This is a genomic window from Paenibacillus gyeongsangnamensis (assembly GCF_027533625.1).
GTDB classification, from domain to species: domain Bacteria; phylum Bacillota; class Bacilli; order Paenibacillales; family NBRC-103111; genus Paenibacillus_G; species Paenibacillus_G gyeongsangnamensis.
In genome coordinates, this window is record NZ_JAQAGZ010000001.1 from 519044 (window position 1) to 574553 (window position 55510).

The following is a 55510-nucleotide window of genomic DNA, read 5'->3' on the forward strand; positions in this document are numbered from 1 at the left end:
GCCACCATTGCGGATCTGTCGCAGCTGACGGTGGCGGCTACGCTGAGCCAGGACGATTTGAAAAGGGTGGTTCCCGGCATGGAAGCGGTCGTGGATATTAACGGGGCGGGCCAGCAGAAGGGAAAAGTGCTGCAGCTGCCGGTACCGAAGGCGGATTCCGGCGGCAATCCGAACGGCATTCCGGGCGGGAACGGACAGACGAAGAAGCCCGATTCGATCGATAATTATTTGATCGTGCAGCTCGATTCATTCCCTCCGGGTCTGGCCCGGGGTACCCAGCTCAGCGTCGCCGTCATTATCCAGCGCAAGGAGAATGCGGTCACGATTCCGCTTGCTGCGCTGCGTTCCTACGCGGGGCGCAATTACGTGCAGGTCGTAGACGATCAAGGCGGCAAGCGCGAGGTGGACGTCGAGGTCGGGCAGCAAACCGCAACGGATGTGGAAATTTTGAAAGGTCTCTCCCCGGGGCAGAAAGTTGTGGGTCGCTGATGCCGATGCTCCGTTTTTTATTCCGCAAAATGTGGAATACCCGCTGGCTCACGCTCAGCACGCTGGCCGGTCTCATTATGGCGGTCGCTTTCACGACCAGCATTCCGATGTATGCGGACGGCTCGCTGAAGCGGGTCGTCGCCAAATCGCTGGAGGAGAAGAGCGGAGGGCTACCTGCGGGCTCCGTGTTGATCCGGTACCAGGTCTCGGGCAGTGACAAGACGGATCTGGACTCCTTGAACGACGTCGATCAATACATAAGAGAAGACATTCCCAAGAGCATCGCGTTTCCACAGATGGCCTACGTCCGGAGCTGGTCGATCCGCGGCTCGCAGTTGTCCCCGGAGGATCCGAAGAAGATCGACCCGAGCAAGCGCCGGCAGATGACCTTGGCGTCCCAGTCCGGCCTGAAGGACCACGTCGAGCTGTCGCAAGGGCAGTGGGCTGCGGACCAGACGCAGAACGGGGTGCTCGAGGTCGTGATCCATGAGGAAGCGATGTACCGCAACGACATCCATATCGGAGACGTGTTCAATTACCCGATTACCGGAGGTCTCGGCATCGCTCCGCTCAAAGTGAAAATTACGGGGGCCGTTAGGCCCAAGCAGGAGGGCGATCCTTATTGGTTCCAAGGACAGGAGGCTTTGCTTACCACCTTCTTCCTGGGGGAGCAAGTGTTCGCGAACGAGCTTCTTAAGAACAAGAAAATCCCGCTGAACCAGGCGAATTGGTATTATGCGTTCGACCTGAAAGAAATCCAGACGAGTCAGCTTTCTCCGCTGCAGCGTAAGCTGGAGAGGCTTGATATCACCCTGTACCAGAAGCTGAAAAATACGCGGGTGGACATTTCGTTCATTCCGATCCTGCAGGAATTCAGAGTGCAGAGCCTGCAGCTTCAGCTTTTGCTGTTTACTTTGGCGGCGCCGATGATCGCCATGGTGTTCTATTATATCGTCATGAACGCCAAGCAAGCGCTGGACCGCCAGCGGAACGTGATTGCGGTAATCCGCAGCCGGGGCGGCAGCACGAGGCAGATCATCTGGATCTACCTGCTGGAGGGCCTCCTCCTGGGAGCCGTGGCGCTTGTGCTCGGACCGCTGCTCGGCTGGTTTATGGCGAAGAGTATCGGCTCCTCCAGCGGCTTCCTGACCTTCGTCGACCGGAAGGCGGTGCCCGTGGGGGTGTCTGCGGAAGCGCTGCTGTACGGCGTTGCGGCGGTCGTCATCGCCCTCATGGCCAGTCTGATTCCGGCGATCGTGTTCGCCAAAGCTTCGATCGTCAGCTACAAGCAGAAGCTGGCGCGCTCGGACCGCAAACCGTTTTGGCAAAAATGGTTCCTCGACGTGCTGCTGCTCGCGCTTGCCGGGTACGGCTATTATTTATTCGGCCAGCGGCAGGACCTGTTCAGCCAGACGGGAATGACGACGGACCAGCTGTCGGTGCATCCACTGCTGTTCTTCGTTCCGGCGCTGTCGATCATGGCGCTCGGCCTGTTCTTCCTCCGGCTGTTCCCCTGGCTGCTGCGGCTCGGGAATTGGCTTGGCAAACGGTTCCTGCCCGTTCCGGTTTATTTGACGCTGACGCAGCTGTCACGGTCATCTACGGCTTATTACCCGTTGATGCTGCTGCTGATCTTAACGCTGGGGCTCGGGGTTTATAACGCGTCGGCTGCCCGTACGATCGATTTGAATTCCACCGACCGGATCCTCTATTCCTATGGTACGGATGTGGTGATGCAAGCCAGCTGGACCGCCGTCTCCGATGATCTGCCAACCGTAGACCCGAACGCTGGGCAGCAGAGTCAAGGAGGCGGTCAGCCCGGGGGAGCCGGCGGCCAGGGAGGAAGCGGAGGTCAAGGCGGACAGCAGGGAGGCCAAGGCGAGCCCCCGCCGAAGATGCGCTACATCGAGCCGTCGTTTCAAGTGTTCCGCGAGCTGGAAGGCGTCGATCATGCCGCCCGGGTGCTGCTGACCAAGAGCAATATCGTCGTCTCCGGCAAATCGCTCGGGCAAGGCATGCTGATGGGCATCGACAATGTCGATTTCGCCAAGGTGGGCTGGTTCCGCAAGGACCTGTTCAAGGTTCATCCGAATACCTATTTGAATTTGCTGGGGCAGTACGAGCAAGCGGTCATTATTCCTACTTCCTTCGCGCAGAAGCACAGCATCAAGCCGGGCGATTCGATCAGCATTACGGTTTCGCAGCAGCCTGTCGATTTTGTCGTCGTCGCGACGGTACCTTACTGGCCCAGCCAGTATCCGGAGCAGATGCCTTTTTTTATCGCGAATCTCGATTATGTATTCGATCAAGCGCCGGTGACGCCCTATGAGGTTTGGCTCAAAATGAAGGACGGCGCCAAGGTGGCCCCGCTCATCGAAGGGCTGAAGGCGAAGAAAATCGATATCGCCAGCGTAAAAGACGTGCGCAACGAGCTTATCCTCCAGAAGAAGCATCCGGCCCGAGGGGGCGTGTTCGGCATTCTGAGTCTCGGTTTCCTCGTTTCTGTGCTCGTGTCGCTGGTCGGGTACATTCTGTATTGGTTTTTCAACCTGTCCAGCCGGGTCGTGCAGTTCGGCGTGCTTCGGGCGATGGGTCTTTCCCGCCGGCAGCTGACCGGGATGCTGCTCCTGGAGCAGGCGTTCACCGCCGGTCTGGCGATTGCGCTGGGGCTTGGCATCGGCAAGCTGACGAGCTACCTGTTCCTGCCGTTTCTGCAGACGGCCGAGAACGTCAAGACGCAGGTGCCGCCGTTCCGGGTCATATTCGATTCCAGGGACACCGGACAGCTCTATGCGGTCGTAGCCGTCATGATGCTTACCGGGGCAGCGCTCTTGTTCCTTCACATTCGCAGGCTGAGGGTGCATCAGGCCGTTAAGCTTGGAGAGGAGAAGTAATGCCGTGATTCACTGCGAAGGACTCGTCAAAATCTATAAGACGGACGACATCGAGGTCGTCGCGCTGCAAGGTCTTAACATCGCGGTGACGCAGGGCGAAATGATGGCGATCATCGGCAACAGCGGCAGCGGGAAGTCGACCCTCCTGAACATTCTTGGGGGTCTCGACCGTCCTTCCGCCGGGCAGGTTCAGGTCGGGGAATGGAATTTGCTCAAAATTACCGACGAGGAACTTGTTCAGTACAAACGCAAGACCGTCGGCTTCATCTGGCAGAACAACGCCCGCAATCTGGTTCCTTACTTGACGGCACTGGAAAATGTGGAGATGCCAATGATGCTGAGCGGCAGCTATGACAGGCCCTACGCGAAGCAGCTGCTGGAATGGGTCGGATTGAAGGAGCGAATGAACAACAAGCTCCAGCAGCTGTCCGGAGGCGAACAGCAGCGTGTCGCCATCGCCATTGCGCTGTCCAATAAGCCTTCGCTGCTGCTGGCCGACGAACCGACGGGGTCGGTGGATACCCGGACGTCGGATCTGATCATGGACATCTTCCGGCGGCTGAACCGGGAGCTTGGCGTGACCGTCGTCATCGTCACCCACGACATGGCCTTGGCAGGCAAGGTGGACCGGGTGGTCGCCATTCGCGACGGCATGACCAGCACGGAATTCGTCAAGCGCAACGCGAGCCTGGACCGTGCCGCCGGAGAGCCGGCCGCATCGTCCATCCATGAAGCTCATTAGGAGTATGTCGTGCTGGACCGTGCGGGCAGGCTGCAAATCCCGAAGGCTTATCTTCAGGCGCTCGGGATCGAAGGCAAGGCCTCCATGGAATTCGACGGAGAGAAAATTATTATCCGGACGCCTAAATCGCTAACTTGACGGGGGCGCCGCCCAGATTAACCATTTTCCAATCGGAGGTTGACTTGAAATGAACAAGTTTTCCAAAAATGCGCTGCTGCTGTCGGTTTGCGGCGCCTTGACGGTACCTATGCTGTCCGCATGCACGATCAAATCCGCTTCGAGCGACAAGTCTCAGCATGTGCTCCGCATTGCTACGAGCATGGGCTATAATCCGGAGGACGATTATTTCCGGCAGCGGTTTACCGAGTTGTTCGAGTTCGCCAACCCGAATATCAAGCTCGAATTTGTCCCTACGACGGACCCCAACATGATGTATGCCAGACCGGAGCCGAATCAGAAACGCACCGATCCGTATCAGAAGCTGAAGGAAGTCATGCAGGGCGATAACCCGCCTGACGTCGTTATGGTCGGCTACGAGCAGCTGAGCGATTTGATCGGCAACAACATGCTGACCGATCTGAGCGCCAATATTACGAAGGATAAATTCGATACGAGCGATATCGTGCCCGCCGTCATCGACGGCCTGAAGAAAATGGGTGACGGCAAGCTGTACGCGCTCGCTCCCACGTTCAGCTCCTCCGCGCTGATCTATAACAAGAAGATGTTCGACGACGCCGGTGTGCCTTATCCGAAGGATAAGATGACTTGGGAGGAAGTTTTCGACCTGTCCCGCAGGCTGTCAAAAGGGGATGGCGAGAACCGCAAGTACGGCTTCTCCTTCTCCACCCAGAACATGGGAGGCGATCTGTATTATGCTTCCCAGGTATACTCCGCTCCGCTGCAGCTGAAGACGTTCGACGACAAGGGCGAGAAAATGACCGTTGATTCCGATCAGTGGGAGCAGGTGTGGAAGACGCTGCTGCAGCTGAAGACGGAGAAGCTGGTGCCGGAGCAGCAGGAACAAGCCGCCATGCGCGCCAAAATGCAGGCCGGCGAATATAACCCGCTTCAATACGACGATTTCCTGTCGAGCCGGGTTGCGATGGCGATCATCAATTACGGTCAGATCAACCAGCTGACCAATCAAATGAAGAGCGCGCAGGCTCAGAACCTGAAGGGCTTCACACCGTTCGAATGGGATGTAGTCACGCTCCCGATTCATCAGCAGGCTCCGGATATGGGCGGGTACATTTATATGGACGGGATTATGGGAATCAACGCTAAGGCGCAAAATGTCGAGGATGCCTGGAAGTATATCAAGTTTATCAACAGCGAGGAATGGGCGAAGCTCAAATCCAGCAGCACGTATAACCTCGTATCCCGCAAAAAGTATATCAAGCCGAAGGACGGTCTGAATTTCCATATCGAGGCGTTCACGATGCTCTCGCCGGTTCCGATGACGGACAACAAGTTGTACCGCGAGAAACCGAATTTGTATCAAGTGAACAGCATTGGGCAGCAGAAGTTCCAACAGGTCGTCAGCGGCAACCTGAAAGTACGCGAGGCGCTCAAGCAGTGGGCGACTGAGGGAGACGTCATGCTGCAGCAAATCAAGGAGAATCCTGATGCGCCGTTGAAGCCTGTCCCGATGAAGTGATGGAGCCGGTTGACGACATCACGCAAAACCTATCCCATGCTTACGAAGCCGGCTTTGCTAAAGCAAAGCCCAGCTTATGCTTACGATGCAGTTTTGCTAAAGCAAAACTTCAGATTGACGAGAAACCCTAATATGCTGAAAAATGCCAAAGGTGTAGGTGGGGTATCCCCTGTAGGAGCGATAGCGTCTGCCTTTGTTATCGGAAAATTACCGCTGTATAACGTATTATTGAAAATTTTCCGATAACAACAGCGGCCGGAAGGGGATACCCCACCGGAGTACCAAGGCAGATTTCTCTATTTCATGGGTTTCTCTACAGCCTGTAGTTTTGCTAAAGCAAAACCTAGCCAATGCTTACGAAGCCGGCTTTGCTACGCAAAGCCCTGAGGAGGTCCCCAACCAGATGAAGCCTAAAAACAAAACCAACAAAACCGGCATTCTGCTCCTGGCCGCAGCGCTCAGCCTCGGCTCCGCCGTTTCGGCCTTTGCTGCGGACGGCGGGGCTGCGCCTCCTTCATCGGGGCCAGGGGCCGTGCTCTCCATGGGCACGTCTCCCGCGCTCGGGCAGGTCCCGATCGGAGGAGGCAGCTATTTTGAAGTGAGGAACGTATCGATGCTGCCCGATTCCGGCAGCAAGACGGTTACGTTCACGCTTACCGTAACGAACGGAGGCAGCAGCGAGCTGCTGTTTATCGACTATTGGGTTCGGTTAAAGACGAAGTCGGGCAATGATCTTTCCGTACGCGTTCTGCCCCAGGACAAGGACAAGAACCGGATAAGCCCTAAGTCCAGCCAGGACATTTCCTTCTATGCGACGGTGAATGAAGCAACGGAATTAAACGATTTGATTTTTCAGCTGATCAAGTGGGATTTCAGCCAGCCGAATTTTGAGCGTGCTCTTGGCGAGATCCCGGTTCCGGACGATTATAACATCGTGGCCAAGGCAGGAGAATCGCAGACGATTCAGATGGCCGGCAACCCCGTAAAGACGACGGTCAAAAAAGTGCTGCTCGGCAAGAACGAAAAAAATTATACCCCTACCGTCGTACTGACGGTGCAAAATACCGGCTCCCGAAGCTCCGCCGTTCCCTCTTATCAGTATTTGCTCCGAACGGCCGGAGGTGATATGTATCCGCTCGAAGCGAAAGGGATTAAGGACCTGGTCATTAATCCGAAGACGGATAAAGATATCGAGCTTTCCGGCTCCGTCCCCGTTTCGGTCTTTACGGAGGGCTGGCAGCTGGTGATCGTCCAGAACGCAGCCGATTTAAAGCTGAATCTGCCGATCGCCTTCTATGAGCTTCCGAGCGTCACCGATCCGGACAACGTGGACAGCGGCAAGGAATATACCTTCACGAACGAGAAAGGAACTTATACGACGCAGCTGAACGCCGTTCAGCGGCTGCCATGGGAGGACCAGGACATTTTGACAGCCCGGCTGACGCTGTCGGACAAAGGTCCGGAATCGCTGCCGATTCCCGATTTTGCCGGCTATTTCATGCTGGATGACAATGTGAAGGTCGAGGCGAAGCTCATTCGCACGGATAATGTCATCGGCCTGGCTCCGGGCGCTTCCACGCAAATTCAATTTATCGGCAAGATCCCGTATACGTACGAATTCGGCAAGGTGAAGCTGGTGCTTCAGGAGAAGAAGGGAAGCGACGGCGGCTCTTCCGGCTCCGGTACGGCTGCGCAAACGACCATTCTGCTGGAATTCGTCCACCGCTCCGAGATGATGAATATGACTTACAACAACGTCGGGGAAACGTTCAAATCCACCGGCGTGGGCCGCAGCGCAAGCTACAGCGTAAGAGGGGTTACGACTTATTCGGGCGATACGGAGGACATGTTTGCGGTCCAGATGGAAGTGACGAATCTGGAGAAGCGCTTCTCGGATGTGACGAAGCTGGTGGCCCAGTTCAAGACGTCGGACGGAACGGTTTATCCGGCAGCCGTCTCGGAGATCAAGAACAAGATCAGCCCGAACGGCAAGGTGATTCTGATGCTGTCGAGTCCGGTACCGCGCAGCTTTCCTACCTCGGGCATGCACGTGATGATCGGCGAAGCGGTCACCGAAGACAAGCTGACGGCCGGTGACAAGAAGCCCGACGCTTATGTGAATGCAGCAGCCTTCTGGCTTCCTCAGGAAAGCTACTCGGTGAAGCCGGATTTGATGGATCTCGATTTGACGCCCTACAAGCTGTCGATCAATCATATCAATACATGGCTGGATCAGCAGGGCGTCGGTCTGAAGTTCAATTATGAGCTGAGCAAGGATTTGCTGATGCAAACGAATACGGACGGCAGGAAGCTTGTCATCGGGCTCGAGGATGAGAAAGGCCAAATCAAATTTACCCGTGAATTTGACTTTAAGGACTTCGAGGGGGCTACACCGCAAAATCCGGGTACAGGCTCCGGAACGCCCTCTGGCACGACCGATGACAAGGACAAGATCAAGCTCGGGAAAGTGGAAAATTTCGAGATCAAGGTCAATGACCGAAACTTGATTTTCTTTGTCGAAACCCTCAAAAACTACAAGCTTAACATTTACGATTCGTTCCAAGGCCATAAGAAGCTGCTGGCTTCCAAAAAAATTCAATGGTTTGAACCGACGGACTGATCCGGATGGATTCTTATCTCGTTCTTTATTTCAGTGAAACCGTTCCTGCCCACGGTCTCGAACGATCGGGAAGGAACGGTTTTCCGTTTTTCGCTTAAGAACACTTAGTCAAATAAAGATTAATTTATAGTTGGATGTATTGACACATTTTACTAGTTGATTTATGTTATTACCGTTAACAATGTTCTTAACGATAAATGTTAGAGGGGTCTATATGAATCCGAGTTCAACTCCGCAGAATTTCACCGAACTGAAGCAGTTTTTCAGCAACCACATGTCGCTTTCCTTTGAAACAGACGGCTTCAGTCCGTTAGTGGGGCGAATCTTCTCGCAGCTTCTGTTTGCCCCTGAACCGTTAAGTCTTCAGGAGATGGCCGATCAATTGAACGTAACCAAAGCGGCGATCAGCGTCCAGGTTCGTACGCTTGAGAAGCACTGCATGTGTCACAAGCTGCCTACCGCAAACGACCGGAGAGACTACTACCATATCGCCGACGATTTCAGCGCAACGGTAATCCGCACGACCGTACATAAGATGAAAGCCATTCAGCTGCATATTTTGCATATGCTTGATTTGTTCAAGAGGATTCCGCCGGCCGGGCAGGAAGAACAGGCTGCTTACGATGCGGCGAAGCTGCGCTTTTTGGAGATGAAAGCCTTGTATGAATTGATCCTGTCCCGTATGGAAGGTCTGGAGGAGGAATGGGGACGAAAGCGGGAGCAGTTGATGAGAGATGTCGGTTCGGAAACTTCCGAGGAAAAATTTTGAAGGGATGCCTGCGGACTCGTCGTCTAAGTAGACAGCAATTGTGATGGAGGAGTAGAGAGATGAATAAACTTACCGTTTTTTCAATGAAGAACATCACCGCAATCATTATTCTTATTGTGATTTTGGTTTGCGGCGGGATTTATTCTTCAACGACGCTGAAGGTGGAGAGCATGCCGGATATTTCATTTCCGGTCGTACTTGTGAATACCCAGTACCTGGCGCCTCCCAAGGATGTGCTGGAGGACGTCACGAAACCGCTGGAGAAGGCGGTCGCTGGTCTGGATGGGATCAAGAATTTAACCTCCACTTCCAGTGACAACTTTTCTTCGATTGTCATTGAGCTTGAGCAAAACAAGAAGCCCGATGACGTGAAAAAGGACGTCGAGAGTCTGATCTCGAACGTTAAGCTGCCGCAAAGCTCGGAGAAGCCGAAAGTTCAGACGTTCGGATTTGCGTCGCAGCCGGTCTATTATTTGTCCATTTACGGCAGCAACGGCATGAATCAAGAAGAACTGGATAAGGTTTACAAGGATGTGATCCTTCCGGGCTTCAACTCCATTAAAGGCATTGACCACGTCGACTCGATCGGCAATCAGGAATCGGTGCTGACGATGAAAATGGACGTCAACGCCATCAACAACTACGGCTTGACGCCGGCGCAAGTATCGCAGAATATCAAGGCGGCTCTGGCGACCGCCCCGGCCGGATCGGTCGATTTTAACGGGAATACCCAGATGGTCCGGGTCAAGACCGATCTCGACTCGATCTACAATCTTGAGAATATGAAAATCACGACGGCAAGCGGCACTACCGTCATGCTGAAGCAAATCGCCAAAGTTGAAGCCATTTCGGAATCGACCTTTTTGTCCCGCTTGAACGGTCAGCCGGCGATCGGTGTCAACTTGTACAAAACAAAGAACGCAAATGCCGTACAATTCGGAGCAGACGCCGATAAGCTGATGGATGGGTGGAAAAAGGATTATCCTAACATCACCTTCCATACGATCTATAACAGCGCCGTGGACATTAAAGAGTCGGTCAACGGCATGGTACGCGAAGGCGCGCTCGGAGCGGTCCTCGCTTCCATCATGATTCTGCTCTTTCTAAGAAACATTCGCATGACGTTGATCGTTTTAGTCTCTATCCCGCTTTCTATCCTGATCACGCTGATGGTCATGGCTCCGCTAGGTATATCGCTTAACATTATGACGCTTGGCGGGATGGCGATTGCGATCGGGCGGGTCGTAGACGACAGTATCGTCGTTATTGAGAATATTTACAGCCAGCTGCAGCGGGCGCAGGAACGGAGCGAATCCGTAATTCGGCTTGCAACCGCCCAGGTTTCTTCTGCGATCACGTCCTCGACCATTACAACGGTTGGCGTCTTCGCGCCGATTGCGCTCGTCAGCGGGGTGCTGGGCGAGGTGTTCCGGCCTTTCGCGGTTACCCTGGTCGTCGCGCTGCTGTCCTCGTTGATCGTTGCCGTTACGGTAATCCCGATGCTGGCGAAGCTGATGGTGCTCGGAAGCAAGAACATCAAGCACCACGATGAGGAGGCGGTCGGCAAGCTGTCGCTTACCTACAAGCGAACGCTGCTGTGGTCGCTCAACAACCGCAAGAAAACGGCGTTTCTGGCCTTTATTTTATTTCTTGCTACCCTTGCGGGAACGACGCCTTTCCTGGCGACGTCTTTCATGCCCGAGAGCGAGTCCGACAAAATGATGATGTTCAATATCAAGATGCCTCGTGAAACGACCATCGAAACGATGAACGAAAAAGTCAAGGAAATCGAAGCGATGATGCGCGAGGCGAAGGATCCTGCCGGTCAGCCGACCTTTGATTACGTCGAGTCACTGATCGGTTACAACAATGGCACGGACCGGATTGCTTACCGTTCGCAATTTTTTGCTTCCGCATCAAAGAATTCCAATGCCAAGCAAGTGGTCAAGGACTTCAAAGAGAAGATGCTGTATTTAATGCCGAAAGGCTCGGAGGCGGAGGCTCAGCTGCTGAGCGGGGGAGGGCCTCCGTCGGGCGGCGCCGATTTCTCCTACATGCTTAAGAGTGACGACTTGAACTCCCTGATGACGGGAGCGGAGTTGGTTAAAGCCAAGATGAAGGAATTCCCCGAGCTGAACGATATAAAGGACAGCTTGAGCGAGAAGAAAACCGAGGTTGAAGTCAGCGTAGATCAGAACAAAGCCCGACTGTACGGACTGTCCTCCGCACAAATCATGGACACGGTACGCAGCTGGCTGGCCGAAGAAAAAATCGGGGACTTGAAGTTCGATAATACGACCTTCAAGACCAAAGTGATGTTGGATCCAGCATTTAAGAACTCGGTCGATAAGATCGGACGCTTTACTATAAAGACGCCTACGGGTACGACGGTCAATTTGAACGAGATTGCCAAAATCCGCCAAATCGATGCGCCGGTCGCTATCACCCGTGACACACAAGAACAGTATGTAAAAGTTACCGCTTCGATCGACAGCAAGGATAAGGGAGGCGTCAGCAAGAAGGTGAGCGATGCCCTGAAAACCGTCGAGCTGCCAAGCGGAGTCCGGGCACAAGTGAAAGGCGTTACGGACGATATCCAAACGAGCTTCTTCCAAATGTTCATTGCCATGGGCGCTTCGATCTTTATTGTTTATCTGGTCATGGTGCTTGCCTTCGGGAATGCCAGCGCGCCGTTCGCGATCCTCTTCTCTCTGCCGCTTGCGGCCATCGGAGGACTGCTTGGACTGCTCATTACACATGAGTCCGTAAATATCACCTCCCTCATCGGCTTCCTCATGCTGATCGGGGTCGTAGTAACGAACGCGATCGTGCTTGTCGACCGGGTACAGCAGCTTCGCGAAGCGGGGCACTCCGTACGCGATGCCTTGATTGAAGCGGGGATGACGCGTCTTCGTCCAATTATTATGACGGCGGGAGCGACCATCATCGCACTGCTGCCGCTGGGACTCGGTTTGTCCAAAGGAACGCTCATTTCCAAAGGGCTCGCTGTGGTCGTTATCGGAGGTCTGACCACATCCACACTGCTGACGCTCGTGGTCGTTCCGGTCATGTATGAAATGATTCATGGCTTCAACAACCGGATGGGCCGCTTGTTCAAGCGTAAAGAGAAGGCGGCGGCACCGGCGAAATCGGCTGCGGCGCCGACTCCATAATCAAGATATAGATCAGGGAATCAGGGAAAAGGAGAATAAACCAATGAATCCGACCGTATCGAACACCGTGAAGCAAAGCACCAGAGTGATGGGGGCCGTCGTCATCAGCATGGCGCTCATCACGGGTTGTTCCGCCGCCAAGCCGGCGGAGCAGCCCAAAGCCGCCGCCGAGGCACAGCTGAAAACCGTCAAAACCTCGAAGGTGGAGAAGAAGAAGATCGGCGATCCGACGGAGCAGGTCGCGGATGTCGTTTCGTCGATTCAGCTGGACGTTTCAACCAAAGTCGGCGGGGACGTTCAAGAAATATTAAAGAAGCGCGGCGAGATGGTAGAGAAGGGCGACGTTATTTTTCGCATGGACCCGACGGATGTGTTGATCCAAAAGGAAAAAGCGCAAATTTCATTGAACGGCTCACAGGAGCAGCTGACCAAATCGAAGCAGGACCTCGCGAATTCCAGGCAGGATCTGGTCAACGGCATCAAGAAGCTGGAGACGTCGATCAGCGATACCGAAAAAAATTACGCAAAAATGCGCAACGATTACGATCTGGGGCTTGTCACCAAGTTTCAGCTCGATCAAATGGAATCGCAGCTGAGCAACATGAAGCTGGATCTTGAGAGCAACAAGGCCAAGCTCAAAACACTGGACAGCACCAACTCGCTCTCCCAGATCGAACAGGGCATACAAACTGCGGACGTATCGCTGCGCGAGCTTGATCGGACGCTTGGCAATCTCGATGTTAAAGCGACCGTAAGCGGTGTTCTGACCGAGCTTCCGATCGAGGTTGGCATGACGCTTCCGGGCGGCTTCCGGGCGGCGCAGGTTCAACAGCTTGACCCGATCAAGATCAAAGCGGAGCTGACGGAGGATGCGGCCAAGCTGGTCCGCGGCAAGCCGGAGCTGACCTTCTACATTCCGGGTACCACCGATAAGATGAAAGGCAAAGTAAGCTACTTGGCCGACGTTATGAGCTCGCAATCGAAATCGTACACGCTTGAGCTGGAAGTGCCCAATGCCGATCGCAAGCTGAAGCCCGGCATGAAGGCGCAGGTGCTGCTTACGGAAGAACAGGATCAGATGGTCGTTGCGGTTCCGACGCTTAGCGTTGTCCGCGAGGGCGGCGATACGTACGTCTTCGTACTTAACGGGGATACAGCGGAGAAACGCAAGGTGGCGCTCGGCCGCTTGAACGAAACGGTTCAAGAAGTCATTTCCGGGCTCAAGGAAGGCGAACAATTGATCGTATCCGGTCAGAATCAGTTGAAAGATAAAGAAAAAGTGCAGCTGGCGAAATAACGCGCGGCTGGACAGGAGGATAACCATATGAACAAGAAATTGCAAATCACCGTAGCATCCGTCGTGATCGGCGCCTCGCTTCTGAGCACAGGTTACACCGTCCGGGCCGCTGAAGGAACGACCCAAGAGGCGACCGCCACGGTCTCCCCGTCCTATAAGCTGACGGATTCGCTCGATGTGGAAGTCAAGACGGTGCTTAACGAGCATGTGCTCGACGGTACCCGTCTCGGCGTTGTGATCCGGATGAAAAACAACAGCGATTCGATTACCCGGGTTCCCGATACGATCGAGGTTCGCGTGAAGACGACGGAGGGGACAACGTATACGCTGCAAGCCAGTGCGTCTAACGTAAAGTCGATCCAGCCGAAAGCCAGCTCGGAGCTGAGCTATTTGTCGGTTATCGACCGGACGGACGACGTGACCTTAAGCGAAGTGAACTGGACGGACGTGGATTATTATGTCTATCCGAAAAAGGAGACCGTTGTGGTGACGGCGCCGATCACCACTCAGCCTTGGAAGGGCAGCGACGCGCCGATCACCGACCCGTCCGCCGTCAAGAAATGGTCCGAATCCTTCAAAATCCCTTCGCTGCTCTCGCCGCTGCAGTATACTCCGATCGGCATCAGTAAGGAGTCGAGCGACAAAGGCAACGTGATCGTCGTTCAGCTGTTGGCCTACAATCCGACCGGTCAGCGGGAGACGCTCCCGGATTTCCAGATTGACGGGAAGACGGAGGGCAAAATATTTTCCGGCAAACGGGTTGAGCAGGGTACGATCGTGCTGGAGGGCAAGGAAGAAAAGTATATCCATTATGCGATTCCCGTCGATCCCGATACCGAGCTGACCAGCTTGAACCTGCTCACCGCCGAGAAATTCGCGCAGGCCGGTCAAGGGCAGAGCGGCGGCTTGCTTAGCTATAACGTGGGACGCTTGAACATCCTGCTGCCTTCCGGTCCGAGCGCGAGCGCATTTGAATCTTATGTATACGGCAATCCGCTTAAATTCGATAAGCGCAGTAATCTGATTCAATCAGATCTGGAAGTTACGCTTGCCGAATTCACGATCCAGGACAACACCGATGAAGGGTCCAAGAACGTAACGGCCAAATTTAAGCTGAACAACAAAGGCGACCGCCCGCTGGCGGTTCCGGTATTCCAGACCGATCTTCTGAGCTCTGACGGGTATACTTACAGCGGCGCACGCCAGAATCTGACGACGCCTTCCATTCTGCCGAATTCCGGCGTTACGGTCAGTTACTCCTTCAAGGTGCCGGGATCGGAAACCGGAAAGGGCTTGGCTCTGAAAATACAGGATGCCGTATCCGCGGCGCCTTACAAGACGACGATCGCGTCTTACGCGGTCGAGCTTCAACCGGTCAGCACAAACGATGAATTTAGCGTATATCCCTTCTTCGCCAAAATCCGCAGCTGGGATATTACAGGCATGTTCAACCGACAAGGGACGCTGCAGTATACTTATAAGGCGAAGTTCATGATGGATCTTAAGCGGGATGATCAAATGCAAGTCGATCAAAGCTCCTCAAAGCTCCAATTCGAGCTGTATGATTCCCTTGACCGCTTGATCGGAACTAGCCAGGCTTCCTTCATCGGTCCGAACCGTCTTGTGACGGGCGAGAATAACATTATGTTCAGCGGCTCGTCCGAACAATTCGATCACCCTTTAACCATTCGCGTTTACGAGTACTTCACGACGGCCACCGGCGATTCCAAACGATTGCTAGCCGTGTTTAAGCAATAATCCGAATCTTATATTCATAGCAAAGAAGCCGGTCCGGCATGGACTCGGCTTCTTTATCCTGGTTTGATGATCGGTTTGATACGGCATCAGGATAAGCCATGGTCCGGCTTATTCCCGAGCTTGAACTCACGGACCGTTCCCCAACGGCCGTCTTGATCTTTGCGAAGCAGAACAAGCTGCTCGACGGGGGTTTTGAGCTGAAGCGGCTTCTGCTTCAAGCTGGACAGGATATCATGCATCTCGTCCGCTTTCAGCTGCTGCGCGATGGTCAAATGAGGCGTATAAAGGTATGGCTTGTCGGCTTCCGCCAAAGGTCCTGAGCATATGGCGTCATGAAGCCGTTTCATCGGCTCCGGATCGGATAGTGCCATATAAATCACATGGTTAACGGGATAAAAGGAGGAATACCGGTTGAAAGTCAGCTCGAACGGCTGAATGCGCGCCGCGGCTTGCTCCAAATGGACGGTCGCCGCCTGCAGCTTCGCTTCGTCCCAATCTTCTTGCTCCTTCACGGTCAAATGGGGCTCAAGCAAGGAATAATGCGGGTCGTATCGTCTCCGGTAGTGATTCGCAAATTCCTGCACTTCCTTCGATGGGAAAACCGCTATGCCGTATTGCATTTTATCCCCTCCTCCAAATCGTTGTAAGGCTCACTTCATTCCAGTCTTAGTTTTACACCGCTTATTTACATTATAAGCCTTTTCCCCGAACAGGTCCAAATCGGCGGCGGCTTACGGAAACATTTACTATCATCCAAGCCAATCTCCCGAAAGCAGCATACAATGGACTAACCTCTCCTGTATAAGATGCGCCTTGGGTCCGAGCGGCAAATAAGGTTAAACCTTTTCGGTTATGCTACAGGGAGAAATGGATATCATTCATTAAGCGGAGTGAGAAGGATGAACTGGATTTATTGGGGTAAGCTATACGAGAGCAAATTCCAGGCCGGCTGTCTGGCCAAAAGAATGGAAGAGGACTGGTGGATTTACGGCTACGAATGCCCTTCCGAGGTGCAAGTATTTCGTTCCAAGAAAGGACGCTTCGGCGTCCGGTATTTGGTATAAACTTTTGCTTGACTTAGTTCCTTGAGTTGGTGTATATTTATTTCTGTCGCTTCGTAAGGACGTAAGGCGATGGAACAGATGACGCGGGGTGGAGCAGCCCGGTAGCTCGTCGGGCTCATAACCCGAAGGCCGCAGGTTCAAATCCTGCCCCCGCAACCAAACCTTTCAAGGGCCTATAGCTCAGTTGGTTAGAGCGGTCGGCTCATAACCGATTGGTCGGGGGTTCGAGTCCCTCTGGGCCCACCATCCTTTGCCGGAGTGGCGGAATAGGCAGACGCACAGGACTTAAAATCCTGCGGTGGGTGACCACCGTACCGGTTCGACCCCGGTCTTCGGCAGTATGATTTTCCCAAGAAAGCACACCGTTCGATGCGAACGGAGGTGTCTTTTTTTATTTTACGGCAAGTTTCCGGCTCGAAAAGAAGCTTTGCAGGCAATGGGATTTTCCGGGCTTCCAAGGCATATATATAAAATATTCCTGCAAAAAGGAGGGGTCCCATGCCCTCAATCATCTTGGCTCCCATCAAGATCACCGGCGCCAGCGGCGACGTCACTTTCGGCGATGTACTGCAGATTAACCCCAAGAGCACATCGAAGGCGAATGCCGGCTCGGGCGGAGGAAATACAGGCGATTTCAGCGCTACCTTTACAGGCGTCAGCTTTACGAATGTATTCGATGCCGACGTGAATGATTCAAACAATCAAGGGAATAATTAGCTGCATAAAAAATCACGCACACCTCCGGGCCGCATTGGCCGTCTCTAAAGAGCGTGCGTGATTTTTTGCTAGAGAAAGCGGATATCGATCTCTTGATACGGCTGATGCTCGGACATCATTTTGCGCATATGCAGCTGGAGAATGCCGTTCTTATATACGGCTCTGCAGCTATCGGTCACAACGGAGCTGTTCAGTTTAATGGTCTGCGTGTTGTTTTCGGGAAGGTTTTCGAGCCTGAGCTGATTGCTGTTCACAAGCACCCGAAGTTTGCGGGCCTGCGAACGGTCGGGAATATGGATTTTGACGATCACATTATTATGCGTATCGAACGTTTCAGTATGAAAATGATGCTTAAGCCCCTGCAAATCTGCAGCAGGCATCGCCTGTTTCATAACGTCCTTCACATAATTCTCGACCCAGCCCATCGGTTCGGGTCCATCTCCTGACCCCAAGAACGGAAGCTTCCCTCCGAAAAATTGCTCAAACTGCTTCCAGTTGAAATCGAAGAAATTGTTGTTTTTTTGCTTATCCATCCGATCTCACTCCTTCCCACATCCAGTATATGAGCACTTTCGAAAAAGCATGAATGCGCCGCAGGGAAAACATACTTCCCTTAAGGCAGACATATAATGAATCAAAGCATCACGAAATGCGGGGTGGGAGAGGTGCCAGCGATTGTCGGAGCCATCAAGATCGTCAGCGTCGGTCCAAGCTCCATCGTGCATATTGGGGATTCCATCCAGCTGGCGCCGGTGAGCACGGTCAAGACGTTTGCAGGTGCCGGCTCGTTCAATACAGGGGACTTCATTCGGACGTATACGATGGTCAATAATACGAATACAAGCGATAATGATTTTGCCGATTCGAATGCCGTGTCCGCAGACACAGCGGTAGGGGTGGTATAGATACGATGCAGTTGATCATTCATCAAAGTATCGTGATTCATCAGCTAAAGGTTGGTTCCGTATCTAACTCTTCGGTTCTCCAGATCGGTACGGCCGGGTCCATTCGATCGTTGTCCAACCTTTATAATTCAGGCGGGTTCACCGGACCTGCGCCGGAGGCGGGAGTCATGCCCGGCCAAACGATTAGCCCTCTGCCGTTTGTCCCGCTCCCTGGTACTGCCAGATGAACGGAGGACTGACTGATGTACACTTCCTTCCCTCATTCGTATTTTGAACAGCTGAATAAATACTTGGCCTGGCAAACGCGCCGTATACAGGAGCTGGAGATTCGGATTGAGGTGCTCACCAAATCGGTGGAAGCCCTGAGCCGGCAGCGGGGCATTACAGTCGAACGACTCGAATATAAATTCGACCAGCTGAAGGTGGAGAAGCTCGACGGCACGCTAAACGTCGGAATATCGCCAGGAAGCTTGACGGACCAGACGCTGGAGGACATCTTGCCCGAGGGAAAGACGGTTATGGCGAATACGGCCCGGTCCGAATCGTTCGGACGCATCCTGAATGCCGTACTGCTCTATTTAAAGGAAGAATGCCCTAGAGAGCTGCAGCAGATCAATGCGGAGTATCAAGTGAATCTGGGGGAAAACTTCTGCAAAATGATGAGTGACGATTTGTATTCGCAAGCGCGTTCGCGCACCCTGCATTACATGCAAACGATGGTGGACCCGAACCAGCCGGCACTGTCGCCGGAGGAAGAGCAGGCCATTCTGCAGCGGGTGATCGGCGATATTCAAGAGGCGATCCGGCAATACATTGTAAATAAGAAAGAAGGAGCTAACGCCTATGGTGATATTACAGGTCATAAATAAGGAAATTGCGGTCGGCCAAGTAAGAATTGTCGGGGTAGCGAGCTCCGCGGTGTTCCAGGTCGGGGATACCCAGGAAATTTATTTGTCTTCCATCTTCGATACCCCGCCGGAATCGCTTATTATCGGCCCCATGGAGCCAATCGCGCGGGAAGGCAGATGAACCGGGGGCCGCTTCGGACGTCGCTGGTGGGTCAGGTTTTTGTAGACAACGTTATCTTCGCCTCCTCCGTATTTGCCGGAGATATGGTCGAGTTCTCTCCCAAGGCTACAGTCCTGGCGATTCAACGGGAGGTGCCCAATTTCTACGGAGATGAAGGTGATCTGTCCCATTTCCCGATATTTACAGCCGATATTCCGGTACCCGTACGCTTGACATCCACGAAACTGGAAATTATCCAGACGAGTCCGTTCATCCGCGTCGGGGGCGTCTACATTATAGCGATTTCGACTTCCGCCTTATTCCACATCGGAGCCAACCGGTCGATACGGGCGGAATCGCGAATCAAGCATATCCGGCACCTGCTTACGGGTGAACGTGCGCCAATATAAAGTAAACAATAAGACCTTTCGCTTGGATGGCGGCAAGGTCTTTGCTGCATTTCGGAAACCAAATTATTTATGCAATACTTGGGAGAGACATAAAACCGCGCCCTCTTCTTCCGCGTTAACTATCATGCGAGGCGTTTCCAAGCGCCTGTAGGAATCAGAACCGAAGAGGAGGAACCAGGATGAAGAAACAAAGTAAAACAGCCGCTTGGCTGCTGTGTGGAGCGATGCTGCTCTCAGGCGCAGTGCCGGTGGCGGCGGCGGATGCGCCGACGCTTGCGCTGAAGACGACCGCTCAGGCAGCGGCAGACCTTGGAGTGCTGCAAGGGGAAGGCAGCGGCGTAACGGACGCTTATCTCGCGAAGAGCACGACCCGTTTACAGACGGCAATCATGTATCTTCGTCTGAAGGGACAGGAGCAGGCGGCCCTGGCTTTTAAGGGAAGCGACAACTTCAGCGATGCGAATGCGGTGAATGCAAGCAACCAAGCCATTCTCGCTTATCTCAAAGCGAACCCGCAGCTGGGCTGGACGGGAACGGGGAACGGTAAATTTGAACCGCTTGCGCAAATTACCGCTCAGCAGTACTACAAAGTACTCCTGGAAGCGCTCGGCTACAAGCAGGATGCCGACTTCCAATATGAGAACGTCATTACATATGCCAAAAGCGTCGGGCTGAATCAAATTGCAGGTGCCGGAGCGCTTCGAAACAGCAATATCGCCACCGCTACCGTGGAGGCGCTGAAGGCGCAGGTGAAAGGCGGCAAAGGCACGCTGCTGGACGACTTGGTCGATCAGAAGGTCATCGCAAAGGATAAAGCCGCAGCCCTGCAAGGCACCTCAACCTCACTCAAAATCGGATATGACGCAGCGCTGGGCGCTTACCTGACCGACGATGCCGGGAAGACGCTGTACATGTACACCAAGGATATGACGGATATGAGCGTGTGCGTCGACAAGTGCGTCGCCAATTGGCCGCTATACTCCCCGGATAGCTTGCTGATCCCGGCAGAGCTGAGCGCAGCCGATTTCAAGACGATCAGCCGTGACGACGGCAAAAAGCAGCTCACGTATAAAGGCATGCCGCTTTATTACTTTGTCAAGGATACAAAAGCGGGCGATATTTCCGGACAAGGCGTAAACAATGTGTGGTATATTGTCCATCCGGAGCCTGCTTCTCCAGCCGCGCTCGCCGCTACGGAGCCGGCGGCTTCGGCTGCCCAAGAGGTACAGATCAACATTTCCGGCTTTGCGTTCTCCGAGAAGGAGCTGACGGTGAATGCGGGTACGAAGATCACCTTTACGAATATGGACAAGGTGAAGCATAACGCCGTATCCGATCTGCTCGGTGCCGACGGCAAGCCGGTATTCGAGACGAAGCTGCTCGCCCAAGGCGAGTCGGAATCGATCGTGCTGACCCAGCCCGGGGAATATACCTACTACTGCCAGCCCCACAAAGCGGCTATGAAAGCCAAGATCATCGTTAAATAGGATGCGGCGAAAGCCCGGCCCGGCTCACATTAGAGGAGCCGGGCTTTTTCGTGTGATAAGAATTTATAAGTTTCGTAACTTTAAGCTTCGCATCAACCTTGATAAACGCGCTGGTCCTTGTAAGATAAGGACGGCGTAGCCGTTTATTCTGGTGTTGGGTGATTGCCAAAAGGATGATTTTATAAGAAGATAAAGCTAAACCTTTTGCCGTTATGATACGTTACCTATTACGAGGGTTATGGGCCCGGGAGAGTGCCGCCACTTGCAGCAATATTCGGATGAGCAGTTGATGCGGATGATTAGGGAAAAGAAGAGCGAGGCACTGCATGAGCTGTATGACCGCTATGCGCGGCTGGTCTATTCCTTTGCTATGAAATCGAGGAAGGAGCCGCAATTTGCGAAGGAGATCGTTCAGCTGGTGTTTACGAGGCTCTGGACAACCGAGCGAAGCTACGACCCGGCCAAAGGCTTGTTTGTCAATTGGCTGTTGACCGTGACGCGCAATTTGACGGTAGACCAGCTCCGCAAGCTGCGAAAGCAAGAGGCGCTTATGCCCTTTGAGCCTTGGTCCGCCGAATTGGCGGCAGGGGAAAGCTCCGTGGAGGACGCTTTATCCAAGACGCTGCTCAAGGAGCAGATGGAGCAAGCCTGCAAATATTTAAACGAGCAGCAAACCCGGCTGATCCGGCTGCTGTACTGGGAAGGCTACAGTTTGAGCGAAATTGCGGCAATGAACGGAGAGCCGGTCGGAACGGTAAAGAGCCGGCTCCATCAGACATTGAAGCTGCTGCGCCGTCACCTGACCCCATGGAGAGAGGAGTGAGCCGACAGATGACGCATCAAAATCCGTGTGAGCAGCGATTTTCATACTTTTTACAGGAGCTGACGCCGCAGGAAGCGGAGAGCTTTGAGCGCCATTTGGTCCGGTGCGCCGACTGCCGCAAGGAGCTCGCGGACCTGCGGCTCGCCTGGGAAGCCATTCCCTGCGACTTGGAGGAGACGGAGCTGCCTCCGGAGCTTAAGTCTCAGGTGATGGACGCTATTCTTCATGCTCCGTCAGGACCCGGGGCTTCGCAGGAGCAAGTACCGCCCCGGAAGGTCACGGGGCGGGTAACCGGCGTACGGCGCTCCCAAAGGCTCTGGCCCTATACGGCTGCGGCGGCGTTGTTTTTTGCAGCGGGGGCGTTAACGGTTTGGGGATGGATTGGGCCGGGGGCTAAGCACATCGCTTCGCCACCTGCAGTTCAGCCGGCAGCTCCTCAGACGCCATCGACGCCACAGCCATCCGCGCCGCCCGCTCAGCTCGTCCAGGTGATGAGCCTGAAGCCGTTCGATCAAGGGATGCCGGATGCCAGCGGCCGGGTGTGGCTTATGCGGCAGGGAGATAAGGACCGGATTGTCGTCGAAATGACCGGTTTGACGCCGAACCACGGGGAAGGAACTTATCAGCTGTGGATGCTGAAGGAAGGCAAACGGACGAACTGCGGCACCATGCGCATAGGAGAAAAGGGCACCGGCGTGATGACCTACGAAATCCCCGCATCAGAGTACAAGTTCGATAGTCTTGGCGTCACGCTGGAGCCGGACGAGAAGGGAGATCAGCCACGGGGCAAGAAAGTGCTCGGCACCTGAATAAAGACTTCGACGGAAGGAATGAACAAGGATTGGCCAGAAGAAGAATAGAACACGTCGGCTTAATGGTGAAGGATCTGGACGCTTCCATTGCATTTTATGAAGAGGTTGTCGGGCTTCGGCTGAAAGGGAAGCTTATGCATACGAACGGTGTCATTCAGCTTGCATTCCTGGGATTCGACGCTGCGGGCGAGACGGAGCTCGAACTGATTCAAGGATACAATGACGGGCTGCCCCAGGAGGGAAAAGTGCATCACGTTGCGTTTGCCGTAGATGATATCGAGGAAGAGTTCAGAAGAATTAGGCAGCTGACCGATGTGATCATGATCGATCAGGAGATTACAACGCTTCCGAATGGGGCGCGTTATTTCTTCTTTCACGGACCGGACGGCGAGTGGCTGGAAATGTTCCAGACGGACCGGACATGAAACGGGGGAACTCTTTGTCAGCTCCCGTGAATGGGGGAACCCATAACCATTGCATGAAGTGCAAGCATTTCTACGTGACGTGGGATCCCGCCTTTCCTCGGGGGTGCAGGGCTTACGGATTCAAAACGGTGGAGCTGCCTTCGGCCGTCGTACTGCGATCCTCGGGACAACACTGTCAATCGTATGAGACCAAGCTTGTTTAAGCCTGCGCAAAAAAAAGCCATTGAACCGGTCATATTGCCGTTCAATGGCCTTTTTGTCATGTCTGTTCGCAGGGCGTTCGTTATTTACTGAACCAACGGACGGCGTACATGATGAGGGACAGCACCACGCTGATGACGATACAAGTCACAACCGGAAAATAGAAGCGCACATTCTCTTTCTCTACCGCGATATCACCGGGCAATCGTCCAAGAGGCAGCCACTTCCCGGCAACGGTCCATAGGAGTCCTATAACGATAAGCAATGCGCCTGCTGCAATCAACAGCTTGGGAACGGAATTCATCGGGCTTTGTGAGCTCCTTTGTTCGAAGTAAGAGTTCTCACTTTTATATTATATGGATATTACAGAAATAAAACAGAGCTCTATAAACGAAGCCTGCTGATCAGTGCGGCCCAGAGGTTGGAGATTAGCTTAACGGCACCCGTAGGGATCGGTGTTTTGGTCATCGCCAGACAACCCTCCTTCACCCTTTTATTATACCGGAACGTAAGATTCAGCCGACTAAAGATGTGTTTATAATCGTTCCGTGAATCTAAAAATTACTTTATTTTTACAGTTCCTTGCCATGCATAGCACGTGTAAAAACAGCGCATATTACATCTACGCACTTGAGATAAAGTGCTTACATACCCAAACTTAGGAGGTCAACTTCATGGCACAAGGTCAAAGCCGATCCAGCAACGTTCTTGTTGTACCGCAAGCAAAAGCAGCTCTGGACCAATTGAAGTATGAAGTCGCACAAGAATTGGGCATTCAAATTCCGCAAGACGGCTACTACGGATACATGGCGACTCGCGATACAGGAGCGATCGGTGGAAATATTACCCGCCGTCTGGTCCAAATCGCCGAGCAGCAGCTTTCCGGCGGCCGGATCCGATAATCGACTCCCCGCATGGTGAACCGGGCAGCCTGGAAGGCTGCCCTTTTTTCGTTTGATAAGAATTTATAAGTTTTCGTAGCTTATAGCTTCGCATCAACCTTGGTAAACGCGCTGGTCCTTGTAAGACAAGGATGGCGTAGCCGTTTATCCTGGTTTATGGGCCCTGACGAAAAGACTCGCAGCCTTTCTTGCCAGCCGGCTTCGCGGATGGTAATCTACATAGACGACTGAAGATTTGCCGTTCGGGGAAGGGAGAAGAAGAACATGCTGGAAGAAAGGCTTAAGGCGTATCGTTTGCGCACGGAACAAGTGATGGAGCGGACGGGCGAGGAGGAGCGGCAGCTGATCCAGGATTTGCTGAAGGAAATCGGGACGCTGGCTGAGGAGAACCGGAATCTCAGGAAGGCATTGATGAAGCAGGCACGGACGACACACATGTCGAGCAAGCTGAAGGATGCGTTGATGGAATAAGACGGAAATCATTCTTTTCTTCAAGATGATTAAAACCGGAGCGGACCGGGAAGTAAAGGTTTAGAAAATTTGCGGCTACATCCAAATTTCGAGCATATTTTCATAGCGGCTTTCATATAATGGAAATCATAAGCCCAACCGCTTTTTTCATACGGTTTTATATCATACTAAAGAATAGGAAGATGCCAAGATGTACGCCAATCATATGAATCTCGCAAAAGAAGGACAAGTTTACTGCTGCCTGCGCAATAAAATCGTGCCGCTAAACGGGGAACAGGTCGAAGCCTACTGCTCCGGCTGCCCGATGAATAAAGGCGTGGAGCCCGGCAAATTCGCCAACTGCTATTGGAACGATGCGCGTCCTATTAAAAGCCCGCATTGGGTTATTGACCCAAGGGTCGAATATATCAGCATGCAGACCCGAAAGCACGACGCGGTGTAACGGCCGCTTCGTCCATACATGCAAGACGAGAAGAAGCGCGGATCCCCGTGCTTTTTTTGCAGGCCGGCATCCGAAGATGCTCTGAGCTGCGGCTCTGGGAAGCATGTTTTCAATCCAAGAGGAGGAATGAAGCCTGCTGTTTACACCGATTCAGCCGATGGCCGCCGAAGCGCGGGAGGCGCCCTTTGACGATCCGGACTATTATTTCGAGCCCAAGTGGGACGGCTCACGGCTGCTGCTCCATAAGCAGGGGGACCGGATCGAAGCTTATACCCGCAGCGGCCGCTGCGTCACGGCTCAATTGCCGGAACTGAAGGAAGCGGCCGCCTGCATCAAATCGTCTGCGGCCATTCTTGATTGCGAAGGCGTGTGCCTGCGCGGAGGCCGCCCCGTCTATGATGATTTTACCTACCGTCTAAGGCTGGGAAGCGACCTGAAGATTCGGCATGCACTCCAAACGCATCCTGCGGCTTTCGTCGTTTTCGACGTGCTGCTGGCGGAGAGGGAAGTGACGGCAGAGCCACTTGTTCAGCGCAAGGAGCGCCTTACGGAGCTTCTTCGGCCGTCTGTGCACATAACTCCTACCCTGACCGTTCCAGCGGAGGGCAAGGCGCTTTTTCAGCTTACGGGGGAGCAGGGTCTGGAGGGAATCGTGGCAAAACGCAAGCAATCCGTCTACATTCCTCATTCCCTCAGCAAGGATTGGCTCAAGATCAAACACTACCGGTCCATCGACGTGATCATTCTGGGATATCGTACCGACCCTTTCGGTCTGGTGGCGGGACTTCATTTCCGGACGGTACCGTACAAGCAGGTCGGTATTGTGGAAGAAGGATTTCGCCAAGGGGATGAAGAAGCTTTTCTAGAGCTGGCCAAGCCGCTGCATCTCGCGAAGGAAGGTCGTACCCAATGGATCGAACCCCGGCTCTGCTGCCGAATGGCGTACAAAGAGCGAAACGACATGCATCAGCTTAGCGATACGCGATTTCAAGGCTTCTTATGGGATAAGAAGCCGGAGGACTGTCATTGGATCCCTTAGGCGGCGGGCAGCCATTCAATTAGAGGAGGAACCACCGAAATGATACAATTCGAACGCATCCATCATGTCAGCTTAGCGGTCAGAGATTTGGCCCTGGCCCGAAGCTTCTATTCGGACAAGCTTCGATTCCAAGAGATTGAACGGCCGCCTTTCAAATCACGGGGAGTTTGGTACGCCATCGGAAGCAGCCAGCAGCTGCATTTGCTCGAGCATCCGAACGGGGAGGCTCTACGGACAAGCGGGATCGATTCGGTGGACGGCCATTTTGCAATATGGGTAACAAGCTACAGCGGCACCATTGCCTGGCTCGAGAACCAGGGCATTCCTTATGAAGCGAGGCCGCAGAGCGTTGCGGGATTCGCGCAGATCTATATCCTGGACCCGGACCATAACATCATCGAATTCGATTCGACCTACGATTCATAGTACGTTCAGCGAGCAAAGAATAAAATCCTAAGCAGCCAAGGCTTGCTCTTGCGCTTTTTCATGGACCGGGGGATAAAGCCCGTTGCTTCTGCAGCCGTCCCGATTGACTCGTACGGACTCGATAAAAGCAGGGCCAGCTCTTCATTCGTTACGCCTTGCGATCCCATCATGGAGACTCACAACCTTTCTGACAGGGCTTAAATCTAATGTACCATAAGGCTCGGATAAATAATGTGGCGCACACCACAAAACAGGATAAAGAATGACCGATTTCGACAAAAAGTGCGGGCGGCAAGCTCTGTTGAACTTTATTTTTGGCGAGAGAACGGAGAAAATTGAGAAAGAGAGAGGAAGCGGTCCTCTCTCTTCCTTATTTTTTCGGAACGACGTCCGTTCGGACAACGCCGACGTCGGAAGCATTGATGGCAAAAGCATTGCCTCCTTGCCCTGTTCTTGCTTGAGCGGATTGCTTGACCCGAACGGCATTTTTACTTTGCTGCGCCTTGGAGCTTTTCCATGTTTTCGGCACGTTTCTCACCTCCTCTGCAGAATGGGGTGGGTTCGTTAACGTTTTTTATGCGATTTGAAAATCTTCACGTTCACGGCGTTGCTGGCAAGCGCATTGCCGGTATGGGCCGTCGCTACCGCCGATTGAAATATTTGGATGACCAGGTATTGGTTCTTGCCGATCTTGTGCTTGTACGTTTTGACTTTTGTATGGACCATGATCCACCCTCCTCGTAGAAGCTTAATGTCATCCTATGTACGAGTTGTCGTTATAGTGGCGGCGAATGAAGAGGGCGGCATTCCAAAGAGGCTCATTCATGTTGGATGGGCTTTTTTGGTGCGGACTGACTATTTACTATAGGCTGTTCCAGAAGTACAATAGAATGGGAATGTATGTTCTGTATTCGAGGGGGGTTATTTGTGAGTGCAAATCCAATTACCCGAAGATCCAGGCCGGTAAGGGACGACCGCACCTTGGAATCGCTTATTCACTGCTTGGGTATTGCCATGTTTTTGGAGAAAGAAGCCGTTGTGACCGTGTGGTCGGATTTCGAGGATCAAACGTTTCAAGGGAACATCACCAAGCTCGATAAACAGCTGAAGAGCATTAAGATTCAGAATAAAAATGAATACGCATGGGTTGACTTCGAGCAAGTGCTGAAGATCGAGATTGTGAATAAGGAAGAATGATGGTGCTGCAAGGGAGGAGGGGGTTATAGATCCGAAGCTTCAGTAACGTAGACTCGAACTTCGGACAAACTTTTTTCGGGGGCCGCAAGCGTCAGCTCTAGATTTTCTTGATTTTTCTAAAAAACCACAGATAGTACCCATATGAAATGAGCAGCGTAATGGTGAAGCTGATGAAGCTCCAATACCATGTCCAATTTAAATATTTAATCAATTGGGTGTACTTCTCTAGCATGACTTCAATGATAGTAATGATGGTCGGAAAGCTAAGGATGTATATCGTTTTTATAAACCATGGCTTCTCTTTATGGAAATGGACATTAAATATGGCACTTACCGAAGGGAAGACGAAAAACTCAAAAGTATAGCTTGCCCGGTAAGCCATCTTAAGAAACCCTATAGGGTATTCGATTAATCCGCCTTGGACCACTAAAGCGCCTAATGTCCAGGAGGGGAACCAGAAGAATGGCCGTAATGATCCGCAAGCAACCACGCTAACCAGCCAACCATCCCTGCTTTCTTGACGCTAATCCGGGCGGGATCAAACTACGGTTAAACGCTCCCTTTTACACGTCACTATATATCTTGGATTCAAAGTGAGGCAAGCATTTTCCCTATGGAAGATACTTGCCCCTTTCATTTAAGTTGTATTGGACATACAGTGTATTAAGTCATTAGGAGAGGGTGAGCTGAATGCCGGTAACCTTAATCGATTACCGTATTAGCCAACCGAGCAGCGCGGTTGCAGCTGGTGTTCTTCCGAATGGAGTAACAATTCCTGCTCCGATCGGGAATACAAATCTCCTCGGAATTTTCATGAGTGCTGGCCCGCAGAACCGTGTGGATTTGCAATTGTTTGTAGTCATTGCCAATCCATTATCTTTAAGAGGCACCGCCTTGTTTTTTTCGTTTTTTCGGGATGGACAAATGATTTGGATTTCCGAGGTTGGACTGAACCCCAATACATTCCCCGTAGCTTTTAATTTTCATGCCGGTGATTTTAACGTAACTGTCGGATTTCATATGTACTCGGGACAAATTAGTAATGGCGGGCCGGGGGAGGCAAACGTTGTCGGGCCTGTAACGTTTAGCGCTGCGGCTTATTCGCTGACCTGAGAAAACATATCGTTAAACAAAAATAGATGAATAGGCTGCACCTCCTTCCCGGCTGCAGCCTATTCCGCATTTTTAAGGTACGAATACATTCCGGATTTTCATTTGAAAAAAGCGAAAAACCCTTGATTTATCAAGGGTTTTTCTGTATGACCTGTAGTGGGCTCGAACCACTGACCCCCACCCTGTCAAGATGGTGCTCTCCCAGCTGAGCTAACAAGTCACGGTAAGTATTTCATGTCGTTTTGGGGACGTTTTTTATAATACCAAGATTAGCCGATGAAGTCAAGCGATATTTTAAAAATATTTTAAGGAAAGAAAAGAGTATGATATAATTTTCAACAGAAAGTTTAGCAGAGGGAAGAGGGAATGACATGAGGGATTACGGATGGATACCCGCGGGGTTGGGTCGAGGGCTGAACCCGTCCGGAGAACAGGCGCTCGACTGGGGGGAGCATGAATTTGCGACGCACCGGTATCAGGTTCGCCGTCTGATTGAGCAGTCGGTAGAGCTGCTCGGTATTCCGGAGAAAGCTGCGGTGCTCGGGGCTGGAAACCATGGGGATGTGAATTTGCCCGGGTTGGCTGCGCAGTTTCAACAGGTGACCGTCATCGACTCGGAAGATAATGCGGTGGATGAATGGGCGGAATCTGCAGGCGGGTTTATCGCGAGCCGGATCAAGTCGATGAACCGGATCGATTATACGGCGCTTGACCAGGTACAGTATTACGAAGAGTTTGAAGAGCTGCTGGCGAATCAGGCATCCGCGTCAGCACTTTCCTCGTTCCTCAGAGATTGCGCGTTTCGCGTGAGGAGGCATGAGGCGCTGTCTTATTTGAAGTCGGCGTTCTCTCTGGTGGTATCCAGCGGTGTACATACGCAGTTGTTCTATGTCGATGCCTTGGAGCGTTTCGCCGGGTATGCGAGTCAATACAGCGAACAAGAAATTCGCCAAATTATGGAGGCGATGAGCTATCTTCGCAATAGTCTCATAACCGATTATAATCAGCTTCTTGTACGCATGGTGAAGGCGGAGGGCCGTATCGTGCTGTGGACGGATGTCGTTCTTCTCGATGAAAAGACACGGTGGGTGGCCGACGAGCTTTACTCCATTCCTACGGAAAAAGAACGGACAGCCTTCCTGTTCCAGAGCTTCGGTAAGTATGGAATGGAGGCTGCCGTATGGGGGCTGAAGGATATGCATGAGCGGCTTCGTCCGGAGCAGCTGCAATTCCACAGCTGGATCTGGCACACCGAATCGGGAAAAAGCTACTTGACAGCCGGCTTATCGGGTCGACCGAAGAGTTAAGAAGCCAAAGTCAGCGAGCTCTTCCTCGGTACAGAAGCTGCAGCTGGGCAGCGTCGGCGTTTTCCGGAGCTTAACCGCAAGCTGGTTAAGCATCCCGGTCAGCGCCGCCGTTCCGTTCTCGTCCAACGAGAATTGGATGCTATATTCATATTGTCCTTGGGCAGTAAGGATAGACCGAACGACAGGTCCGAAGGGCCGGTAAACCGAGCCCAAGGCGGTAAAGCGGAGCTCGACGAGCATGCTTGACTCTTCCGGAAGCGGCGCGGCCGTATATACCCTGGCGCCGCCGGCGCTGAGATCAAGGATTGCGGCCGGAAGCATCTTGGTTCCCGAGTCCATGTCGTTTTGACCGATAATTTTGAGCTCCGCCCCTAACGGATGCGCGAAGGGCAGCCGGAAAAAGCTTCGTTTGTTTGTATCGATAGGCATAGTAATCAACATTCCTTTTTATAGGCGGAAGTGAAGGCTTCTGGTTAAAAAAAAGAAAAAACCACTCTCAAAAGAGCGGCAGATGGATACGTTCTTCCTTATTGCTGTGCAGTACAGCGTTATTGCCAATAATCTCAATCCGCTCGATTTGGTTGATGTAGGATGGGCCGGGGCCTAGGGACTGTATTCTCGTCTTCTCCAGCACGCTGATTAACCGGGGAATCGCCTTCTGGTCGCTAGAAATGAAACTTACGGGAATTTTGCGGTCGTCAAAACATAATTCCGTTGTCATTTGCCAACTTCCTCCCTCCATCTGATTAATTCTATTATATCTCATCTCTATGAAAATACTAGGAAAATATTGTTACATATCTTGACATAAACCGATCAAAACAGACATGAGCAAATCTGAAAATCCATACATCCATTGGAGGAAAAGTGATGAAGAAGCTGTACAGTCAAATGACGGAGGAAGAACTGGAGCTCGAAATGAAGCAGATTCAGGAGGAGATGAGGCTGGCCCAATTCCCGAGCCAGAAGGCGGTGCTGGAGCGTAAATATTTCACAGCGAAAGCCTATACACTCAAGGCTGAGGATTTCCCTCCGGGCGTATACAAGGTGGATGGCCATCAGCTGCCCTTTGAGCTCGAATACGTGAACGGGATGATGGCTTGGGGAACCATGGGGGAAGACCGGGAAGCGAGCTTCCCGATCTCGATGCTGTCAAGGCTGCTCTAAATGCGGCACATGTCCTTGGGACAATTCTCGCATTGGCAAATATCGCGCAGATAAGATAAGTTTTTAACTACCAATAATTGGTTTTCCGTGTCGATGATATCCGCTCTGCGCAGATCGCTGAGCATCCGGTTCACGCTCTCGCGGGTAGCACCGATCATGTCGGCGAGCTCACTGTTCGTGAGCTTCTTCGTTATCACGATCGACGTTCCATGCTCCTGACCGTACGTATTGCAGAGCCGGATCAAGGTTGAGCAGAGTGCACCGGGCTTCCCGAACATCATCAGATCTCTGAACTTGGTCTGCGTCATCCGGTGCATGAGTCCCATCCATTTCATAAATTCAACCGCCAAATCCCCGTGCTGCCATAGAAGCACCTCGAGATCCTTTTGCAGAATGACGCCGATCACGCTGTCCTCGGTGACCTCGCAATTAAAGCTGTGAACCGAATTTTGGAACGGATCCAGCTGTCCGAACAAATCCCCTTCGTTATATACATACAGAATAAAGCTTTTGCCGTCATCGCTGCTCTTCGTGATCTTTACTCTGCCGCGCTTGAGATAATATAATCGATCCGCCTGATCGCCTTCCCAGAACAGATGGCTGCCGGCCGCAGGTTTCATTTCGTACATAATTTCCTTGATCCGTTCCAGGCTGCCCTCGGAGAAGCATTGGGTATTGGATACGTGCGCATCCGTCTGGCGAAGGTTCGCGTCGATCATGGAATATCCCTCCATCAAGTCCGCGTCGCATCGCGGCGCTTTCTCGTTCTATGTCATTAAGATACTCCATATTCGGTCAAAGGGGATGTGAGCAAAATCACAGATTTCCAACTTTTCATAAAATGTAGTGATTTAACTTACAGCCAAACGCGTTTTATCGGACTATAGTGGAATCAGTGATCTTATGACAAGGGAGGAAGTGGCGTCATGACGCTGTCCGGTATCATTCTGGCGGGCGGGCCGACGCGAATCGTTCACGGTGTTGCGCTTGGCCTTCTGCCGCTGTCCAATGGAACGGTTCTGGGTGAACAAATCGCAAGGATGCAATGTGTTTGCAGCGAGGTAGTCATGGTAACGAACGAACCCAGAGCATGGCTGGAGCACGTCCCCCGATCGGTGAGGGTGATTACGGATTATTACCCCGAGCGGGGACCGCTCGGCGGGCTGCATGCCGCATTGGCCTTGTCGAAAGGCAGCGAGGCGTGGGTTACCGCCATGGGCATGCCTCTTCTGTCCTCCGCGGCGGCGTTGTTTTTACTGGAGCATTTGCAGGTGTTCGGTTACGACGCGGTCTTTCCCTCCAGCAGAGGCAAGATTTCTCCTTACGGCGGCATGATAAGGCGGTCTTGTCTCGATGAGCTGAATGGGTTGATGTCGGTGAACGAGCGGAGATGGGAAAGCTTCTTTGCACGTCTAAGGTGGGCGGGAGCGGAGGAGGCGATGCTGGCGGACCATGGGGTGGCGCCGGGCTGGAACCTGCGCATCTAAACGGAGGAGCATTACGAGCGGACGCTCGGGATGTTTGACGCCGCCGCATCCGGGAAGAATGAAGGAGTCGGCTGAACAAGCGGTCGTAGGCGGTTCTTGGAAAGCGGTTCACTTCAACCGTATTTCCGGGGCCGTTTTTTACAAAAATTTATCACCGAATGAAGTCAAAATGTGATATTATGAATCATAAACTAACATGTAAACGTTGTCATTTTATGCTCGCGGGGGCTGACACAAATGAAAATATGGGGTCTTGTTCTGGTTTGTCTTCTTTTACTCGGTACGGCTTCCAAGGATGCGCTGGCGGAGCCGGAGCTTACGTCCGTCACTTATACTTCACCGGAGGGGATTCAGTTTATCAGCTACGGCTCCATGTGGAGCGTCGATCGGCTGGAGGAGCTGTACCGCGTCTTGTTGAAGTGTGAGCACGGCGAAGAGCTCGCCTCGCTAAAGCGAGTGCTCCTCCTGCCGGAGAAGAGCAAAGGAGCAAATGGCCCCCGCGTCGGAAATTATAATGAGAAGGAAAAGACGATCCGTCTGTATGAATCGGATACGCTTCCTTTGGAAAAAACGCTCATTCATGAGTATGGGCATCATTTTACATACTATTGGCTGAAACGGCAAGAAGGCATATTTCCCGACCAGCTTAAAGAAACGAACGTCTGGTCCAAGCTGAGAGGACTCGGGGGTTATCCGGTTCGATGGGCGGGGAGTACGCTGCCGGATGTTCATAAGTGGGATCCGGGAGAGATTATGGCGGAGGATTATGTCATGCTGTTCGGTATCGGTGCCGCCAGGCCGCCTCAGAATCCGCTCGATGTCATTCACTTGGTCCGGCACGAGAATGAATATATCCCGCCGGTTACGACTCTTCCGGCTGTGAGGGAATACTGGGAGAAGGCGGCAGGACTGCCTCACAAAACGCTTCTGCAGGAGCCTTCAGTCCAGGAACTCCAATTCACGGAGCAGGAAGGAAGCGACAAGCTTCTCGTCCGATTCCGATCGTCGGACAAGGAAGGAATTCGAGGCCCGATCCAATACGGCCTTCAATTGGTGGCTTTCTCCGGAGACGGCTCCATTCCGAAGGTTAGCAAGAGTACGGCTGTTGCGGAAGGGAAAGAAGCGGTGGAATGCTTGCTCGATTGGCCGGATCCGTTGAGCGCTCAGACGAATGCTTATTTTCACCTGACGGTTTGGGCATATGACGGCACCGCACGTCTCTTGGCGCAAACGCCGATGTATATGAACTGGTATGAAGTTGACAACGCCTCGAATCAATTGCGCGATGTTCCGCCGCCTTGGGAAAAGCAGGGGTTATTGTTCATGCTGCAGAAGGAGGGAATGGTTCGTTGGCCCCTTATCCATTTATTCATCAACGGCAAGCAGCAGGGGGCAGGGACCGGCTTCAAGGAGAAGGACGGAACATTATATGTGCCTGTCGATTTGATCAAGGACCCGGGCGACTCCTCGCCTAAGGAGACGGTGATCCGGCTAAATTCCCATACCATTCGGTTGACAAAAGGCACCGAGGATGAGGCGGAGGTGGACGGGAAGAAGGTTCGTTTGCGCAGGAAGCTGGAGAAAGCGGGAGAAAATGTGACGTTGGCCGCGGCGGATTTGGGGGAACTGACAGGCATGTCCTGGGTATGGAACAAAGACCTAAGCAGCCTCGACTTGAAGCCTCAGTAAGCACTTAGCATCAGGTATAGAATGGGCGAAGGTTTCGGATGCTAAGCTTGAGGTGATGGTTATGAATCGGGCGTTATGGACGTCCCTTGTCAGTATCGGCGCGGCTCAAGCGATGAAGATCCCTGGACGCATACGGGAGTCCGGACGATGGGAATGGAAGGATCTCGTCCGGACTGGGGGCATGCCCAGCTCGCATTCGGCCGGCGTTGCGGCTTTGGCCGCTTATTTAGGAGTGAAGAAGGGCGTTTCTTCACCCTTTTTTTCGTTATCTGCCCTGCTCGGAGTTATCGTAATCTACGATGCCATGGGCATTCGCAGGCATACCGGTCTGATTGCATCCGAAGTGAACCATCTGGAAAAAACTGTTGTCAAGCTGACGGAGAAAAGCTCTCCCCATCTTCACCAGAAGAGGGAGAAAGAGCTCGAAGAGAAGCTCGGCCATCTTCCGGAGGAAGTGCTGGGCGGGGCTCTTCTCGGTACGCTCATCGGCTGGATTAGCGCTGTGACCGAGCCGGCATCGAAGGGGAGAGCAGCCAAGGCTTCCCAAGTTATACGTAGATTGTGGGCGCGTCTGACTTAACGGCAGTGTCGCTTAAGCCAGCAGGGGAGTCGGAGTGATGTACGGGGAGGGTGATGGTGAATTTCGTGCCGATCCCAAGTTCACTTTCCACTTCGATCGTGCCGTCATGATCCTGTACGATCTTATGGCATATCGATAAGCCGAGACCGGTGCCGGAATCCTTCGTGGTATAGAACGGGATGAATATTTTCTCAAGCTCGTTGTCAGGAATACCTTTGCCGTTATCCTCAATTTCGAGCACCGCATCGTCTCCGGATACGCTTAGCTTGATAAGTACCGTTCCTTGCTCCGGTATAGCTTCGAACGCATTCTTGATCAGATTCAGCAGCAGCTGGAGCATTTTGTCCTGATCCATCAGAATGAATACGGGATCCTCCGGACTTTGGAAATCAATATGATGTCCCAGCCGGGTGGATTCCGAATCCAATAAGGAAATCACCCGGTATATGCAGCTTTGCAGCTTTTGCGGACGGAACTGGGTCATATGAGGCTTGGAGAACTGAAGGAATTCCGCTGTCAGCATGCTCATCCGGTTGATTTCGTCCATGATCAGATCATACCACGTCTTAATGTTATAATTCCCGGCTTTGGAAAGCTGCAGAAAGCCCTTGATCGTCGTTAAAGGATTGCGGATTTCATGCGCCATGCCCGACGCCAGCTCCCCGACCACGCGGAGCTTCTCCGATCTCAGCATATGCTCCTCGCGCTTAAGCCAGGTATCCCTCTTCATTAAATAAAGCGATCGTTCCGCGATCAGGATCAAATCATCCTTGGTCATCCCCTCTTGCGGATAACAAGCCATCCCGAAATTAATATCAATGCCCGTCAGCTTCGGGAATTCGGAAGCCAGCATTCGTGTAATCGCATTCATCGATTGAGGGATATCCTCGCTTTCTACGACGATAGCGAATTCGTCTCCGCCGTACCGGCTGATTAAGGAAGCTTCGGGGAACATGATTCGCAAGAGCTGGGCAGCTTGGCGCAGTATTTTGTTCACGCCCTGAAAGCCGTTCGTCGTATTCAATGACTTTAAATCCTTGCAATCGATCATCACGAGAATGAGCGGACGGCCCGCGTCGACGAGACGCTCAAGCTGACGGTGAAATTCTTGGTAATTATAAAGACCGGTCAGCGCATCGTGTGTGCTGAGATGCTTTTTCTCGTTGGTTAAGAGCTGCTTTTGATTCTCAATGTCACGGATATGTTTACGGAATAACATAAAGAGAATATAAAAGCTGACGGTAATGAACAGAGTCGAAACAAAATTCACCTGAGAGAGCGGCTTATATGTCAGCGCGATGACGCCGAACGACAAGGTAAGCCAAAGCTGAGTCCAGGCGGAAGGCCAGGTCGGGCGCTCGAACTCCCGGAGCAAATGAAACCAATAAAGCGGGAGGCATAGATCGGTCGCGCTGAAGGCATGGAAGCCAAGGAGCAGCGCAACCTGCAGCGGAAGATACGTGTTGAATCGATCCTGCAAGAGCTGAGATAACGCATAAGCCGCTGCAAACGCGAATAAGAGCCAGGAATTCGGCGTTTTGTCGAAATACAAGGAGTAGGCGCTGATGAGGCCAGCATAAACGAGATAGAGCCATTTACCATTCATGGAGAACTCCAACTCCCGACCGATATGAGATTATTGTATATTATTGGAATTCTGTATCGTTCGATGAATTCCTGCTTACGTCCCGTGGTTCGGTGAAACTTTTTTCCCAGGGTACGGCCCCGGTTCAGACACTTCAGACAAAACGATACCATAGAGATTCGTAACCCATCTTGGATATAAGTAGATAGCCTTGTAATAAAATAGAGCCGGGAGAATCCCCCGGCCCAGGATGAACATTAATAAACGGTTACAGATCCTTTATACATATTCCCGCTCGGATTGCGTGTGTTGTTATGAGCTTTTGCCGTTGTTCCGGTTACCGCATTCACCACATACCCAGTAGTATTATCGAGGTTCACTGTATTGTTGCTGAAGTCTGCGTTTAGCCCCCAGCCCGATACTTGAACATGCATTTGGAACGCATCGACGATATTGCTGTTATTGTTGCGCGAACCCGTATTATCATGGACGCTCGCATTGTTGCCTTTTGTATCGACGAAGCTGTCTGCGCTATTTTGTCCGCTAATTCCGGTACCGTTGAAGGTATTATATGCCACAACCGTACCTGTGGTTCCTTCTTTAATATCGACGTGTTCTGCAGTAACGTTCGGACCGAGTGTATTGTTGCTGATGATATTGTTATCGCATTTAGAATTGTACGTGCTCCATACGCCATTGTCGGAACCTACATACACAGCCTCGCCGAATCCGGGATCGATTTTACCTGTATCATGAACGTAAGAGTTTTGCAGTGTATTATTAGAACTGCCGTCTCGGAAATGGACTCCTTCTTGGCCTAAGCCGTACACTTCTACGTTATCCAATACGGAATAATTGGAATTATCCAGCACAATCCCCTTTTGAGCATTCGTCACTTTCAAATTTTTTACGATCCAATAATCACCAGTAATGTAAAGGGCATATCCGCTGCTCGTTCCAGTACCGGATAAAATAGCCTCATTCGTGGTACTTGCGCTTTCAATCGTAATCGGAGCGGAGGGGGTACCGTTCACACTGAATAGAAAAAGGCGTTTGAAAATCCGCTGGTGGATTTGCTTCCCGTATATGTTCCGGCGTCGATAGTAATGTCATCGCCAGGCTGTGCGTTTAGCATTGCGCTTTGAATACAAGCAACAGTGCTGCAATTTATCGTTCGGGTTGCTGCATAGGTTTTTCGCGGTGTATTGTACCAATAGAGCGCCAATAGACAAACCGCTAAAGCAATCAAGAAAGCTTTCTTTACATTCCCATGAGCATGTATCAACACAAATCACCCTTCTCATTGGATTTTTGAAAAAACGATTCCTCCTGCCCTCCTTTCTTTAAAAGAAATGTAGTCGCCTTCCATTCGGAGTGGACCTTTGCTATGAAGGCTTATTAACCGGTTACATTTAATGTTGTATAACCGATTACAATAAATTTATCTCATGTAATGGTTTTCATGTTTCGCTCAATTGCTTATTTCTTTCGCAATATTGTTGTCTTTTTCTGTGATTGTTTTTATGTAAGATCGGTGTGGACGATTAATTTTTGCTCGCTATGCAAATACTATTATTTGTCTGCGGATGTCTAATACACGTAAGAGCATAAAAGTTATGATTTAAACTAACTAGCGGAGGCAAAAATGGATCAATACAAGCTAGAGAATCAACAAAACCAACAAGAGGAAGTTGTAGCGGTCAGAAAAAACGGTGATGGCGATATTGTTGAATTGAAGCTGACTTCAGGGAAAATTGTTGACTATAAGACCGCTCAAGCCATGGTTAAGAACAATGAGATCCAGCATTTAAATGTATTTCGGGGGCGAGACAATGAAGAACACCTAAGATCGGACCCGGATGGACGAAAAGATAACAATCTTGACAATTTGCCAACGTTTTAATTAAGGTCGACGAGTAAACCCCAAGTAAACAAACCAACCCGAGATATTTCTCGGGTTTTTACATTTTTTGTTATGAGAATATTTCATTGGCCGATTTCACCGATCTATTGGCTTGCCGGCTTCGGTTACTTCGGAAGGAGTCAAAGCTACGTATAAAAACGGTATATTAGAAATCCATATGCCTAAAACAAAACCGGATATTAAAAGGAAAATTGATGTAGATTTTCACTAACAAACAAGAATAACAGAGCCTTTGCAATAATAAAAGCCCAGCAACCGCTGGACTTTTTTTGCATGAAAATTAATTTTAGGCGAACGATTATTCGTTTAGGGAGAGCAGCACCGATTGAATCCGTTCATAGGCCCAATCCAGCTCCTCGCGGGTAATGATCAGGGGGGGAGCGAAGCGGATCGTATTCTCGTGCGTCTCTTTGCAGAGCACACCGGCTCGCATCAGCACTTCGCAGATGGGTCGGGCAGGGACCGACAGTTCGAGGCCGATGAACAAGCCGCGGCCGCGGATGCCGGAGATCAGCGGATGGCGCAGCTTACAGAGAAGGTTCAGGAAGTAATCGCCCAGTTCACGGGAACGTTCGGCCAGCGCCTCATCCTCCGTCACCTGCAGGGCGGCGACGGCTACGGCGCATGCGAGCGGATTGCCTCCGAAGGTCGAACCGTGCGAGCCCGGACCGAAGACCTCGAGAATCTCCCGGTCGGCCGCTACGGCCGAGACGGGAAGCACGCCGCCGCCCAGCGCTTTCCCCAGAATATATACATCGGGCTCGATCCCATCGGCATCGCAAGCGAATCGGTAACCGGTTCGCCCGAAGCCGGTCTGAATTTCATCGGCCATAAGCAGCACCCGGTGCTGCTTGCATATCGCCGCAGCTTCCCTAAGATAGCCGTCCGGCGGCAGGACAATACCGGCCTCGCCTTGAATCGGCTCGACCAGAAAAGCCGCGGTGTGCGGGGTTACGGATTGCTTCAGCGCCTCCAGGCTGCCGTACGGGATAACGCGAAATCCCGGGGTGAAGGGACCGAAGCCGTCTTTGTACTCCGCGGAAGAAGAGAAGGAGGTAACGGTAACCGTTCGTCCATGGAAGTTGCCCTCGCAGACGAGAATTTCCGCCTTCCCGTCCGGAACGCCTTTGTGCCGGTAGGCCCAGCGCCTTGCCGCTTTCACAGCGGTTTCGACCGCTTCGGCCCCGGTATTCATCGGGAGAATCATCGACTTGCCGGTATAACGTGCCAGCTTCTCGTAGAAACGGGCGAGCGGCTCGTTATGGAACGCCCGGGAGGTTAAGGTCACCTTGGCCGCCTGATCCTGAAGAGCCTGGAGAATACGGGGATGGCGGTGTCCATGATTCAGTGCGGAGTAAGCGCTCAGCATATCCATGTACCGGTTGCCTTCCGGATCCTTTACCCAGACCCCCTGCGCTTCACTGATCACAATCGGCAGCGGATGATAGTTGGGGGTCCCCCAGCGACCGTTTGCTGAGATCACTTCATTCGAGAACGTCATGTCCCGGCCTCCTTTATAATATCGTTTCTCCCAGCAGGGAAAGGAGAAGTCCGGAAGCGAGCCTGGAGGTTCGTTGTCCCGGTTCCAGGGAAGGGTTAACTTCCACCAGCTCCGCGGAGGTGACCATCCCGGATTCCTGGAGCAGCTCCATCGCATAATGGGCTTCACGGTAGCTCATCCCCCCGGGAACAGGCGTTCCAGTGCCTGGGGCTTCGTTCGGATCGACGCTGTCGATGTCGAAGCTGACGTGTACGCCATCCGTCCCTTGAAGCTGCCGGGCGGCCTCTTCAAGCACTTTACCGATGCCGTACCGATCGATATCCTGCATGGTGAAGCAGCGGATGCCAAGCTGGCGGATAAGCTGCTTCTCTCCTTCGTCCAAATCCCGGGCGCCGACGATAACAATGTGCTCCGGAAGCACTTTAGGGCACCGGCCCAGCAGCTTCACAAGCCGGTCATGGCCTAGTCCAAGACTGACGGCCAGGGACATGCCGTGCAGATTGCCTGACGGACTCGTATCTGCGGTATTGAGGTCCGAATGGGCATCGAACCAAAGTACGCCGAGCTGTTTGTAGTGTGCGGACAATCCCGCAATCGTTCCGATGGCGATGCTGTGGTCTCCGCCAAGGATAATCGGAAAGCGCCTTTGACCGACAAGGGCTGACACCTGCAGCGCCAGCGCCTCGTTCATGTCGGCCACTGCGTCCAGATGCTTGAGGGCGTGCGGAGCCGCCCGTGCGTCCGCGGACGAGAGAGGCTTGAATTCCGGGAGCGCCGGAGCGGTCTCCACCTCGTGACGGAGCAGACGGAGCTTGCGTTCCAGCCCGGTCCGAAGAATCGCTTCGGGCCCGTCCTTTGCGCCGCGGCGGCCGGCACCCCAGTCGAAAGGAACAGGAAGCAGGGTGATTTTCTTGGAATGTGCAGAAGCGTACATGGGCCCTCCTCCTACCAATTTTTGATCACAAACCACAGATTGGCAGGACGCTCTGCCAGCCTGCGGACAAAATACGGATACCATTTGCGGCCGTAGGGCACATAGCAGCGCACTTTATAGCCCTCTTGAACAAGCCTTTCCTGCAGCGGCGAGGCAACACCATACAGCATCTGAAATTCAAACCTATCGGGCGGCACCTGGAGTCGTCGAACAAGCTTCTGAGCCGCCCGGATGATGCGCTCGTCGTGCGTGGCAATGGAGGTGAACACGCCGGAGGACAGGCGGATACCGATCAAGCGGATGAAGTTCTCGTCGACCTCCTGCTTTCGGGCCAGGACCAAGGGCTTCGGCTCCTTGTAGGCCCCCTTCACCAGACGGAGAGGGACGCGCTCGCGGGTCAGCCGGTCAACATCGTGCAGACTTCTGCGCATGCAAGCCTGAACGACCGTGCCTACTCCGTTCAAGCCTTCCGCACGCAGGCGGCGGACCATTCGGAGGGTTGCATCCGTATATGGCGAGTTTTCCATATCCAGACACACGAAGCCTTGCTGATCTTCAGCACGCCGAACGATTTGCCTGATATAGGTGCAGGTCGTCTCTTCGTCCAAGGCAAGCCCCATTTGGGTCGGTTTCAACGAAACATTCACATCCGCAGCTCCCGCCGCAAGGCGGTCGACCATTCGGAGATATTCCTCCATGAAGCTCTCCGATTCTTGCACCGTTCTGACGCCCTCGCCCAAATGATCCAGCGTGACGGAAATTCCTTTCGCTTCAAGATCAGCCACCCGGAGCATGGCCTCCTCGAGCGTTACACCGGCTACGAATCGGGCTGCGCCCAGTTGAAGGCCGTAACGCAGCGCTGCGGCTTCGACGGCCCGATTGCCTGCCAGCGTCAGCAGAATGGAGCGGAATAGTCGTGTACCCAGTTCCATGGCGGTGCCCCTCCTTCCTGTGCTTATATGTAATGCATATTCCAGGGTGCGAGCATACAGGATCACAACCCGTTACTTCGTTGATATATCGTATTCAGAACTCGTCTAAACGCCACACGGGAGCTGCAAAGAAAAAAGCCTGACCTCTCCCGGAAGCGCATTTCCGCGAAGAGGCAGGCTGATCTTTAAAAACTGTATTTGCGATGCTGCTCGATAAACTGCATGGAGCCGGTACAGCCGATATAATCCGTCATGTTATCGCCGTAATGCATGAGGCGCGTGATCCGCTGGATGGATTCCGGCAAGCTCATTAGCTCGTCCAGCGCCGCATGGACCATCCCTTTGCCCTGCAGCTGGCAATCATGCCAGATCTCCTTCACGCCCCGGGCGCTCATCTCTTTCAAGCGTTCCGCGTCAAACCTGGAATCCGAGCTGTAATAGAGCTTTTCGTTCATAAGAATGGCGTAGCTGGGCTTACCCGGAATATGCTCGGTCGGCAGCAGCTCCAAGGTTAGATCCGGATGAAGCGGGTAAGGGGTACCCGGTTCAAGCGGGACGACCTCGAAATAATCGTTCAACGAATGGAATCCTTCCGCCTTATTTTCCAAACCGCCCTTGAGGGAATGGTCCCACAGCGGTCCAATCAGCGTCGAAGGAAGAAGCAGCTTCATGCGGTGCCGATGTACATATTGGCTTTGAAAAGCCAGCTCCTCCAAACCACCGACATGGTCCGCGTGGATGTGGGTTATGAGTATGGCGTCGATTTGAGGGGACGGAATATTCAATTCGTATAATGCGCGGGGGGCGGTGACGCCGCAATCGATTAATAACGTGAAGCCGTGCGCGTATACCAGAGCATTATTATTGTAGTATCGTTTGGCGAAGGCGCTTCCCGTACCGATCATTTGAATTTGCAGGCTCACTCATGATCCTCCACTCCTCGGCGGTTTGACGGCCGCCTGATGTTTGAGTAAATCTTACCTGAGGCAGAGCGTTCGTTCAAGAGAATTATCACACCTTTTGCAAAAAAAAATTTATGATTATGATAACCGAAGGAAGAGAGGATATCATGAAGCGAAAGCTCCATTTCCCGGGCAAGCGCACCGTTCGTCAGAGAACGGCATAGAAGAGACAATAGTCGACATAAAGATGACGATGCGGCATATGTTGTTCACATACGACGTGTAATCGTTTGCAAAATCTATATCTAGTTTTTAAAATATAAAAAAAAATGTTTTTTTCATATTTGAGCGCAACTCTTGCGCAAAACCGGAGTATAACATTACACAAAAAGAAGAACATGATGGAGGTTGCCAGAAATGAAAGTGCCGCGATTGCTGACGCTGGTGCTGTCGCTTTCCTTATTCGGAACGGCGGGGGCGTTCGCCAGCTCCATGTGGGGCGATTATGAGGGTTACGCCAAAGCACGGGTGACGATTAACAACAATGAGAAGACATTTGCCGACGGTGATACTCCGGCCTTCTTAATTAAAGGAAGCACTGTATTTCCGGTAAGGGTATTGTCCGAATCCCTCCAAGCACTGGTGAAATGGGACAATGCTACCAAGACCATAGCCATTCATAAACCGAATGTACATATGTTTGTCGCCAAGAAGGTTAATGACGACTACTCGATCTCCAAGCCGTTCGGAGGGGTGAAGAAGGGCGACCGGCTCGACTTTGCCGTATTCGCGCAAGTGGACAGCCTGACGACGCCGATTTCTTCCTTTAAAATCTCGATCGATTCGCCGAGCGGCGAGACTGTGGCTACGCACGAGAAGATGGTGAACGGACAAAAGGAAAGCTTCTGGTATCCATGGCCGTTCAATGTAACGTTCTCCGAGGCGGGCAACTATGTGGTCAAATTTTCGATTAAATTGGATGACAGCAGTGATTATACCGTCGTTTCACAGAAAGTGATTTTGTCCGAATAAAGCCGGGAGCCGGCCTCCTTTGGAGCAGGAAGCAGTCGGGCTTTACATTGACTTGGACTCCGCCCGCATGATACGATACGAGGGAACTACCAATTTAAGACGAAAGTAGGTTTTCCCATGAGCGATCACATACATGACGCTTCCTGCGACCATGATCATGAGGATGATATCTTCATCGTAACCGATCAAGACGGTGTCGAGCATGAGATGGTAATGGTATATACCTTCGAAGCAAACGAGCGCGCTTATGCGGTGCTGCTGGATCGCAACGACATGGAAGCGGACGGGGTCATTTTCCGCATTGAAGAAGAGGACGGAGAAGCCTTCCTTTCCAGCATCGAAGACGAACAAGAGTGGGATCGCGTCGTTCAGATCTATAACGAGATCGTCGAAGAACAAGAGCAGGAACAACCATAACGTTGAACTCAGAAACCCTTCTTTTTTCAAGGAGGGTTTTTCGCTCTGAAGGTAGGCATGAAAAGACCGTGCTTCCAACGGCCGGAGCCGGGGGTGCACAGTCTCGATAATCCGGTAGAACTTCTTATTATTTACGAGGGTTATAAAACATGATACGTCCGTTGAACAAGTGAAGCTCGGCCTTCCATAAGCGGGCTAAATATTTGCAGAATTCGTTGCCTTTGCCTTTATCGCCGTGCGTACAATCGTCCGGCAGCACGACCTGCACATAATTGTTCTTGCCCTCTTCCGATCCGGCCGCAGCCTCGCTGCCTACGCCGAGAACGATATATTTGTACAGCGGGCTGGTTCCTTTCAGATAAAACCATTGACCTTCGCTCTCCGGTTTGGTCTCGACCGAATAAGGAAAGCCGGCATCGCCGTATTCCCAACCCAGCTGCTTGCCCGTCAAGACCAGTTGTTCTTTATAATGCTGGAGCTGAGCTTTCAATTCCTCGAGCGATACGGAAGAAACGGCGGAGCCTTCGACAAATTTAATATATGCGCTTTGCGCCATGACGTTATGCACCTGCCTACATAATGGACTGGTTAGGTTGGATTCAAGCATGCTCCCATCACTTTCGAGTGGGGATCAGCCGTTAAATCACAGGGTCATGCACCATGATCATCATAGCATTGTCCTATTGGAAATACAATACAAAAGCCGGGCCCTGCCCGTTAAACAGGAAGAGACCGGCCATCTTACAAAGCTTGGTTTCGCTTCAACGGAGGATAACAGTGGAATCTCAACTATTTAGCGGTTACCTACTCGTAACGGATATGGACGGCACGCTGCTGGGCGCGGATAAGTCGATCAGTCCGGATAATTTGGCTGCAATTGAACGGTTCACGGCACAGGGAGGACGCTTTACGCTGGCTACCGGAAGAATTGCTTCGTCTGTAAGGCGGTACGCGGAGCAGCTCCCGCTTGGCGCCCCCGCTATTCTGTGCAACGGGGCGATGATCTATGATTTCGCGAGCGGCGAGACGGTATGGGAGCGGATGCTTCCCGTCTCCGATGCAGAGGGCATTATTCAGCGGATGCTGTCGCTTTACCCGCAGATCGGAGTGGAGATTTATCCGAAGGGATGGGACGTTCCTTTCTTCCGCAATGAGAATGAAGTAACGCAGCGGCACGAGCGTATGGAAAAATTCCGGCGGAGAGCGGATTCGGCGCCGGCAGAGCCGTGGATCAAAGTGCTGTTCGCTTGGGAGCCGGCGAGGCTCGATGCCATTACCCCGCATTTGCAGGAATTGACCGGTTCGGCGGAGGTCGAATGGATTCGATCGGATGACAAGTACTTGGAGCTTCTGGCCAAAGACTCCACCAAAGGGCACGCGCTGGAGGCGCTCACCCGGCGGCTTGGAATGGATCCGGCGAAGAGCATTGCGATGGGTGATCATTTGAACGACCTTGAAATGATTCGGCGCGCCGGAGTCGGCGTTGCTGTAGCGAACGCGCATCCGGAGCTCCGGGCCGCGGCCGGCCATCACGCGAAGCATCACGAGGAGCATGCCGTGGCCGATGTAATCGAATGGCTGGAGCAGCGCATTCGATCAGGCATGTAGCATGAAAAAGGGCTGTCTCCGGGACAGCCCTTTGTGCGTTGATAATAATTTATAAGTTTTCGTAGCTTATAGCTTCGCATCAACCTTGGTAAACGCGCTGGTCCTTGTAAGACAAGGACGGCGTAGCCGTTTATCATGGATGTGCGAAATTTTAGAAAATGGCAGGCGTTTCCACAATAACTTTAACCTGCTCGATGCTGCGGTCCTCGGGACCCTTTACCGGCAGACCGACTTCCACGTGCTCCGTGATATAGTCGATCAAATCCTGAGAGATGACCTCCCCTGGAAGCAGGATCGGAATGCCCGGCGGGTAGACATAGATGAATTCGGCAATGATACGGTCTGCGGATTCCTTGAACGGTACGATCTCCGTATCCCCGTAGAAGGCATCGCGCGGCGACAAGGTCAGCTGCGGAATCTTCGGAATTTTGATCACAAGCTCGTTCACCGGGTTGATGGAATAATTCTCGGAGGACAGCTGGGCCAAGGCGGTCAGCAGCGTCTCGATGTTCTCCCGAGTATCGCCCGGCGTAATGAGACACAGGATATTGTACATGTCGCTGAGCTCGACCTCGATGTTGAATTTGTCCCTCAGCCAATTCTCCGCATCGTAGCCGGTAATGCCCAAGTGGCGCACATGGATGTTGATCTTGGTCGGATCGTAATCATAGGTTGCTTCTGTACCGAGAATTTCATCGCCGAAGCAGTACAGCCCCGGGATCAGATTGATTTCGTGACGCGCGTAATTTGCGAGCTCGATCGTCCGTTCGGCCATTTCTTTCCCGTTCAAGGCCAAATTGCGGCGGGCCGTGTCGAGCGAGCCGAGCAGAATGTAGGAGGTCGAAGTGGTCGTCAGCATGCTGATGATCGTCTTCGCGCGCCGAACGCTGACCCGGCCCTCGCGGATATTGAGGACGGAGCTCTGCGTCATGGAGCCGCCGAGCTTATGTACGCTCGTAGCCGCCATATCGGCTCCGGCTTCCATCGCCGACATCGGCAGCTTGCTGCTGAAATGAATCAGCACGCCGTGCGCCTCGTCGACAAGCACCGGAATATTGTACTCGTGCACGATATTGACGATTTCCCGCAGATTGGCGCATACGCCGTAATAGGTCGGGTTGATGACAAGCACGGCCTTGGCGTCGGGATGCCGCTCCAGCGCCCGGCGAACGGAGCTGGTCGTGACCCCGTGGTCGATGCCGAGATTCTCGTCCCGCACCGGTTTCAGGAAGACGGGCTTCGCACCCGCGAAAATAATGGCCGACATGATGGACTTATGTACGTTGCGCGGCACGATGATTTTGTCTCCTTGGGAGCATACGGTCAAAATCATCGTCATGATGGCGCCGCTCGTCCCCTGCACGGAGAAAAACGTATGATCGGCACCGAAAGCTTCGGCAGCAAGCTTCTGCGACTCTTCAATGACGCCCGTCGGTTGATGCAGATCGTCCAGCGGAGCTATATTGATCAGGTCGATGGACAGCGCGTTATCGCCGATAAACTCCCGGAACTCGGGGTCCATGCCGACACCTTTCTTATGTCCTGGGATATGAAACTGAACAGGATTGCGCTCCGCATGCTGCTTCAGCGCGGTGAACAGGGGAGTTTTCGTTTGATCCACGGTCATCCCTACCCTTCATTGTGTGGTTTCGATATATGAAAAAAGCAAACAAAATGAGTATAGCAAACTGGGACACGGATGCAAGCGATTTTTATGAATAGTTTGTTAATCTTTTGGAGGAAATAACCTTTGTCGATTTTGTTAATAATTAAGCCTGTTCATTTCCTAACTGAAAATAATTATGGTACGATAGGATTACATTTATTAGAAATGACCGTCTGAGAGAGGATTGGAAGTCACTAATGAAGAAGCAGCTCACCATTATTATGGTACTGCTGATGACGATTTTTATCGGCTTCGGCATCATTATTCCCGTACTGCCCGATGCGGTAACCGGGTCCGGCGCAAATTCGTTCCATCTCGGGATGCTGCTGTCGGTGTATTCGCTGGCATCGTTCCTGATGTCGCCCGTCTGGGGCGGTTTGTCGGACCGGATCGGACGCAGGCCGATCATCATGATCGGGACGATCGGCTTCAGTTTGAGCTTCTTTCTGTTCGGCATTGCCGGCGGCAGCCTCGCAATGATGTACATATCGCGGATCTTGGGAGGCCTCTTCTCGGGAGCGGCCACCGCTTGCGCGGTAGCTTACGTTGCGGACATTACGACCGAAGAGAACCGGACCAAGGGGATGGGTCTGGTCGGCATGTCCATCGGGCTCGGCTTCATCTTCGGACCGGCGGTAGGCGGGCTGCTCAGCCAATTCGGATTGCAGGTTCCGTTCTTCGCATCGTCGATTCTGGCGCTTGCGACGTTCGCCTTCGCCTTCTTCCTGCTGCCGGAATCGCTGCCGCCGGAGAAACGGAGGAATGCGGGGGGGCCGAAGGCGTCCCGGTGGGCCGCTTTTGTCGGGTCGTTGAAATACTTGTACACGCTATCGTTCTTCGTATCGTTCACGTTGGCCGGGATCGAAGCGACGCTGCTTCTGTTCGAACGGGACAAGATCGGGGCTGGCCCTTCCGACCTGGGCGTCATGTTCGCCGTCAGCGGGATCGTGGGGGCGTTAATCCAAGGCGGCGTGGTGCGGCGTTTGATCAAGCGGGGGCAGGAAGCGCGCGTGGTCGGGGTTGGACTGGTTTTGTCCGCACTCGGCTTCATCCTGATCCTCTTCTCCAGCAATCTGTTCACCGCTTCCGTCTATGTCGCCGTATTCGGTGCGGGCAATGCGCTCATCCGGCCTTGCGTTACGTCCCTCATTACGCAGAAGACGAAGGTCGGACAAGGGACCGCATCGGGCCTCAGCTCTTCGATGGATTCCCTCGGCCGGATTACCGGGCCGCTGCTCGGGGCAGGGGTGTACGATTACAGCCACGGCGCGCCTTTCGTCACGGGGGCGGTCTTGTCGCTGGCGGCGCTTTATCTGTTGTACCGCTTTATCGTTATCGACCGGGACGGCCGGCAATCCGCGGCTTAGGCCTAAGGCTACCAATAAGAAAAGCTGCCATTGTGCGTTCGGGCACATCAGGCAGCTTTTTGTGTGTCAGGGCTTCCATTCCTCGGCGGTCAGCGCATAGATGCGATGATCCTCCCAGACGCCGTTTATTTTCAAATAGCGCTCCGCAAGCCCTTCAAACCGCATGCCGTTCTTCTCCACCACCCGGATCGAGCCGGTATTCCGAGGCATGACCGCGGCCTGTACCCGGTGCAGCAGCGCCTGCTCGAACGCAAATTGCAGCGTCAGGCGGAGCGCCTCCGTCATATACCCGCGCCCGTTGACGGGGCCGGCCGTGAAATAGCCCACCGTCGCATTATGCCAGGCTCCTCTTACGATATTGGACAGACGGACGCGCCCGACGATCTGATGGGTGCCGTTCTCGAAAATGCCGAAGGCATAGCCCTTACCCTCGGCCTCGTCCCGGTGTCCCTGCTCGATGGAAGCGCGAATGCTCTCGAGTGTGAAGGCTTCCTCCGGCTGAACCGGCTCATACGGCATGAAGAAAGTCCGGTTATCGTTCCTCAGCTGATGCAGCGCACGGGCGTCCGAAACGTTCAAGGGGCGGATATAGACAAGCTTCCCTTCCAGGTTCATGAATTGTCACCTCCCTGACGAACGGAAAGTCCATGCATAATGAAAGCGATACATTGCTCGGTTTCCCATTCATCGTCCCATTCCCGGTCGGTGAAGACGAGGAAGCGGGAAGCCAGATAACCGATAATCACCGAGGAGATCAGGCGAAGCACCGTAGGGATGGGGAGGGGGGCAAGCTCTCCGCGCTCTTGAAAGTGAAGCGCAGCCTTTTCCAGCCGTTGATACACTTCCTTTCCTACGACGGTCTTGAACTGGTCCCGAAGCTCGGGTTGAAACGGGATTTCCTGCACCATAATCTTGATAACGGGCAAATTCGCGCGTGCGAAAGCAATCCGGTTGAGCAGCAGCGCACGCAGAAACTCGGCGAAGCTCCCGTAATCCGCCTCAAGCACCTTGGCGAAATCGCGCAGCACAAAAGGGGCCACCAGCTTGACCATGAGCGGCGAGACGATGGACAGCAGAAGCTCCTTCTTCGTCTTATAATGGCGGAAGATCGTACCTTCGGCGACGCCGGCCTTCTGTGCGATTTCGCTGGTGGAAGCGGCGGCATAGCCTTTCTCGGCAAAAATATCGATGGCGGCCTGCACGATTCTCAGCTGCTTCTCGGTCATCTTCGTTTCTTCATCGCTGAGCTTCATCAGCTGTTCAATCCATTGATCGGTCGGATCGGTAGTCAAATGTCCTCACACCTCTTCGAAGCTAATATCCTTCCGTCGGCTGCACCGACAGTAGGCATTTCTTTAAGTATACTATAAAAGGTGTGAGTAATCACTCCTTCAAGCGGGGGCCTCCCTTATGAAGGATTCAGCAGCCTGTAAATGACGGATGCCGCTTCCGCCCGGGTGATCTTCTGCTCAGGACGGAAGGTGCCGTCCTCGTACCCGCCGAACAGCTGCGCCTCCGAGACGGCGGCAATCTCTTTCGCCGCCCAGTAATCGCCGCGCACATCCTTGTAGGCGGCGTCGCCGCCTACGCGCAGCAGCTCGCTTCGCGTAAGAATAGCGGCGATTTCCGCCCGCGTTATCGGATTTTTAGGCTTGAACGTGTGATCCGGGTAGCCTTGGATCAGGCCGTAATCGATCGCGGTCAGGATATAAGGCTTATCGCCGTTCTTCTGCACGTCCATCAGGTCGGTATCCTGCCGGGAGGTTAAATACCATTCCTTCGCTTTCACGAAATAACGGATAAATTCGGCGCGGGTAATCGGTTGATCGGGCTTGAAGAGCAGCTTTCCGTTCTCGGTATAGCCGTCAACGTATCTTTTATCATCTAGCGCCAGGATTTCCTTGGACGCCCAGTGACCCGCAATATCGCTGTAATCGGTGGGGATCCCGTTCAATCCCAGCACATACTTGGTTACTGCCTTGTACTCCTCGTCGCGCAAGGAGCCCGGGCTGTTGTTCGGCATGTTGCGCGAAATAAAAGCGTAAGCCTTGTCGTAGTTTTTTAGCACGCCTTTCTTCGCCTGATCGCTCACGAGCGACGGATAGTTGTCCGAGCCCCGTCCTTCGGCGGCATGACAGGCAAGGCAATGCTGTTCGTAAACGGCTTTGCCGCTGTCCGTAGCAGTATCGGGTGAAGGACCGCCGGCCGACGCGCTGCGGAGATCGTTCTGAAGCCAGGTGGCGCCTAGCAAAAGAGCGGCTGCTGGAAGCAGGGTGAAGGGACGGGAGAATCGTTTCATCAAGCGGCACCGCCTTAGGTAAGAGTATGCTTAATCACAAGGTAGCATATGTCTGTTACGTTATTGTTTCGGCAGAAAGCGTTTTAAGGATTAGCGCGAAAAAAAACGCATGTCCCAGGACAGCTTAGGCTGTCCGGACATGCGTACAGGGGAAATCCGGCCTTACTTGGACGGGGCGGGAGCCTTCTCCGGGAGTTCTTTCGTCTTGTGCATCCCTTTGCGCTCGACCATGTTCTCGATCCACGGGGTCATCTCATCTTTAATCTTCGAAATCAGCTGATCCTTGCCGATGCCCTTGGCGGCGGCGATTTCCGCAAGAGACTTGCCCGCGTTCAGCTGGGCTTCGAGCTCCTGCGGCGTGATGCCGATCAAGGCGGCCAGCTTGTCCGGCGCCGGCAGCATTTTGCCGCCCATAGGGCCGTGCTTGCCGTGATACCCGCCGCCGTCAAATTTATGGTTTACCATAAATTTGAGGTGCTCCGGCATGCTTTGCTTCAGCTTGTCCGCTTTGGCCGACGTCAGCTTCCCGGCCTTGACGGCCTCATCGATCCGCTTGCTGCGCTCCGTCTGGAGCCTTGCGATCAGATCGGCCTCGCTGATGCCTTTTTCCGCGGCGATTTGGGCGATAGTTTTATCCTTCAAGGCCGCCTTCAGCTCGTCCTTGCCAAGGCCAAGCACCACCGCGGCTTCCTCCAGGATCGGGAAGCCGCGCTTCTCCTGCTTGTCTCCTGACGGATCGTCCTTGCGCGCGTCCTCCTTCTTGCCGAACCAGCTGCGGAACCGGCTTGTCTTCCCCGTATCGCCGCTGCCGCCGTCCGGCTGCACGGCCGTCCCGACGGCCGCCGCGTGCGCCATCTGCCGGGCGCCGTACAGCGCACCGCCGCTGAGCAGCAGCGCGACCGCGAGGGTGGAGACGATCACTTTCTTGGTGTAATCCTGCTTCATGCATTCACCTTCCTTCGATATCGCGTTTGGGAATGATTGGCTTCACGCCATCCTTAGGTTATGCAGTTTTTATTAAGTTTAACTTAAAAAAAGCTGAAGCCCGGATTAATTTCCGGGCGCAGGCTGTAAGAAACCCGGATATGCAGAAAAAATGCTAAAGGTTAGGTGGGGTATCCCCTGTAGGAGCGTTAGCGTCCGCCTTTGTTATCGGAAAATGATCGCTGCAAACACGATTAAATTGAAAATTTTACGGGTAACAACAGCGGCCGGAAGGGAATACCCTACCGGGTACCAAGGCGGATTTTCACTATTTCATGGGTTTCTAGGGCAGCCTGAGCCCGGATTAATTTCCGGGCGGTTGTTCAGGAGCCGGCTTTGCATGCCGTCAGATACAAGGGCATCAGCGTCCCGAAGGTTTCCTTGGCGAAAGCGAGAAGAGCTTGTCCATCCTGGAGCAGCGGGTCTCCCGGCAGAATGTGCCGCCCGACGAGCAGCTCAGTGCTCTTGACGTCGCGGAACCGTTCCAGCGCTTCTTTCCACTGCTTTTCGTTCAGCGAACCGGCGGCAACGGAATTTTTGCGCGTATGGTCAAAGGAAATCACGTAGTCTCCCGGAATCGTTTTTTTCGTTTTGCGCACGTGCTTCAAATAAGCTTCGGCAATCCGCTGCTTATGCGGCAGCTCATAAATGAGCGCGAACCAAAGAAACACGTGATCGTCGAACAGGCCGATCTGGAAGTGCGGGGACATCTTGTAGCCGCGCTTGGTTGGAGCTAGCGCGAGCCAGGTATCTTTGGGCGGATTGGTCGTCCGGCGCAAATGCTGCGCGATATGTACAAACATTTCCGTACCGGTCAAAAGCGCCACCTCCTCGACAAGCGCTTCTCCGATTTCCTTGAATTTGGGCTGTATGGACCCGCGAATCGCTTCCATGCGGGGCTCCAGGCCTTCAATGCGGAAAATATCAAAATCGGCTTGCTTAAATCCGGTAAAGCTCATCGTCACAATCCTCTCCTTGCCGTAGGTTCTTCAGCTACTATACCACAGCTATAAGGCCGTCCGCATCCGTTCGACGGCAGCCGACAACATTTGACGGCGAACCTAAAAAAAACACAAGTCGTAGAAAAGGATTTTCTAGTTGGAGAATACGCAAACCGTTATGATTAAGCTACAAATAACAAACAAGCAAGCGTTAGGAGGGGCAGCCAGTGACGGCAAAAGTCGAAGCACCGGGCCGGGTCGGCCACAGCACGAAGGCGAAGAAGGGCTTACTGAAATTAATGTGGAAATATAAAGCGCTTTATTTCATTTCGCTGCCGGGCATCATTTATTTCTTGATTTTCAAATACGTGCCTTTATTCGGCTCGGTGATCGCATTTCAAGACTATAACATTTTTAACGGAATGACGGGCAGCAAATGGGTGGGACTCGAGCATTTCAAGCGGATGTTCGCCCACTATGATTTCTTGATCATCCTCAAAAATACGATACTGCTCGGCTTATACGATCTGATCATCGCTTTTCCGGCGCCGATCGTACTGGCTTTGCTGCTGAACGAGCTGCGGCTGGTATTCTACAAGCGGCTGCTGCAAACCGTCGTTTATATGCCTCACTTCTTATCCTGGGTTATCATCAGCGGCATTGCGATAGGCATTCTGTCGCCGTCCACGGGTGCGGTCAATCAATTGCTAGTTGCGCTCGGCATGCAGCCGGTTTACTTTCTCGGCGAGGAATCTTGGATCCGCACCGTGCTGATCGGCTCCGGCATTTGGAGAGATTCCGGTTACGGCACTATCATTTACTTGGCGGCGCTTGCCGGCATTAACCCGGATTTGTACGAAGCGGCCGAGGTCGACGGAGCCAACCGCTGGCGCCAAACGATCAGCATTACGCTTCCGTCGCTGCTGCCGACGATCATGATCTTGTTCCTGCTGCACATCGGCAAATTCCTGGATCTCGGCTTCGAACGCGTCTACGTGTTCCTGAACCCGCTGAACAAAGTGAACGGGGAAATCATCGATACTTATATTTATCAAATCGGTCTGTTGGGACAGCAGTTCAGCTACACGACAGCCATGGGTCTGTTCAAATCCGTGGTCGGCTTCCTTCTGATCGTCATCGGCAACGTGCTCAGCAAAAAGACTACGGGGGAAAGCTTGTACTAACATAAGGTTAAACGAGGTGATTTCATAATGAGAAAAGCAAGCGGCGCATGGCAGGCGTTCAACGCCTTCAATCTGATCTTCCTAACCTGTTTGGCCCTCGCGATGTTCCTTCCGTTCCTGAACGTGCTGGCGCAGTCCTTCAGCAGCTCGCAGGCGATCGTGGCCGGCAAGGTGTTGTTCGTACCGGTTGATTTTACCTGGATCAACTATCAATATGTGTTCAGCGATGCGGCGATTTGGCGTTCCTTCGGCGTCACGGTTTATATTACGGTAGTAGGCACGCTGATCAACCTGATCGCGACGGCATCGCTCGCTTATCCGGTCTCGAGGCAGGAGTATATCGGACGCCAGTATGTCGTGTTCATGGTGCTGATTACGATCGTATTCACCGCTCCGCTTATACCGAACTTCATCCTGATGAAGAATCTGCATTTGACCAACACGCTGTGGGCGTTGCTGATCCCGGGCGCCATCAGCTCCTTCAATTTCTTCGTCATGCGGGCTTTCTTTATGCAGATTCCTTCCGAGATTATCGACTCCGGCCGGATGGACGGCTGCTCCGAGCTGCGGATGATCAGGAGCATCGTGCTCCCTCTGTCGAAGCCGGTAATGGCTTCCCTCGGGATTTTCTATGCGGTTAACCACTGGAACACGTACATGAGCGCGTTGTACTACGTGAACAAGCCGGCGCTTTGGCCATTGCAGGTGAAGCTGCGTCAGCTGATCGCAGCCGACGATATCGCCATCGATCCATCGGCTTCCCAGTTCAGCTCCTTGGCTCATATGGATCCGGAAGGGATCAAAATGGCGACGATCATCATTGCCACCGTCCCGATCGTGCTCATTTATCCGTTCCTGCAGCGCCACTTTGTCAAAGGGATGATGATCGGTTCTGTCAAATCGTAATAAGTGCTGCACTAAGAAGGTAAAACGGGCATTCTAAAAAAATGACAAGCCGGGCCAAAGCCTGTCCATTGCTCGGCTGTCGCTGCCCTTATACAATAAAGCTGTTCTCTGTAAGCGCTATTTCAAACAGGAAAAGGGGTTAACACATGCAAAAATGGGTCAAGGTAGGGGTATCCTCCGTACTAGCCGTATCCATGCTGGCCGCCTGCTCGTCGAAACCGGCGGATAAGCAGGGCGCAGCCGCAGGCGGGAGCGGG

At 52.9% G+C, this 55510-nt stretch carries 62 protein-coding genes, 4 tRNA genes and 2 pseudogenes (2 of these 68 cut by a window edge); 44 read left to right on the top strand and 24 right to left on the bottom strand.

Annotation, left to right across the window (positions count from 1 at the left end):
- The 9 genes and pseudogenes from O9H85_RS02305 to O9H85_RS02345 all read left to right on the top strand — a co-directional run.
- Window positions 1-489, top strand: the 3' end of a protein-coding gene (locus O9H85_RS02305; RefSeq protein WP_409348094.1) for an efflux RND transporter periplasmic adaptor subunit. The gene continues 555 nt to the left of window position 1, outside the view; 489 of the gene's 1044 nt are visible here — the last part of the coding sequence; its start codon lies off the left edge, out of view; its stop codon occupies window positions 487-489.
- Window positions 489-3383 (top strand): ABC transporter permease, encoded by a 2895-nt coding sequence (locus O9H85_RS02310; protein ID WP_269879651.1) that lies wholly within the window; start codon window positions 489-491, stop codon window positions 3381-3383. The genes O9H85_RS02305 and O9H85_RS02310 overlap by 1 nt, the downstream gene beginning before the upstream one ends.
- Window positions 3384-3387: 4 nt before the next feature.
- A pseudogene (locus tag O9H85_RS02315) lies at window positions 3388-4263 on the top strand (ABC transporter ATP-binding protein).
- 49 nt (window positions 4264-4312) lie between these two features.
- Window positions 4313-5782, top strand: a complete 1470-nt coding sequence (locus O9H85_RS02320) for an ABC transporter substrate-binding protein (RefSeq protein ID WP_269879652.1) — start codon at window positions 4313-4315, stop codon at window positions 5780-5782.
- A 403-nt stretch (window positions 5783-6185) separates the two neighbouring features.
- Entirely contained in the window at window positions 6186-8402 is a 2217-nt protein-coding gene (locus O9H85_RS02325; RefSeq protein ID WP_269879653.1) for a hypothetical protein, read from the top strand.
- Between the two features lie 214 nt (window positions 8403-8616).
- Window positions 8617-9171: a GbsR/MarR family transcriptional regulator gene (locus tag O9H85_RS02330; protein ID WP_269879654.1), complete on the top strand. Its 555-nt coding sequence runs from the start codon at window positions 8617-8619 to the stop codon at window positions 9169-9171.
- Window positions 9172-9230: 59 nt separating this feature from the next.
- Window positions 9231-12344, top strand: a complete 3114-nt coding sequence (locus O9H85_RS02335) for an efflux RND transporter permease subunit (RefSeq protein ID WP_269879655.1) — start codon at window positions 9231-9233, stop codon at window positions 12342-12344.
- A gap of 43 nt (window positions 12345-12387) precedes the next feature.
- On the top strand, window positions 12388-13641 hold the full coding sequence (locus O9H85_RS02340) for an efflux RND transporter periplasmic adaptor subunit (RefSeq protein WP_269879656.1): 1254 nt from the start codon (window positions 12388-12390) through the stop codon (window positions 13639-13641).
- A gap of 27 nt (window positions 13642-13668) precedes the next feature.
- Window positions 13669-15399, top strand: a complete 1731-nt coding sequence (locus tag O9H85_RS02345) for a hypothetical protein (protein WP_269879657.1) — start codon at window positions 13669-13671, stop codon at window positions 15397-15399.
- A gap of 86 nt (window positions 15400-15485) precedes the next feature.
- Here the strand turns inward: O9H85_RS02345 and O9H85_RS02350 are convergent, their stop codons facing one another.
- Entirely contained in the window at window positions 15486-16019 is a 534-nt protein-coding gene (locus O9H85_RS02350; RefSeq protein WP_269879658.1) for a 2'-5' RNA ligase family protein, read from the bottom strand.
- Window positions 16020-16298: 279 nt separating this feature from the next.
- On the opposite strand from O9H85_RS02350, the gene O9H85_RS02355 reads away from it, so the two are divergent.
- The 5 genes from O9H85_RS02355 to O9H85_RS02375 all read left to right on the top strand — a co-directional run bounded on the left by O9H85_RS02355 (window position 16299) and on the right by O9H85_RS02375 (window position 17180).
- Entirely contained in the window at window positions 16299-16463 is a 165-nt protein-coding gene (locus tag O9H85_RS02355; protein WP_269879660.1) for a hypothetical protein, read from the top strand.
- A gap of 82 nt (window positions 16464-16545) precedes the next feature.
- Window positions 16546-16622: transfer RNA gene (locus tag O9H85_RS02360), tRNA-Met, on the top strand.
- 10 nt (window positions 16623-16632) lie between these two features.
- Window positions 16633-16709, top strand: a tRNA-Ile gene (locus O9H85_RS02365).
- Between the two features lie 6 nt (window positions 16710-16715).
- Window positions 16716-16801 (top strand) — tRNA-Leu (locus tag O9H85_RS02370).
- Window positions 16802-16961: 160 nt separating this feature from the next.
- Window positions 16962-17180: a spore germination protein gene (locus O9H85_RS02375; RefSeq protein ID WP_269879661.1), complete on the top strand. Its 219-nt coding sequence runs from the start codon at window positions 16962-16964 to the stop codon at window positions 17178-17180.
- 68 nt (window positions 17181-17248) lie between these two features.
- Here the strand turns inward: O9H85_RS02375 and O9H85_RS02380 are convergent, their stop codons facing one another.
- Window positions 17249-17713 (bottom strand): Hsp20/alpha crystallin family protein, encoded by a 465-nt coding sequence (locus O9H85_RS02380; protein WP_269879662.1) that lies wholly within the window; start codon window positions 17711-17713, stop codon window positions 17249-17251.
- A gap of 132 nt (window positions 17714-17845) precedes the next feature.
- On the opposite strand from O9H85_RS02380, the gene O9H85_RS02385 reads away from it, so the two are divergent.
- The 9 genes from O9H85_RS02385 to O9H85_RS02425 all read left to right on the top strand — a co-directional run bounded on the left by O9H85_RS02385 (window position 17846) and on the right by O9H85_RS02425 (window position 23050).
- Window positions 17846-18085 carry a spore germination protein gene (locus O9H85_RS02385; protein ID WP_269879822.1) on the top strand — a complete coding sequence of 80 codons (240 nt, stop codon included), beginning with the start codon at window positions 17846-17848 and terminating at the stop codon, window positions 18083-18085.
- Window positions 18086-18090: 5 nt separating this feature from the next.
- Window positions 18091-18312: a spore germination protein GerPB gene (locus tag O9H85_RS02390; RefSeq protein ID WP_269879663.1), complete on the top strand. Its 222-nt coding sequence runs from the start codon at window positions 18091-18093 to the stop codon at window positions 18310-18312.
- 15 nt (window positions 18313-18327) lie between these two features.
- Window positions 18328-18954: a spore germination protein GerPC gene (gene gerPC / locus O9H85_RS02395; RefSeq protein ID WP_269879664.1), complete on the top strand. Its 627-nt coding sequence runs from the start codon at window positions 18328-18330 to the stop codon at window positions 18952-18954.
- Window positions 18932-19114, top strand: coding sequence for a spore gernimation protein GerPD (locus O9H85_RS02400; RefSeq protein WP_269879823.1), 183 nt, complete (start codon window positions 18932-18934; stop codon window positions 19112-19114). The genes gerPC and O9H85_RS02400 overlap by 23 nt, the downstream gene beginning before the upstream one ends.
- A complete protein-coding gene (locus tag O9H85_RS02405) occupies window positions 19111-19503 on the top strand; it encodes a spore germination protein GerPE (RefSeq protein WP_269879665.1) in 393 nt (130 codons plus the stop codon). Before O9H85_RS02400 ends, O9H85_RS02405 begins: the two co-directional genes overlap by 4 nt.
- Before the next feature lie 179 nt (window positions 19504-19682).
- Window positions 19683-20990 carry a plastocyanin/azurin family copper-binding protein gene (locus O9H85_RS02410; protein ID WP_269879666.1) on the top strand — a complete coding sequence of 436 codons (1308 nt, stop codon included), beginning with the start codon at window positions 19683-19685 and terminating at the stop codon, window positions 20988-20990.
- Window positions 20991-21252: 262 nt separating this feature from the next.
- Window positions 21253-21813 carry an RNA polymerase sigma factor gene (locus O9H85_RS02415; RefSeq protein ID WP_269879667.1) on the top strand — a complete coding sequence of 187 codons (561 nt, stop codon included), beginning with the start codon at window positions 21253-21255 and terminating at the stop codon, window positions 21811-21813.
- A gap of 8 nt (window positions 21814-21821) precedes the next feature.
- Window positions 21822-22622 carry an anti-sigma factor gene (locus O9H85_RS02420; protein WP_269879668.1) on the top strand — a complete coding sequence of 267 codons (801 nt, stop codon included), beginning with the start codon at window positions 21822-21824 and terminating at the stop codon, window positions 22620-22622.
- Window positions 22623-22654: 32 nt separating this feature from the next.
- Window positions 22655-23050 carry a VOC family protein gene (locus O9H85_RS02425; RefSeq protein WP_269879669.1) on the top strand — a complete coding sequence of 132 codons (396 nt, stop codon included), beginning with the start codon at window positions 22655-22657 and terminating at the stop codon, window positions 23048-23050.
- A gap of 283 nt (window positions 23051-23333) precedes the next feature.
- On the opposite strand, the gene O9H85_RS02435 is transcribed toward O9H85_RS02425, so the two are convergent.
- Complete coding sequence (locus O9H85_RS02435) at window positions 23334-23555, bottom strand: DUF2905 domain-containing protein (RefSeq protein ID WP_269879670.1); 222 nt, start codon at window positions 23553-23555, stop codon at window positions 23334-23336.
- Window positions 23556-23925: 370 nt separating this feature from the next.
- Between O9H85_RS02435 and O9H85_RS02440 the strand changes: the two genes are divergently transcribed.
- The 5 genes from O9H85_RS02440 to O9H85_RS02460 all read left to right on the top strand — a co-directional run bounded on the left by O9H85_RS02440 (window position 23926) and on the right by O9H85_RS02460 (window position 26531).
- Window positions 23926-24153: an alpha/beta-type small acid-soluble spore protein gene (locus O9H85_RS02440; protein ID WP_269879671.1), complete on the top strand. Its 228-nt coding sequence runs from the start codon at window positions 23926-23928 to the stop codon at window positions 24151-24153.
- A 264-nt stretch (window positions 24154-24417) separates the two neighbouring features.
- A complete protein-coding gene (locus O9H85_RS02445) occupies window positions 24418-24624 on the top strand; it encodes a hypothetical protein (RefSeq protein ID WP_269879672.1) in 207 nt (68 codons plus the stop codon).
- 190 nt (window positions 24625-24814) lie between these two features.
- Complete coding sequence (locus O9H85_RS02450; protein ID WP_269879673.1) at window positions 24815-25066, top strand: hypothetical protein; 252 nt, start codon at window positions 24815-24817, stop codon at window positions 25064-25066.
- Window positions 25067-25223: 157 nt separating this feature from the next.
- Entirely contained in the window at window positions 25224-26105 is an 882-nt protein-coding gene (locus tag O9H85_RS02455; protein WP_269879674.1) for an ATP-dependent DNA ligase, read from the top strand.
- Between the two features lie 39 nt (window positions 26106-26144).
- Window positions 26145-26531 carry a VOC family protein gene (locus tag O9H85_RS02460; RefSeq protein ID WP_269879675.1) on the top strand — a complete coding sequence of 129 codons (387 nt, stop codon included), beginning with the start codon at window positions 26145-26147 and terminating at the stop codon, window positions 26529-26531.
- A 5-nt stretch (window positions 26532-26536) separates the two neighbouring features.
- On the opposite strand, the gene O9H85_RS02465 is transcribed toward O9H85_RS02460, so the two are convergent.
- The 3 genes from O9H85_RS02465 to O9H85_RS02475 all read right to left on the bottom strand — a co-directional run bounded on the left by O9H85_RS02465 (window position 26537) and on the right by O9H85_RS02475 (window position 27257).
- Complete coding sequence (locus O9H85_RS02465) at window positions 26537-26701, bottom strand: hypothetical protein (RefSeq protein ID WP_269879676.1); 165 nt, start codon at window positions 26699-26701, stop codon at window positions 26537-26539.
- 200 nt (window positions 26702-26901) lie between these two features.
- Entirely contained in the window at window positions 26902-27060 is a 159-nt protein-coding gene (locus tag O9H85_RS02470) for a hypothetical protein (protein WP_269879677.1), read from the bottom strand.
- A 35-nt stretch (window positions 27061-27095) separates the two neighbouring features.
- Entirely contained in the window at window positions 27096-27257 is a 162-nt protein-coding gene (locus tag O9H85_RS02475) for a hypothetical protein (protein WP_269879678.1), read from the bottom strand.
- A 201-nt stretch (window positions 27258-27458) separates the two neighbouring features.
- Between O9H85_RS02475 and O9H85_RS02480 the strand changes: the two genes are divergently transcribed.
- Window positions 27459-27728 (top strand): YolD-like family protein, encoded by a 270-nt coding sequence (locus tag O9H85_RS02480; protein WP_269879679.1) that lies wholly within the window; start codon window positions 27459-27461, stop codon window positions 27726-27728.
- A 97-nt stretch (window positions 27729-27825) separates the two neighbouring features.
- On the opposite strand, the gene O9H85_RS37635 is transcribed toward O9H85_RS02480, so the two are convergent.
- On the bottom strand, window positions 27826-28218 hold the full coding sequence (locus O9H85_RS37635) for a CBO0543 family protein (RefSeq protein WP_409348083.1): 393 nt from the start codon (window positions 28216-28218) through the stop codon (window positions 27826-27828).
- Between the two features lie 200 nt (window positions 28219-28418).
- Between O9H85_RS37635 and O9H85_RS02485 the strand changes: the two genes are divergently transcribed.
- Window positions 28419-28841 (top strand): hypothetical protein, encoded by a 423-nt coding sequence (locus O9H85_RS02485; RefSeq protein WP_269879680.1) that lies wholly within the window; start codon window positions 28419-28421, stop codon window positions 28839-28841.
- Window positions 28842-28988: 147 nt separating this feature from the next.
- Here the strand turns inward: O9H85_RS02485 and O9H85_RS02490 are convergent.
- Window positions 28989-29061: transfer RNA gene (locus tag O9H85_RS02490), tRNA-Val, on the bottom strand.
- A gap of 151 nt (window positions 29062-29212) precedes the next feature.
- Here O9H85_RS02490 and O9H85_RS02495 point away from each other — a divergent pair.
- Complete coding sequence (locus tag O9H85_RS02495) at window positions 29213-30148, top strand: hypothetical protein (protein WP_269879681.1); 936 nt, start codon at window positions 29213-29215, stop codon at window positions 30146-30148.
- On the opposite strand, the gene O9H85_RS02500 is transcribed toward O9H85_RS02495, so the two are convergent.
- Both O9H85_RS02500 and O9H85_RS02505 read right to left on the bottom strand, forming a co-directional pair.
- Window positions 30125-30577, bottom strand: coding sequence for a PilZ domain-containing protein (locus O9H85_RS02500; RefSeq protein ID WP_269879682.1), 453 nt, complete (start codon window positions 30575-30577; stop codon window positions 30125-30127). The genes O9H85_RS02495 and O9H85_RS02500 overlap by 24 nt on opposite strands.
- 67 nt (window positions 30578-30644) lie before the next feature.
- Window positions 30645-30869 carry a hypothetical protein gene (locus O9H85_RS02505; RefSeq protein ID WP_269879683.1) on the bottom strand — a complete coding sequence of 75 codons (225 nt, stop codon included), beginning with the start codon at window positions 30867-30869 and terminating at the stop codon, window positions 30645-30647.
- A gap of 149 nt (window positions 30870-31018) precedes the next feature.
- Here O9H85_RS02505 and O9H85_RS02510 point away from each other — a divergent pair, with 149 nt between their 5' ends.
- Complete coding sequence (locus tag O9H85_RS02510; protein ID WP_269879684.1) at window positions 31019-31315, top strand: DUF1811 family protein; 297 nt, start codon at window positions 31019-31021, stop codon at window positions 31313-31315.
- Here O9H85_RS02510 and O9H85_RS02515 read toward each other — a convergent pair.
- Complete coding sequence (locus O9H85_RS02515) at window positions 31312-32034, bottom strand: Crp/Fnr family transcriptional regulator (RefSeq protein WP_269879685.1); 723 nt, start codon at window positions 32032-32034, stop codon at window positions 31312-31314. The genes O9H85_RS02510 and O9H85_RS02515 overlap by 4 nt on opposite strands.
- 207 nt (window positions 32035-32241) lie before the next feature.
- Here O9H85_RS02515 and O9H85_RS02520 point away from each other — a divergent pair, with 207 nt between their 5' ends.
- The 3 genes from O9H85_RS02520 (at window position 32242) to O9H85_RS02530 (ending at window position 35071) form a co-directional block, all read left to right on the top strand.
- Window positions 32242-32802 (top strand): NTP transferase domain-containing protein, encoded by a 561-nt coding sequence (locus O9H85_RS02520; protein WP_269879686.1) that lies wholly within the window; start codon window positions 32242-32244, stop codon window positions 32800-32802.
- Between the two features lie 237 nt (window positions 32803-33039).
- Window positions 33040-34491: a hypothetical protein gene (locus tag O9H85_RS02525; protein WP_269879687.1), complete on the top strand. Its 1452-nt coding sequence runs from the start codon at window positions 33040-33042 to the stop codon at window positions 34489-34491.
- 61 nt (window positions 34492-34552) lie between these two features.
- Window positions 34553-35071, top strand: a complete 519-nt coding sequence (locus O9H85_RS02530) for a divergent PAP2 family protein (RefSeq protein WP_269879688.1) — start codon at window positions 34553-34555, stop codon at window positions 35069-35071.
- On the opposite strand, the gene O9H85_RS02535 is transcribed toward O9H85_RS02530, so the two are convergent.
- The gene (locus tag O9H85_RS02535; protein WP_269879689.1) at window positions 35040-36677 is read right to left on the bottom strand and encodes a sensor histidine kinase; all 1638 of its coding nucleotides are present in this window, start codon (window positions 36675-36677) and stop codon (window positions 35040-35042) included. The two genes, O9H85_RS02530 and O9H85_RS02535, sit on opposite strands and share 32 nt — an antisense overlap.
- Window positions 36678-36913: 236 nt before the next feature.
- Window positions 36914-37690 (bottom strand): right-handed parallel beta-helix repeat-containing protein, encoded by a 777-nt coding sequence (locus O9H85_RS02540; protein ID WP_333474137.1) that lies wholly within the window; start codon window positions 37688-37690, stop codon window positions 36914-36916.
- A 611-nt stretch (window positions 37691-38301) separates the two neighbouring features.
- Between O9H85_RS02540 and O9H85_RS02545 the strand changes: the two genes are divergently transcribed.
- Together O9H85_RS02545 and O9H85_RS02550 are read left to right on the top strand one after the other, a co-directional pair.
- Entirely contained in the window at window positions 38302-38559 is a 258-nt protein-coding gene (locus O9H85_RS02545) for a DUF3892 domain-containing protein (RefSeq protein WP_269879692.1), read from the top strand.
- A gap of 76 nt (window positions 38560-38635) precedes the next feature.
- A pseudogene (locus O9H85_RS02550) lies at window positions 38636-38791 on the top strand (Hsp20/alpha crystallin family protein); the annotation flags it as partial.
- Window positions 38792-38878: 87 nt separating this feature from the next.
- Here the strand turns inward: O9H85_RS02550 and O9H85_RS02555 are convergent.
- From O9H85_RS02555 to O9H85_RS02570, 4 genes are all read right to left on the bottom strand, one after another.
- Window positions 38879-40081: an ornithine--oxo-acid transaminase gene (locus tag O9H85_RS02555; RefSeq protein ID WP_269879693.1), complete on the bottom strand. Its 1203-nt coding sequence runs from the start codon at window positions 40079-40081 to the stop codon at window positions 38879-38881.
- Window positions 40082-40094: 13 nt separating this feature from the next.
- A complete protein-coding gene (rocF, locus tag O9H85_RS02560) occupies window positions 40095-41015 on the bottom strand; it encodes an arginase (RefSeq protein ID WP_269879694.1) in 921 nt (306 codons plus the stop codon).
- An 11-nt stretch (window positions 41016-41026) separates the two neighbouring features.
- Window positions 41027-41947 carry a proline dehydrogenase family protein gene (locus O9H85_RS02565; protein ID WP_269879695.1) on the bottom strand — a complete coding sequence of 307 codons (921 nt, stop codon included), beginning with the start codon at window positions 41945-41947 and terminating at the stop codon, window positions 41027-41029.
- 185 nt (window positions 41948-42132) lie between these two features.
- Window positions 42133-42870: an MBL fold metallo-hydrolase gene (locus O9H85_RS02570; protein ID WP_269879696.1), complete on the bottom strand. Its 738-nt coding sequence runs from the start codon at window positions 42868-42870 to the stop codon at window positions 42133-42135.
- Between the two features lie 396 nt (window positions 42871-43266).
- Between O9H85_RS02570 and O9H85_RS02575 the strand changes: the two genes are divergently transcribed.
- Window positions 43267-43881: a copper amine oxidase N-terminal domain-containing protein gene (locus O9H85_RS02575; RefSeq protein ID WP_269879697.1), complete on the top strand. Its 615-nt coding sequence runs from the start codon at window positions 43267-43269 to the stop codon at window positions 43879-43881.
- Window positions 43882-43998: 117 nt separating this feature from the next.
- The gene (locus tag O9H85_RS02580; protein WP_269879698.1) at window positions 43999-44298 is read left to right on the top strand and encodes a DUF1292 domain-containing protein; all 300 of its coding nucleotides are present in this window, start codon (window positions 43999-44001) and stop codon (window positions 44296-44298) included.
- Window positions 44299-44425: 127 nt separating this feature from the next.
- Here O9H85_RS02580 and O9H85_RS02585 read toward each other — a convergent pair whose 3' ends face one another.
- Complete coding sequence (locus O9H85_RS02585; RefSeq protein ID WP_269879699.1) at window positions 44426-44854, bottom strand: DUF1885 family protein; 429 nt, start codon at window positions 44852-44854, stop codon at window positions 44426-44428.
- A 221-nt stretch (window positions 44855-45075) separates the two neighbouring features.
- Between O9H85_RS02585 and O9H85_RS02590 the strand changes: the two genes are divergently transcribed.
- Complete coding sequence (locus O9H85_RS02590) at window positions 45076-45906, top strand: Cof-type HAD-IIB family hydrolase (protein WP_269879700.1); 831 nt, start codon at window positions 45076-45078, stop codon at window positions 45904-45906.
- 151 nt (window positions 45907-46057) lie between these two features.
- On the opposite strand, the gene O9H85_RS02595 is transcribed toward O9H85_RS02590, so the two are convergent.
- Window positions 46058-47527 carry an aminotransferase class I/II-fold pyridoxal phosphate-dependent enzyme gene (locus O9H85_RS02595; protein ID WP_269879701.1) on the bottom strand — a complete coding sequence of 490 codons (1470 nt, stop codon included), beginning with the start codon at window positions 47525-47527 and terminating at the stop codon, window positions 46058-46060.
- Window positions 47528-47745: 218 nt separating this feature from the next.
- Here O9H85_RS02595 and O9H85_RS02600 point away from each other — a divergent pair, with 218 nt between their 5' ends.
- Window positions 47746-48939 (top strand): MFS transporter, encoded by a 1194-nt coding sequence (locus tag O9H85_RS02600; protein WP_269879825.1) that lies wholly within the window; start codon window positions 47746-47748, stop codon window positions 48937-48939.
- A 66-nt stretch (window positions 48940-49005) separates the two neighbouring features.
- Here the strand turns inward: O9H85_RS02600 and O9H85_RS02605 are convergent, their stop codons facing one another.
- The 5 genes from O9H85_RS02605 to O9H85_RS02625 form a co-directional block, all read right to left on the bottom strand.
- Window positions 49006-49554, bottom strand: coding sequence for a GNAT family N-acetyltransferase (locus tag O9H85_RS02605; RefSeq protein ID WP_269879702.1), 549 nt, complete (start codon window positions 49552-49554; stop codon window positions 49006-49008).
- Window positions 49551-50231, bottom strand: a complete 681-nt coding sequence (locus O9H85_RS02610) for a TetR/AcrR family transcriptional regulator (protein ID WP_269879703.1) — start codon at window positions 50229-50231, stop codon at window positions 49551-49553. Before O9H85_RS02610 ends, O9H85_RS02605 begins: the two co-directional genes overlap by 4 nt.
- Before the next feature lie 116 nt (window positions 50232-50347).
- Window positions 50348-51238, bottom strand: a complete 891-nt coding sequence (locus tag O9H85_RS02615) for an S-layer homology domain-containing protein (RefSeq protein ID WP_269879704.1) — start codon at window positions 51236-51238, stop codon at window positions 50348-50350.
- A gap of 162 nt (window positions 51239-51400) precedes the next feature.
- Window positions 51401-52183, bottom strand: a complete 783-nt coding sequence (locus O9H85_RS02620) for a hypothetical protein (protein ID WP_269879705.1) — start codon at window positions 52181-52183, stop codon at window positions 51401-51403.
- Between the two features lie 362 nt (window positions 52184-52545).
- Entirely contained in the window at window positions 52546-53181 is a 636-nt protein-coding gene (locus tag O9H85_RS02625) for a DUF1054 domain-containing protein (RefSeq protein ID WP_269879706.1), read from the bottom strand.
- A gap of 272 nt (window positions 53182-53453) precedes the next feature.
- On the opposite strand from O9H85_RS02625, the gene O9H85_RS02630 reads away from it, so the two are divergent.
- From O9H85_RS02630 to O9H85_RS02640, 3 genes are all read left to right on the top strand, one after another.
- A complete protein-coding gene (locus O9H85_RS02630; RefSeq protein WP_269879826.1) occupies window positions 53454-54347 on the top strand; it encodes an ABC transporter permease in 894 nt (297 codons plus the stop codon).
- 27 nt (window positions 54348-54374) lie between these two features.
- Window positions 54375-55253: a carbohydrate ABC transporter permease gene (locus tag O9H85_RS02635; protein ID WP_269879707.1), complete on the top strand. Its 879-nt coding sequence runs from the start codon at window positions 54375-54377 to the stop codon at window positions 55251-55253.
- 146 nt (window positions 55254-55399) lie between these two features.
- Window positions 55400-55510 carry the start of an extracellular solute-binding protein gene (locus tag O9H85_RS02640; RefSeq protein WP_269879708.1) on the top strand. The gene runs 1464 nt beyond the window's last position, so only the first 111 of its 1575 coding nucleotides appear in the window; it begins with the start codon at window positions 55400-55402; its stop codon lies beyond the right edge, outside the window.

Excerpts from the sequence above, each read along its gene's own strand:
- O9H85_RS02310 (WP_269879651.1), top strand. The coding sequence starts at position 489 with ATGCCGATGCTCCGTTTTTTATTCCGCAAAATGTGGAATACCCGCTGG.
- O9H85_RS02320 (WP_269879652.1), top strand. The coding sequence starts at position 4,313 with ATGAACAAGTTTTCCAAAAATGCGCTGCTGCTGTCGGTTTGCGGCGCC.
- O9H85_RS02325 (WP_269879653.1), top strand. The coding sequence starts at position 6,186 with ATGAAGCCTAAAAACAAAACCAACAAAACCGGCATTCTGCTCCTGGCC.
- O9H85_RS02330 (WP_269879654.1), top strand. The coding sequence starts at position 8,617 with ATGAATCCGAGTTCAACTCCGCAGAATTTCACCGAACTGAAGCAGTTT.
- O9H85_RS02335 (WP_269879655.1), top strand. The coding sequence starts at position 9,231 with ATGAATAAACTTACCGTTTTTTCAATGAAGAACATCACCGCAATCATT.
- O9H85_RS02340 (WP_269879656.1), top strand. The coding sequence starts at position 12,388 with ATGAATCCGACCGTATCGAACACCGTGAAGCAAAGCACCAGAGTGATG.
- O9H85_RS02345 (WP_269879657.1), top strand. The coding sequence starts at position 13,669 with ATGAACAAGAAATTGCAAATCACCGTAGCATCCGTCGTGATCGGCGCC.
- O9H85_RS02350 (WP_269879658.1), bottom strand. The coding sequence starts at position 16,019 with ATGCAATACGGCATAGCGGTTTTCCCATCGAAGGAAGTGCAGGAATTT.
- O9H85_RS02355 (WP_269879660.1), top strand. The coding sequence starts at position 16,299 with ATGAACTGGATTTATTGGGGTAAGCTATACGAGAGCAAATTCCAGGCC.
- O9H85_RS02375 (WP_269879661.1), top strand. The coding sequence starts at position 16,962 with ATGCCCTCAATCATCTTGGCTCCCATCAAGATCACCGGCGCCAGCGGC.
- O9H85_RS02380 (WP_269879662.1), bottom strand. The coding sequence starts at position 17,713 with ATGGATAAGCAAAAAAACAACAATTTCTTCGATTTCAACTGGAAGCAG.
- O9H85_RS02390 (WP_269879663.1), top strand. The coding sequence starts at position 18,091 with ATGCAGTTGATCATTCATCAAAGTATCGTGATTCATCAGCTAAAGGTT.
- gerPC (WP_269879664.1), top strand. The coding sequence starts at position 18,328 with ATGTACACTTCCTTCCCTCATTCGTATTTTGAACAGCTGAATAAATAC.
- O9H85_RS02405 (WP_269879665.1), top strand. The coding sequence starts at position 19,111 with ATGAACCGGGGGCCGCTTCGGACGTCGCTGGTGGGTCAGGTTTTTGTA.
- O9H85_RS02410 (WP_269879666.1), top strand. The coding sequence starts at position 19,683 with ATGAAGAAACAAAGTAAAACAGCCGCTTGGCTGCTGTGTGGAGCGATG.
- O9H85_RS02420 (WP_269879668.1), top strand. The coding sequence starts at position 21,822 with ATGACGCATCAAAATCCGTGTGAGCAGCGATTTTCATACTTTTTACAG.
- O9H85_RS02435 (WP_269879670.1), bottom strand. The coding sequence starts at position 23,555 with ATGAATTCCGTTCCCAAGCTGTTGATTGCAGCAGGCGCATTGCTTATC.
- O9H85_RS02440 (WP_269879671.1), top strand. The coding sequence starts at position 23,926 with ATGGCACAAGGTCAAAGCCGATCCAGCAACGTTCTTGTTGTACCGCAA.
- O9H85_RS02445 (WP_269879672.1), top strand. The coding sequence starts at position 24,418 with ATGCTGGAAGAAAGGCTTAAGGCGTATCGTTTGCGCACGGAACAAGTG.
- O9H85_RS02450 (WP_269879673.1), top strand. The coding sequence starts at position 24,815 with ATGTACGCCAATCATATGAATCTCGCAAAAGAAGGACAAGTTTACTGC.
- O9H85_RS02455 (WP_269879674.1), top strand. The coding sequence starts at position 25,224 with ATGGCCGCCGAAGCGCGGGAGGCGCCCTTTGACGATCCGGACTATTAT.
- O9H85_RS02460 (WP_269879675.1), top strand. The coding sequence starts at position 26,145 with ATGATACAATTCGAACGCATCCATCATGTCAGCTTAGCGGTCAGAGAT.
- O9H85_RS02465 (WP_269879676.1), bottom strand. The coding sequence starts at position 26,701 with ATGATGGGATCGCAAGGCGTAACGAATGAAGAGCTGGCCCTGCTTTTA.
- O9H85_RS02475 (WP_269879678.1), bottom strand. The coding sequence starts at position 27,257 with ATGGTCCATACAAAAGTCAAAACGTACAAGCACAAGATCGGCAAGAAC.
- O9H85_RS02485 (WP_269879680.1), top strand. The coding sequence starts at position 28,419 with ATGCCGGTAACCTTAATCGATTACCGTATTAGCCAACCGAGCAGCGCG.
- O9H85_RS02495 (WP_269879681.1), top strand. The coding sequence starts at position 29,213 with ATGAGGGATTACGGATGGATACCCGCGGGGTTGGGTCGAGGGCTGAAC.
- O9H85_RS02500 (WP_269879682.1), bottom strand. The coding sequence starts at position 30,577 with ATGCCTATCGATACAAACAAACGAAGCTTTTTCCGGCTGCCCTTCGCG.
- O9H85_RS02505 (WP_269879683.1), bottom strand. The coding sequence starts at position 30,869 with ATGACAACGGAATTATGTTTTGACGACCGCAAAATTCCCGTAAGTTTC.
- O9H85_RS02510 (WP_269879684.1), top strand. The coding sequence starts at position 31,019 with ATGAAGAAGCTGTACAGTCAAATGACGGAGGAAGAACTGGAGCTCGAA.
- O9H85_RS02515 (WP_269879685.1), bottom strand. The coding sequence starts at position 32,034 with ATGATCGACGCGAACCTTCGCCAGACGGATGCGCACGTATCCAATACC.
- O9H85_RS02520 (WP_269879686.1), top strand. The coding sequence starts at position 32,242 with ATGACGCTGTCCGGTATCATTCTGGCGGGCGGGCCGACGCGAATCGTT.
- O9H85_RS02525 (WP_269879687.1), top strand. The coding sequence starts at position 33,040 with ATGAAAATATGGGGTCTTGTTCTGGTTTGTCTTCTTTTACTCGGTACG.
- O9H85_RS02530 (WP_269879688.1), top strand. The coding sequence starts at position 34,553 with ATGAATCGGGCGTTATGGACGTCCCTTGTCAGTATCGGCGCGGCTCAA.
- O9H85_RS02535 (WP_269879689.1), bottom strand. The coding sequence starts at position 36,677 with ATGAATGGTAAATGGCTCTATCTCGTTTATGCTGGCCTCATCAGCGCC.
- O9H85_RS02545 (WP_269879692.1), top strand. The coding sequence starts at position 38,302 with ATGGATCAATACAAGCTAGAGAATCAACAAAACCAACAAGAGGAAGTT.
- O9H85_RS02555 (WP_269879693.1), bottom strand. The coding sequence starts at position 40,081 with ATGACGTTCTCGAATGAAGTGATCTCAGCAAACGGTCGCTGGGGGACC.
- rocF (WP_269879694.1), bottom strand. The coding sequence starts at position 41,015 with ATGTACGCTTCTGCACATTCCAAGAAAATCACCCTGCTTCCTGTTCCT.
- O9H85_RS02565 (WP_269879695.1), bottom strand. The coding sequence starts at position 41,947 with ATGGAACTGGGTACACGACTATTCCGCTCCATTCTGCTGACGCTGGCA.
- O9H85_RS02575 (WP_269879697.1), top strand. The coding sequence starts at position 43,267 with ATGAAAGTGCCGCGATTGCTGACGCTGGTGCTGTCGCTTTCCTTATTC.
- O9H85_RS02580 (WP_269879698.1), top strand. The coding sequence starts at position 43,999 with ATGAGCGATCACATACATGACGCTTCCTGCGACCATGATCATGAGGAT.
- O9H85_RS02585 (WP_269879699.1), bottom strand. The coding sequence starts at position 44,854 with ATGGCGCAAAGCGCATATATTAAATTTGTCGAAGGCTCCGCCGTTTCT.
- O9H85_RS02605 (WP_269879702.1), bottom strand. The coding sequence starts at position 49,554 with ATGAACCTGGAAGGGAAGCTTGTCTATATCCGCCCCTTGAACGTTTCG.
- O9H85_RS02615 (WP_269879704.1), bottom strand. The coding sequence starts at position 51,238 with ATGAAACGATTCTCCCGTCCCTTCACCCTGCTTCCAGCAGCCGCTCTT.
- O9H85_RS02620 (WP_269879705.1), bottom strand. The coding sequence starts at position 52,183 with ATGAAGCAGGATTACACCAAGAAAGTGATCGTCTCCACCCTCGCGGTC.
- O9H85_RS02625 (WP_269879706.1), bottom strand. The coding sequence starts at position 53,181 with ATGAGCTTTACCGGATTTAAGCAAGCCGATTTTGATATTTTCCGCATT.
- O9H85_RS02635 (WP_269879707.1), top strand. The coding sequence starts at position 54,375 with ATGAGAAAAGCAAGCGGCGCATGGCAGGCGTTCAACGCCTTCAATCTG.